Raw genomic sequence first — 45,089 nt, forward strand, 5'->3', positions numbered from 1 at the left:
CTATCAGCCTGATGAAACGCCTCAAAAATGCTGTTGAGCTGATCTTCGGCAATACCGATACCACTGTCGGCAACCGAAAACACAATCTTGTCGGAGCCTTGCGGCCGGACCGATAGCTCCACTTTACCCTTTTCGGTGAATTTGATTGCATTGGAGATCAGATTTTTGAGGATTTGCTCGAGTCGTCGCGGATCGGTCTCGAACGTTTTGGGCAGATGCTCGTCGAGCGAGATGATGAATTCAAGCTGTTTTTCGCTTGCGACAGGCTCGAACATTTGCCGCAGTCCGTTTGTCAGACGGACGACCGATGCCTCCTCAGGCTGTATCTCAACATGTCCGGCTTCAATTTTTGAAAGATCGAGAATATCGTTGATTAGATTGAGCAGGTCATTCCCTGACGACTGGATTGTCCGTGCGTACTTGACCTGTTCGTCCGTCAGGTTTTCATGCGGATTATCGGCCAGCAACTTCGCCAGAATGAGCGAAGAGTTAAGCGGCGTACGTAGTTCGTGCGACATATTTGCGAGGAAGTCAGACTTATACTGGCTTGAACGCTCAAGCTCAGCGGCTTTCAGCTGAACCGATGCATTTGCCCTCTCAAGATCGGATCGCTGAATTTCGAGCTGATTTGCCTGCTCTTCAAGCTGAGTGTTTGTCTGCTCGAGCTCTGCCGCCTGTAGCTCGAGCCGCAACTGCGATTCCTTGAGAACACGACTTTGCTCTTCAAGTTCCTCATTGTTGACGCGCAATTCCTCGCCCTGCGCTTGCAGCTCTTCCGACTGTTGCTGGGTTTCCTCCAGAAGGTTCTGCAATTCGCCCCGATAGGATGCAGCTTGCACACTCAGTCCTATTGCTTCGGAAGCTTGCTTTAAAAGCGAGAGAACCTTCTCATCCACGGGCTTGAGAAAACCCATTTCCAGCACGGCATTGGTTGAGCCTTCAACCACAGCGGGCAAGATGACGAGATATTTCGGCTTGTCCTGACCTAAAGCGGAACCGAAAGAGAGATAGCCATCAGGCACGTCATCGAGAACGATCAGGCTTCCCTGCGTCGACGCTTGCCCGAGCAGGCCTTCGCGACCGACAAACTCTAGGGGAACGGATTTGATGTCCGGGATTCCATAGACAGCCGTACGTCGGTAGTGACCGCGCACTCCACTAAAGAAGGCTCCCGCCACGGCACCGGTGTATGCGACGAGGTAGTCCAGAATATTTTCGCCGAGCTCATCAATCCGCTGGTCTCCCATCATGGCGGATCCCAGGCCGATTTTTCCTGTTTGCAACCATTCTTCGCGCGAACGGCTGATTGCAGCCTTGCCCAGAAGATAACCGATCACCACCGTTAGCAGAATTCCAAGAGCGGCAGTTAGCACAGTACTAATCAATGCCTGCTGCTGTGCGCTGTCCATCTCTGCAAGGCGACTGGTTCGAACCTCGTTTTCAGTCTGGGACATAGCGTCAACCAGGCCCCGGATAGCATCCATCTCGACTTTACCACGATCAGAACGGACGAGGTCGAGCGCTGCGCTCAATCCCTGTGTTTTTCGCAGATCGATCGTTTGGGCCATTTCATCGAGCTTTGCCGCGATGCGCTGCTTCAGAAAGCCTAGCCGGTCCCTCTGGCCGACATTGTCACGCGTCCTTTCAGCAACTTTTTCAAATTCAATCGCAATCGCGCCGCGCGCATTCAGGTAAGGACCGAGATAACCGTCTTCGCCCGTCAGAAGGTAACCTCGCTGGCCCGTTTCTGCGTCCTGAAGTTGTAAAAGCAGGTTTTTAAGGGAGACAATCGCGCGATGTGTTTCAACAATTTTCTGATTGGCAACACGTATACTTTGCGTGTTCAGATAGGCGACCAAACCACTTCCGACGAAAAAAAGAACGGCAGCAATCAAACCAATCAGTATGCCTGGCGCAAAACCAAACATGCCCATGAAAGGCCTGCGTTGGGTGGAATTCATAACTGGCTCACTGCAAGAGAAAAAGAAGGAGTGGAAGGCGCACGGCCCCTATCGAGCCAATTAACTATACATCGCACGAAATCACTTCTTTATCATCAGCAAACATGATTCTTGTCCCTAGGCACTACGCCAAAAAATAGCTTATATCGGGTACCGCGTCCGTGCACTAGTGGACTTAATGGGCCTTGGGTTCGACTTGCTTGCGGCGTTTTGACCGCTGTTCGCAGCTTGAACCCGTGTTCAGATAAATGTCCCGACTATTCCCCCGGCCAATGCCCGTATGCAAACGAGCTCATCTGGAATGCAGCCAAGTATCTAAGGTTGCCCGAGCAACAGGTGAAATGCCGCAGCGAGCAGATCAGTCACCGTCCATTTCATTCCAAATGGTAAATCCGATAAGGCCAGTCATTGTGAAAACCATCGTGCCGTAGAACCAATAAAACCAAACCATTGTGCACCTCCAGCGATATAACGCTTTGCGTGAAAAAAGGTTCTTCAGCAATGTTCGAAGTTCGACTTCGCGGAGAAGTTAAGCTAAACATGGCGTCAAGCATGAAAAGCCATCTGGCATGAGCGGTTGCACTGATCAAGAGTGGAGTTCTCCCCATTTCACCGGACAAGTCGGCTAGTTTGATTTAACCCTGATGAACTGCCGAGGGGAAGCTATCTCGAGCGCAAAATGAGAATGTATTTGGTTGTAATCTTCGATCCATCCGTGGATGAGCGCGGAGCGCAGTTTCGGCGTCCGGTAGAGCTGATATGTGGATATAATCCCGCTTCGGGGTTTTAACGAAGGCTTCTGACATGCCGTTCGAGTGCGGGCTAGCCACTGGCGTAAGCAGGGCGTCAAATTGATCGCCTGAGCGAACAGCCTCGTGTTCCTTGCTGTGTAGGCCGAACCATTGTCGGAGAGACAACGTGGTCGAAAATCGCCTTAAATCGATTTAGATGCAGGACGGTCTATTGACCGAGGAAATGGCTCGGACGTAACGTCCCGATTGCTGCCGCCTTTTGAACCAAGGCCTCGTGGCATAAGACACGTGTTTAACGACGTCGTTAGCGACGTGTCTTATGCGAGGATTGGATGCGAGTTGAGGTTCTTGGCGCGGAACGGCGTCGTCGCTGGGGCGATCAGAAGAAACTGGATATCGTCATGTCGATTGGGATCGGCGGTGCGACGGTCACGGATGTGGCTCAGCGGTACGATGTGACCCGTCAGCAGATTTACACATGGCGACGGGAACTGAAGAAGAAGGGTCTTCTGCTCTCTTCGCGGGAAGCCGTATTTCTTCCTGTTGATATGGGTAGTGAGCAGATCCCTTCTGGGGTTAGCGATGACGCTGATGCTTCGTCCTCAATGATTGAATTGCACTTGCGCTGCGGTCGCAGCCTTCGTTTCACGAGCACGCTGGAGGATACGGTGCTGGCACGGCTCATCCGGACGGTGGAACAGGCATGATTGGACCGGGCACTGGCGTTCGGGTTTACCTTGCCTGCGGCGTGACAGATATGAGGAAAGGTATTGAGGGCCTTTCGATGTTGGCGCAGGATGTCTTGCGCCAGAAGCCGACAGGTGGAGCTGTCTTCGCCTTTCGCGGGCGGCGTGGTGATCGGGTGAAGCTGTTGTATTTTGATGGCCAGGGATTTTGCCTTTACTATAAAATCCTGCAGAAAGGGCGTTTCCCCTGGCCTTCAGCGGCCGATGGGACGGCTCGACTGACAGCAGCGCAGCTGGCGATGCTATGGGAAGGAATAGATTGGAGACGTCCGGACTGGGGTGCTCCGCCCGCCCGCGTCGGTTGATTTTATCTTACTGAAACTACTTGTTTTTATGGCGTTCTGTCCTGACTTATGCTAGTCAGGATCATGTCGAATGCGAGCTCAATTTTTCCTGATGATCCAGCCTTTCTGAAGGCAATAATCACCGCCTTGCAGGCGGAGAATGCGAAGATGTCGGCGGCGTTGAAAGCACACGATCACCTGATCCAGGGTCTGAGGCTACGCATTGCGCGATTGAAGAAACAGGTCTTCGGCAAGTCTTCTGAAAAAATCGAGCGGGAAATTGCGCAACTGGAACTGGCGCTGGAGGATCTGTTGATTGCCAGCGCCGAGCATGAGGCCGGGCCCGTCGAAGAGCTTGAAAACGATACGGCTTGCGGTCCGGAGGAGACTTTAAAGCCCAAGTCATCACGTCGGCGTCCACGTGTGTCGGAAAATGCTGTTCGCGAACGTCGTGAACTGGATCCCGGTCATTGCTGTCCTGCGTGCGGAGGCGAGTTGCGTTTTGTTGGAGAGGATGTCAGCGAAATCCTCGACATGATCGCAGCGACGATGAAGGTCATCGAGATCGCCAGGCCAAAGAAGTCATGCCGTTGCTGTGAGAAGATGGTGCAGGTTCCTGCTCCCAGCCGCCCGATACCGGGCAGTATGGCTGGTGCCGGGCTTCTGGCCTATATTCTGGTCTCCAAATTCGATGATCATCTGCCGCTCTATCGCCTCAACGAGATATTCGCGCGGATGGGGGCCGATATACCTGACAGCACACTGGTGGATTGGTGCGGTCGTGCCATGCAGGTGCTCCGTCCGCTGATCGAGCGCATTGAGATTGAGATCATGAAAAGCGATCTCCTCCATGCTGACGATACGCCGATCCGGGTGCTGGATCGCTCATTGCGCGACAAGGGATTGGGCAAAGGTGTGAAGAAGGGCAGGATCTGGACATATGTCCGCGATCAGCGTCCATGGGCAGGTAGTGCGCCACCAGGTGCGGTTTATTACTTCGCGCCCGACTGGAAGGAAGAGCACGTTCATCGCCATCTCGAAAAGGCGAGTGGCATTCTTCAGGCCGATGGCTACAAAGGCTATACGAAGCTATATGAGCCGGGATCGGACGGAAAGCGTCGGTTCTGGGAAGCTTCATGCTGGGCGCATTGGCGGCGTGACTTTCATGACATCTGGACCGCGAACAAATCCGGGATTGCGCGCGAGGCTCTCGATCGGATCGGTGCGCTGTATGATATCGAACGGGATATTGTAGGCCGGCCCGCCGATGTACGGCTCGCCACGCGTCAAAAGCACAGCAAGCCAAAGATCGATGAACTGCACGCATGGGCAGAAAAGCAGTTGCTTCGCATTCCGGGAAAAAGCGAACTTGCGAAAGCTTTGCGCTATGGGCTGAGCAGATGGCCGTCACTCTGCCTGTTCCTGGAGGACGGACGCGTGGCCATGGACAACAACGCTGCGGAACGAGCCCTCAGACCGATAGGAGTAGGACGCCGGAATTGGTTGTTCGCAGGCGCTGACACCGGCGCGGAAACCTTGGCACGCGCCATGACGATCATTGAAACAGCGAAGATGAACGGCATCAACCCGCAAGCTTATCTGGCCGATGTGCTCGACCGCATTCACGACCACAAGATCAATCGGCTCGATGAGTTGCTCCCGTGGAATTGGAAGCCCCTCGCAGCTGAACATGCAAAGGCAGCCTGATGACCACGGTCAGATTTGTTTACACGCTCGACTATGTCGCCGAAATGCTCGAAGAGGATGTCGATCTTCTTCAGGCGATCATCTACAATGATGACAACTTGACCTATGGCAATATCATCAGTGTCGTGACCGGAGACGACCAGTCTACAAGCGCCCTGACGGACGACGGCATTGATGAGCTAAGACAGATGCTGGCTGACGCCCGTAAATCAGTCCAAAATGGCAAGAATTCCTCGAATGCTTTGTCGATGACGAAGAGATCGTCGCCCGCCTCAAGACATATTCACCACGGTAACAATCGGGCGGTTACGCTCGGACCATCTAGGATCGATCTTTCTCGACCAAATTCAAGAAAAATAGAATGATGTTGTAAGGGATCGAGCGACTTCCAGCCGCCCGATCCGATTTTAAGATTCAAAGTTGTCCGGCTCAGATCGGACCGTTTTGTATTTAGTTTCGAAACATCTCTTCACATCAGCGGCGACCGTAAAATCAAAGTTTGACCACATCTTCCCTCGCCCATAGCCGGAGCTTGCGGCAAGATGCAACAAACTCCTTGGCTGCCTGTGCATTGTCGAGCGGAATAAGTCCTTCGTCCATTTCGGGTTCGATACCGGCCTTGGCAAGCAACGGCATTGCGCCTGCGGTAAAGCCAATGAACTTGCAGTGCGCGAACGCATCGGCAACAAAGTCCCGCGCTGTGGACTCGCCGATGAGCTGGTTGGCCGATTCTTCACACAACACAAGGGCTACAGCATCGAACAATACGGATGGACCGCCGTCAATCATATGGTCGGCCTCCATCCATTCGCCGCCGGAAGCTTCGAACCCTCCGACCGTTGGTGCGACCAACTCCACCATGGCACCTTCCTCATCGGCGGCGTGCCGGATACCCTTGAGTACCTGCGCATCCGTGCCATTGGCAACGAGCACTCCGATCTTTCTGCCCTTGAAGCTGCCGGGTCCGTTCTCAATAATGCTAAGTGCAGGAGACGGAGCAAGATCGTCACGCACGGGCACCATCGCATCCGCGGCCTTAGGCATCTTGCGGATGCCGAGCTTACCGGCGACCGTTTCCGCGAGGTTGGCATCGATGTTCAGCAAATGTGACACAATACGCTCGCGGATCACAGGTGTTTCCACCTTCGATAGCTCGAAGGTCAGTGCCATCGCAATATGCTTCTGTTCCGTCGCGGTCTGGCTCGAATAAAACTGACGCGCCTGGCTGTAATGGTCGGCGAAGCTCTCCGGTCGGAGGCGAACTTTCTGTCCGTCTTCCTGCGCGGCAAACGACCGGAACCCACGATTTGGGTCAGGCCTCGAGCCTTCGCCCCATGAATTAGGCTGGTAGTTTGCGCGTCCGACAGGATTGCGCATCGCCATATGGCCGTCCTGCTGGAAATGATGGAACGGACATTTAGGCGCGTTTATCGGAATATGGGTAAAGTTAGGACTACCAAGTCTCTTCAACTGCGTGTCGAGGTAAGAAAAATTCCGTCCCTGCAGCAATGGGTCGTTGGAGAAATCGATGCCGGGAGGGACGTTCTGCGTCATGAACGCAACCTGTTCCGTTTCGGCAAAAAAGTTGTCTGGCATACGATCAAGTACCAGCCGCCCGACTGGGATAGGCTTAATAATTTCTTCGGGAATGAGCTTTGTCGGATCGAGCACATCGAAATCGAAGCTGTCGGCGAAGTCCTGATCGAAGAGCTGGACGCACAGTTCCCATTCAGGGAAGTCGCCAGCTTGTATCGCAGTCCACAGATCGCGCCTGTGAAAGTCCGGATCCGCACCGTTGATTTTCACCGCCTCGTTCCAGACAACGGATTGGAGACCAAGTTTTGGCTTCCAGATGAATTTGACGAAAGTCGACTTGTCCTTGGCATTCACGAAGCGAAAGGTATGAACCCCAAACCCCTCCATGAAGCGGAAGGAGCGCGGAATTGCACGATCCGACATGACCCACATGATCATGTGCATGGATTCCGGTGTCAGACCGATGAAATCCCAGAAATTATCGTGTGCAGATTGCGCCTGAGGAAAAGCCCGGTCCGGTTCCTCCTTGACGGCATGAACCATATCGGGAAATCGAATGGCATCCTGGATGAAGAAGACAGGAATATTATTGCCTACGAGATCCCAGTTGCCTTCCTTGGTGTAAATCTTAACGGCGAAGCCGCGCACATCGCGAGCAAGATCGAACGACCCTTTCGATCCTGCGACGGTGGAAAACCGGACGAAAACTGGCATTTTTTCGCCAACCCGTTGAAAAATGTCGGCCCGCGTATATTCCTCAAGCGACTTCGTCGTCTCGAAATAGCCATGCGCGCCATAGCCTCGGGCATGGACAACGCGTTCAGGAATACGCTCGTGGTCGAAGTGAAAGATCTTTTCCCGAAAATGAAAATCCTCAATCAGCGTAGGACCTCGATCGCCGACCTTGAGCGTATTGAGGTCATCCGATACTGGCCCCCCTTGGGCGGTCGTCATGATTTGGGTCTTGTCGTCGGCGAGTTGATGAAGGTCTCCGCCTTGACCTGCGTCGAGCTTCTGATCATGAAGCTTGAGCGACTTCCGTCCATTTGTGGCCTTGTTGCTGGCTGACATGGCTGGCTCCAATTCTTTCGCGATCTATGTTCAAATGAAAAGGGTGCCACTCGGCACCCTTAGCTGATGATCACGCTGCTTTGGCGCGTTGGTTAGCTGACGCATCCGCAAGTTTCGTCAGATCACTGTCCGTCTTGGATTCCTCCTGCAGCGTCTGATCGAGTAGTTTTGCAGCATCGGTCATGCCAAGCTCCGTCGCCCACCGCTTCAATGTCCCATAACGTGTGATTTCGTAATGTTCGACCGCCTGTGCAGACGAAATCAGGCCGGCGTCAAGCGCCGCGGTATCCTTGAATTCCTCCATGATCTCTTCGCCTTCGGCGATAATTCCCTCGATCGCATCGCAAGTCTTGCCTCTTGCCGTTTTGCCCATGATTTCAAACACTTGGACGAGCCGTTCAACGTGGCCTTCAGTCTGTTCACGGTGCTTTTCGAAAGCCGCTTTCAAATCTTCTGACTGTGCCGCACGCTTCATTTTTGGCAGGGCTTTGAGAATTTTACGTTCAGCGTAGTAGATGTCCTTGAGAGTATCGTGGAACAAGTCTTCGAGATTTTTTTCCTTGGCCATAGTTCATCTCCTCTTATGAATTTTTTACGTCAAATCGCCGGTAAAATTCCGGTAGTAAGATGGTTTTGGCTGATAAGACAGGCAGGAAACTGGGTCTCTGCCTCTTCGAATAACGCAGTTTCGGAATTTAGGTTCCTCGGCCGGATAGCCACGGTTTCTAATCCGACAGAATCGTTTGATGAGATATCTGCGATTGACATTTGGGAGTCCCAACGCGCCTATTTATCCCGACCTTTACGTCGACGCCCGAGACCTCCGCGGCGGTAGCAAGAGCTATTACCAGTTGCTAGATGGTGCGAAAGAACTCAACGACCTGATCGAGCATAAAGGCATCTCCTTCGCGCTCGGAATATTTAAGGCTTGTTATCGGTTCGGCGAAAAGTCACGGCCAGTCGAATCTATGATTTGAACAAGATCATATACGTCGCACAGATACTTAGGGCTTTGGAGAAAAGGCGGGCGGCCTAAAAAAGAACCCCGCAGCGAAAACCGCGCGGGGTTAAGGCTACTGAGCCCTCTCTCCCAAGGGCAGTGAAAATTTATCCAAATGGGCAAAAAAGTAAATACTAGTCATTCGACCGATCCGGATAGGGTTCTTTTGGAAGTCTGATATTAGGATGGCCGGGCGAGTTTGTCTGCTCATGGGTAGGCTTTTCTTGATGATCGCTGGGTTCGACAGGAGAGGGATCAACGGCTTCTTTCTCCCGCACCAGCTCTGGATCTGACCAAGGATTTACAATTCGGGGTGTTTTCTTTGCTCTGTCTCTCATCGATATCTCCTGCTCGCACAGAGACGAACCCCGAATGGCCGTTGCGAACCATCCGGGGCGCGTGAGTTCGGTGTGCCCAAACTCAGCGGTCGCTCTCTTTGGGGAAGCGATGGTAAAACTATTTCTGATCAATTTTGTTCCTTAGAAAGGTAAGTCCCTGATTCTTGTGGGAGCTGCGCCCCAAGGCACCGCGCGCATATCGAAAAAAAGCCCCGCTTAATAGGCGGGGCAATTGGTGTCATTGCGATGGTATTAACCCGCGACTGGGTTATTTGTTCCTTCAGCTATGTCGGAATTGGTCCGCATTTCGCGTAGGTCGAGCCGAATAGTATATCTCTGATGCGCCAATCTGGCAGCAAGTTCACTTAGTCGAGACATGTCACGAAGTCCGTGTTCGTAGAGCATTAGGATACAGGATGCGAGTTCACTACCCGAATAGTTGCGGTCACTTTGTTCCAATAAGACAGCAGCGTTGGTGAAGCAGCTGCGTAGGAAGTCCACTTCAGCAGGCATATATATTCGGCTCGCTTCGTTGAAAAACGGCATGTCAGCCTCCTTATATTTAGAAGGCAAGCGTACTCTATTCAGAAATATTAGATATCTAATTATTATCACTAAATATTAATTTTAAATCGGACTCAAAAATAATGAGCCCCGCCAGCCGTTTAGCTGACGGGGTATGCGCCTGCCGAAGCGAGCCACGCCGTTAACAGGCGCATGGGCATTGCTGGAATGAGCGACAGAACCAGCGAAGCAGGGGAATGTTCCAATATGGGGCTCCGGGGCTATTCCTCCGGGTCTGTTCCTGTCACGCCGCGGTGCATGTTTTCAGCAACTACCCTTATTGCGGTTGCCGCTTCCTCTTCGGACCATCCGGCTTCTACAGCGTCCTGGATGAGTTCGGGCACGCCGATCACCTGAGTGCGGGCTATGGCCGCAGTGACCTCCGCGTCTCTGGCGCCGGATACCACAGCTCGCTTGACCAGCTCCGCAATTCCTTGCGATACCGCTTCTTGGCAGTCGATTTCGCGTCTTGGATAGTCGCCGGGTTGTTTTGGTCCAAACATTCCTTCCTCCTCAGAATAAACTCGCCTATACTTCCTTGTTGTCATTGCTTGTCGTTAGGTCGACCAGATCGGCATCGGGCAGGGCTTTTGCATTTCCCTGGCTTCATTCCACGGAGCACGTAGCCATGTATCAATTTCTTCCGTGGTGCGGGGAATGACGGGCATTACCTTTGGATGAACCGGCCAGACAACACCATTTGCCTCGGTCGTAAGCAACGCAAAGATATCGATCTCTACAGGGCCTTCCTTCCGTTTTCGGATTGTCTTCCATCGTGTCCAAATTCCAGCAAACGCGGACAAGGGTTTTTCCTCGTTCAGAGCAGACCAGTGAGCGGGAAGCTTTCCTGTTCTCGTATCTCGGATTTTACCGTACTCAGAGAATGAGGTGGCTGGTACTACGCAACGATGCTCGACGCCGAACCATGACGGCCAATGCCCTGACTTGAGATTTCGTATATTGGTCACGCTAATGTCGACGTCAAATTTCAACTTCTCTGGAGGTGTGGGCATTCCCCAGCGAAGCAATGCCAGTTCAGGCTCGTCGCCTTTGATGTTTCGCAAAACTGGGGTCAGAACAAGAGCAGTCCGAAATCGTACGCTAAGGTCGAACGAAACCGGAACGATACCGTAGATCGGATGTGCAACATCCGATCTCTGTGGATTGCCACCGACATGCGCCAATTTTGATTTCTCTGTCCGGCCCGACTCGACAACGCTTCACACAGGTTGGTCGTTAATGGAGTCGGGCCATGGCAAAGCGCAAACTTCTCAAAGATCAAGATCGCCGGAAGCTTTTCGATATCCCAGTCGACGAGGACAGCTTCATCCGCCACTATTTGTTGTCATCGGCGGATCGCCTGGAGATTGAACTGCGGAGACGTAATCACAATCGTCTAGGCTTTGCCATCCAGCTATGTCTGATGCGATACCCGGGTCGAGTGCTTGGAGCAGAAGAAACTCCGCCTCGCGCCATGCTGAAGTATGTTGCTGATCAGATCGGCGCCGCTCCAGGCGAATTTGCCCTCTATGCACGTCGTGAAGAAACCCGTCGGGATCACATGGCGCGGCTAATGGTGTATCTGGATACGAGAAGCGCGACGCTGCAAGATCGTCGCGCCGCGCTATTGGCGGCAATTCAAGCGGCGACCATGTCCGACGACGGTGCTGCGATAGCCAGTTCGACTGTCGCCGCGTTTCGCGAACGCGGCGCTCTTCTGCCGGCGATCGACACGATCGAACGCATCGGCCTTGCCGGCCGTGCCATAGCCCGGCGGCGAGCAGAAAGAACCCTGATTGAAGACATCCCACTCGATAGGCTTCAATCACTGGATAAACTGTTAGAGGTTGACCCGCCGATCGGCCAGACCCGCTTTCATTGGCTGCGTTCGGCACCAGAAGCGCCGGCCGCGTCGAACCTCGTCGGGCTGACCGAGCGGATAGCCTTTCTGCGGCGGCTGGAGATCGATCCGGAACTGCAGGCGCGCGTGTCATCCGGACGGTGGGACCAGATGATCCGGGAGGGCAACGCAACGCCGGCCTGGCTTGCCAACGACTTCAACGCCAGCCGTCGCCGCGCTCTGATCGTGGCCCAAGTCATCAAGCTTTGCCAGAAGCTCACGGACGATGCGGTGACGATGTTCATCAAGCTGATGGGTAAATTGTTCTCGCAAGCCAACAATCGAAAGAAGCAGCGACAGATGGACTGCAGAGCGAATACCGCCAAAGCGCTGCGCATGTTTCTAGATACGATCACCGCACTGCAGTCCGCCAACGACTATGGTCGGAACGCTTTGGATGTTCTCGACCAGAAAGTCGGTTGGGACCGGTTGCTTCGGATGAAGCCTGAGCTTGAGTCGATGGTCGACGACAACGAGGCTCCGCCGTTGACCGTGGCAGCCGAACAATACGCGACCGTCCACAAATACATTGGTGCATTTCTTCAGGCCTTCACGTTTCGCTCGGCGCATCGCCACGACCCGCTTCTGGCGGCAATTGCGCTGCTGAAACGGCTTCATGCCGAGAAGCGGCGGACACTCCCTGATCGCGTGCCGCTCACCCATCTCAGCCAAACTGATCGACGGCTTATCTTCGAACAAGGGAAACCTGATCGCCGTCTCTACGAGATCGCCACGCTAGCGGCTTTGCGAGACCGGCTTAGATCTGCGGACATTTGGGTCGACGGCAGCCGATCTTTCCGGCCGATTGACGAGCATCTGATGCCGCGGTCGACATTCATCGCGATGAAGGAAGAAGATCGTCTCGGTTTGGGGGTCCAAGGCGACGGCGCGCAGTGGCTTGCTGAAGCGTGCCAGATGCTCGAGTTCAACCTGCAGCGTCTTGCGCACAGAGCACGATCCGGAAAACTCGAAGGAGTTCGTCTTGAGGCCGGAACGTTGATCGTCACACCAACCGTCGGCGAAGTCCCCGTGGCAGCAGAGGAACTGAATGCCGAGATCAGCGATATGTATCCGTTGGTCGAGGTTCCCGACTTGTTAAGGGAAGTGCATGAATGGACCGGCTTTGCGGATCACTTCACGCATGTTCGCACCGGCGACATCCCGAAAAATGTCTCTGCCATGCTCGCTGGTGTACTGGCCGATGCGACGAACCTCGGCCCAAAGCGAATGGCGGGCGCATCCAAGGGGATCAGCGCTCACCAGATTGGGTGGATGCGCACATTCCATGCCCGATCGGAGACCTACCGCGCGGCGCAAGCGTGCATCACCGATGTCCACACCCAGCATCCGCATTCCCGCCTATGGGGCAATGGCACAACGTCATCGTCAGATGGCCAATTCTTTCGTGCGAGCGACCGAGCCGCAAAGCGCGGCGACATCAATTTGCACTACGGCAGCGAACCCGGGACGAAATTCTATAGCCATCTATCAGATCAGTACGGCTACTTCGGCATTTTGCCCATCAGTCCGACCGAAAGCGAGGCGGCCTATGTGCTCGATGGGCTCTTCGACCAGGACACGGTGCTCGACATTCAGGAACACTTTACCGACACGGGCGGTGCCAGTGATCATATCTTCGGGCTGTTCGCCTTGATCGGAAAGCGGTTCTCACCGCGACTGCGCAATCTCAAAGACCGGAAGTTCCACACGTTCGAGAAGAGCGATGCATATCCAACCCTGTCGAACCATATCGGGGCGCCGATCAACACCGCCCTAATCCTCGACCATTGGGACCATCTGCTCCATCTCGCGGCGTCGATCACGACGCGGTCCGTGGTACCGTCTACGATCCTGAAGAAGCTGTCCGCATCTCCGAAGCAAAGCCATCTCGCAAGGGCGCTCCGCGAACTCGGCCGTATCGAAAGGTCGCTCTTCATGATCGAATGGTACTCAAGCCCGGCATTGCGGCGGAGATGCCAAGCCGGTCTCAACAAGGGAGAGGCCGCCCATAAGCTGAAACGCGCTGTGTTCTTCCACGAGCGAGGCGAGATCCGTGACCGGTCGTTCGAAAGCCAAGCTTTCCGCGCCTCGGGGCTCAATCTCGTCGTCAGTGCGATCGTGCACTGGAATACGGTTTACCTTGATCGCGCGGTCACACAGCTGAAACGAGCGGGGCGAGACATTTCTGATACTCTATTGAAACACATCTCGCCGCTCAGTTGGGAACATATCAACCTTACCGGCATCTACACATGGGATGCCGAACATCAGATGCCGAACGGATTTCGATCGCTCCGCCTTCCGGCTAGGCTAAGGAACGCCGCGTAAGTTCTCATTCCGTTCGTCCTTAGCGTACGATTTCGGACTGCTCTTGTTCTGACCCCAGATTGGGACAGGCACTCTTCGTGCTCCTGATCATGTCCATGCTCGTCTTCACGGGCGTCTACGTCATCGGCAATCCGGTCGACGTGCTGATCTCGCCCGACGTGACGCAGGAGATGCGTCAGCAGGTCATCCAGCAATACGGACTCGATCTTCCCCTGTGGGAGCAGTATTTCCAGTTCCTCCAACGTTTGCTGACCGGCGACCTCGGGCGCTCCTTCGTCTTCAACATGCCGGTCGTCACGCTGATCGCCCAGCGCCTGCCGGCAACGTTGGAACTAACGCTGATCGCGGTATTGTTCGCTTCCCTCGTCGGCATTCCGCTCGGCATCTATGCCGGTTACAGGCCCGACAGCTACATCGCCAAGGCCATCATGGCCGTGTCGATCCTCGGCTTCTCGGTGCCGACCTTCTGGATCGGCCTGATGCTGATCATGGTCTTCGCCGTGCAACTCGGCGTGCTGCCGGCGGGCGGGCGCGGGCAGACGACGGAGCTTTTCGGCATCCCGTTTTCCTTCCTGACGTTGAATGGCTGGTCGCATCTCATTCTGCCGGCCATCAACCTCTCGCTGTTCAAGCTGTCGATGATGTGCCGGCTGGCCGCGTCCGGCACCCGCGAAGTGATGCTCACCGACACGATCAAGTTTGCGCGTGCGGCCGGCATCTCGGAAAGCACGATCCTGCGCCGCCATGTGCTCAAACTGATCTCGATTCCGCTGGTGACAGTGTTCGGCCTGGAACTGGGCTCGACGCTCGCCTTTGCGCTGGTCACCGAAACGATCTTCTCCTGGCCGGGGCTCGGCAAGCTGATCGTCGATTCCATCACCTCGCTCGACCGGCCCGTCATGGTCGCCTACCTGATGCTCGTCTCGGCGCTGTTCGTGGTCATCAATCTTTGCGTGGATCTCGCCTATGCGGCGCTCGATCCGCGCCTGCGGCAGGGGAGGCGCTGACATGTCGATGGAAGCCCACGCGGTGAAATCCGTCTCGCCGCTGTCCGAATTCTGGCACACCTTCCGGCGCAACAAGGTCGCGGTCGTGGCTCTCGGCGTCGTGATCGCCATCATCCTCATGGCCGTTTTCGCGCCGTTTCTCGTGCCGCAGGATCCCTATGACCTGAAGTCGCTGGTGCTGCGCGATGCGCGCCGCCCCCCGGGTTATGTCGGCTCGACAGGCATCTTGCACCTGCTCGGTACCGACAGCCAGGGGCGCGACCTGCTTTCGGGTATCGTCTATGGCCTGCGAATTTCCCTGCAGATGGGATTGGTCGCTGGCGCCATCGCCTTTTCGATCGGCGCGGTGGTGGGCTGCTTTGCCGCCTATGTCGGTGGGCGCACGGAGACGATGATCATGCGCATCGTCGATATCCAGCTCTCCTTCCCAGCGATCCTGCTGGCCTTCGTCGTGGCCGCGATCCTCGGGCAGGGCAAATCGCAGCTCATCCTCGCGCTGGTCTTCGCGCAATACGCCTATTTCGTGCGGACCGCCCATGGCGCCGCTGCCGCCGAGCGGCAGAAGGACTATGTGCAGGCCGCCCTTTCGGTGCCGATGAGCGGCTGGTTCGTCATCAGCCGGCATATCCTGCCCAATTCGCTGCCGCCGCTGATCGTGGTCGCCACGGTGCAGATCGCCTCGGCGATCTCGCTGGAAGCGACCCTGTCTTTCCTGGGCGTCGGCCTGCCGCCGACGGAACCGTCGCTCGGCATGCTGATCGCCAACGGCTTCCAATATCTGATGTCGGGGCGCTACTGGATCGCGATCTATCCCGGCATCGCCCTCATCATCCTCATCATGGCGATCAATCTGGTCGGCGACCAGATCAGGGATCAGCTCAATCCGAGGCTGCGCAAATGAGCGAACTTCTCGATGTCCGTAGCCTGCGGACCTATTTCGAGACCGACAAGGGCACCGTCAAATCGGTGGACGACATCTCCTTCACGCTGAAGCGCGGCGAGGTTATGGGGTTGGTCGGAGAGAGCGGCTCGGGCAAGTCCATCACCGGCTTCTCGCTCATCGGTCTCCTGGACGAGACCGGCCGCATCCAGGAGGGCAGCTCCATCCGCTTCAACGGGCGCGAGCTGGTCGGGCTTGATGGCAAGGAACTGCGCAAGCTCCGGGGCAAGGACATCTCCATGGTGTTCCAGGATCCGATGATGACGCTGAACCCTGTCGTGCGCATCATCGACCAGATTGGGATGGCGATCCGGGCGCATGAGCAGGTTTCGGATGCCGAAGTCCGCCGTCGTGCGGTCGAGGCTCTGGCCAAGGTCAAGATCGTCGATCCCGAAAGCAAGGTGGACCAGTATCCGCACGAGTTTTCCGGCGGCATGCGCCAGCGCGTGGCCATCGCCATTGCCCTGCTGCACCGGCCGCAGCTCGTCATCGCCGATGAGCCGACCACCGCGCTCGACGTCTCGGTGCAGGCCGAGATTCTGATCATGGTGAAGGCGCTGGTGGCGGAGATGGGGACTTCGTTGATCTGGGTGAGCCACGACCTCGCCACCGTCTCCTCGATCGCCGACACCATCGCAGTGATGCGGCGGGGCAAGATCGTCGAGAGCGGCCCTGCGAGGCAGGTGCTGCACAATCCGCAGCATCCCTATACGCAGGGGCTGCTGGATGCGCTACCCTCTCGTTCGATGCCCGGCAAGCCGCTGGCATCTGCCGCGACCGAGGCGGCCGGTCCCATGGACCTGAGCGGGCTTGGTGGCACCGCGCTCGGCGCTGCGCCCGATGAAGCCTTCGTAAAGGCGGAGGCGATCGAGAAGATTTTTGCCCGACGCATCGGTTTTCTGCGCGGTCTCGGCATACGCTGGGGCCTGTTGCGAGAGCCCGGCCCTGTTCATGCGGTAATATCGGCGAACCTGACCATCGCTCGCGGGGAGATTCTCGGCCTCGTCGGCGAATCCGGTTCCGGTAAATCGACGCTTGGACGCATCTTGTGCGGTATCTATCCGCCGACCTCCGGTACGGTCAGCGTCGGTGGCAAGCCGGTGCGCTCGGCAACGGGCAAGCTTGGCACCCATGTGCAAATGATTTTCCAGGATCCCTTCGCCTCGCTCGATCCGCGCCGCACCATCTTCCAGTCGGTGGCCGAAGGGCCGATTGCTCATGGTTTCTGCACGCGCGCCAATGCTCGCGACTATGTCAATCGTTGGCTGCGTGCCGTTGCCTTCGATCCGGCGCTGGCCGATCGCTATCCACACCAGTTCTCGGGCGGCCAGCGCCAGCGCATCGCTATCGCGCGAGCGCTGGCTATGCAGCCGGAAGTCATCATCTGTGACGAGCCGGTCGCCTCGCTCGATGTCTCGATCCAGGCGCAGGTCATCAACCTTTTGATGGAGCTGCGGCGCAATCTCAACATCACGCTACTGTTCATCAGCCACGACCTTTCGGTCGTGCATCACCTGTGCGACCGCGTCGTGGTGATGCGTCATGGCGAGATCGTCGAGCAAGGAACTGCAACGCAAGTCTTCACCACGCCCCGGCACGCCTATACGAAGATGCTGCTCGAGGCGGTTCCGAAGCTGGAGACAAGACCGTCGTGATAATTTGACAATGCATGCCGATATTATTCGACAAGACTTAGTTTTGTCGTAGGGCTGCCCCCGGCCAAATCTGATCAACGCCTGTTGGTTTCCGCGCGGAACTGAGCCGGTGGGGGTGCGGATAAAAAGTTGGACTGTTTTAAATGCTCAGGCCGAGGCTCTTACGATATTCGACCGGGCTGAGTGATCCCAGTGAAATTTTGATGCGCGTTTCATTGTACCATCGGATGTAGGCGTCCACCTCTGCCACGAACTGCTCGATCGTGATGACCTTCCAGTCTCGTGGATAGAAGAGCTCGGTTTTCAACCGACCGAAGAACCCTTCGCACGCGGCGTTGTCTTGCGAGCAACCCTTTCGAGACATCGAGCGAACCAGTCTTGCTTCGCTGATACGGGTTAACCAGCCGGGCCATCGATAATGGGCTCCGCGATCAGAATGGATGATTGGCCGTTCCTCGCCGTTGGCGACGGTTTCGATGGCTGCATCCAGCATGGTGTTGACGAGACCTGCATCCGGTTGGGTTCCGATGGACCAGCTGATGACCATGCCGTCAAAGCAGTCGATGATGGGCGAAAGGTACACCTTGCCTGCTGGGATCTGGAACTCGGTGATGTCTGTCAGCCACTTCACGTTCGGCGCTTCTGCATGGAAGTCGCGATTGATCAGGTTCTCGGGCGCTGGACTGATCTCTCCCAGATAGGATCCAAACCGCCGTCGACGCGGCTTGGCAACGACCAATTGCTCCTGCTTCATCAATCGCTGGACAACCTTTTCCGAGATTACCACGCTTTGTCTGGCCAGCGACGCCTGCAGTCGTCGATAACCGTAGCAACGACGGTTCGTTTCAAAGATCTCAGCTAGGCTGTGGCGGACGGCGGCATACTTGTCTGCCAGGCACATGCGGGCGCGATGGTAGAAGTAGGAGCTGCGGGCAATCCGAAGCTGGGCAAGCAGCTCTGGCAAGCGATAAACTTCCTTAAGGGCGTCAATCAGTTGGGTCTTCTCCCGATTACTCAGGATCTGCAGATCGACGCCCAGGTCTTTTTTTAGGAGTTCGTTGGCCTTCTTCAGGAGATCATGCTCGAGTTGTAACTGGCGGACATCACGCTGGAGGGCTTCAAGCTGTCGCTCGAGCTCTTCACGTTCAGGCAGCTTGGGGTTGGATTTGCGGCGTTTCATGGATGAGGGAGCCTCGTGACCGAGTAGCTGATCTTTCCAGCTGTACAATGTCGGCCTTGAGACGCCCAGTCGGTCAGCTACCTGTTGAGCGCTTTCATCTCCACTGCATAATCCGATGACCCCCGCTTGCCGGACCTCTTCGGAATAGCCAGGGTGCCACGATCGACCGACCATCGATGTCCGCGCCTCCGGAAACGCCTCACGAACCCATGCGGTTAGAGTTCCTCGACCGGGATAGCCGAGCGCCCTCATCGTCGCAGAGATGCAACGATCATGGGTGCGAAAGTGCTCAAGTGCCGCCTGCCTCTGAGCCTCTGAATATTTTGGCGCTCGCGCTACCGGCTGAGTACGCAGGTCGAGATGCTGTAGGTACTCGCGGTACCAGCCTCTCAGCGCATTCTTGGTGGGATATCCCAGCTGGCGAATGGTCGCGTTAAGCCGCTTGCCAAGCCGGATATAGAGCTCAACCGCTCGAAGTCTGTCTGCGTAGGAATACATGAACTACCTCCTTGGTGGTCCAAGTTTTCGTCCGCACCCCCTTATGCGCCTAACCGGCTCAGTTTCGCGCGGAAACCAACATGCCGACGGCATGTCGCCGCGCGACATCGCACTCCTGTTGAACGAAGAGAAAGTCACTGGTCCGCGGGGCCGCAAATGGCGCGATACAGCAATTCGTGGCCATGTCGGCCGTGGCACCGGCATTCTCAACAACGAGAGCTATATCGGCCGCATGGTGTGGAACCGCCGCCAGTACCGCAAAAACCCTCAGACGGAGAAGCGTACGGCCCGCGCCAATGATGCGAGCGAATGGGTTCTGGCGGAGGTGCCGCAGATGCGTATCATCTCCGACGAACTGTGGAGCCGCGTCAAGGACCGGCAGAAGGAGATCGGGGAACTGTTCGATTTCGGGCAGAGCAACCGGCTCAATGCCACGCACCGGCCGGAGTATCTTCTGAGCCAACTCCTCGAATGCGAGGAGTGCGGCGGCCCCTACGCGATTTCCGGCAAGGATCGCTATAGCTGCACCAACCGCAAGAAACGCCTGCCGATCGACGAGCTTGGCGGCGCATGCTGCAGCAACAGCAAGACCATCATTCGTCAGGAACTGGAGTGCCGCGTGTTGGACTGCCTGCCCGCAGCCTTCTTTGCCGGAGGCATCTTCGACACGCTATCCGAACAGATCATCGCCCACGAGACGGCAAAACTCAAACGTCCGCTGGCCGACCGCGATCAGATGAAGCGCAAGCTCTTGGAGCTCGAGGGCAAGCAGCAGAACATCATCCAGCAGATCAGTGACCGTGCGGCCGAGGGCCGTCCTCGCCTGCCGGCACTCGACGACACGCTCGACCGGCTCGAAGTCGAGCGACAGACGCTGGAGAAGGAGATCGCCAGTTTCACGGAAACCGGCCCGGACATGACTGCCAAGATCGAGCAATTGGGTCGGCGCCATAATCCGCAGGAAACAGAGATGGCGATGCGGCAGTTCATGCGGATGGCGCGCAAGGGCACGGATGAAGATGCAAAGCGCGCGCTGATGCCGATCGTCCGCCAGCTCGTTCAGAAGGTTGTCATCGGTAAGACACCAGGCCATCAGCCGGCGAGCCTGCAGGTTCATGGCTTGATCGCCGCAATCCTCACCCAGATGGATGTGTTCGACTACATGAGTAGCCGCTTTATGTCGGAGGTCCACGAGGATTTCATGGAACGCGTGGAAGCCGGCGATATCGACAGTGAAGAGAAGAAGGAGATGATGCTCGACATTTACCGCGAGGAATTTCTCGAGCGGCTTCCCGAATGGGAGAATTTACAAATGTCGGTGGTTGCGGGGGCAGCTGCCATATTATCCCGAAAGTCTCTTGTTTTTCAATCCACTAGAAATCCACCGTCGTCCATAATACCCACAAGAATACCCGCATCACATTGTCGTTATTTTGGTGAAAGCCACCGCGTTCTGCCAAACTCCAGACTATTCCGCCGGCGGGGTCCCATTCTCCTTCACCACCCACTTTCCTTTTCCAACACTCCGAATGTGCATCGCTCCCGAAGCTGCCGACCTGGCTGGGGTGCCGACCTTTCTCGTAGATTTCGAATTAACCGCACTCTGCTACACATCGGCCGTCCGCGTTTTTCCTCCCGAGCCCGAGCCGCTTCGCCGCTTGCCGGCGTTGTTCGGAATATCCTGGGCTACCATCGGACAATCGCCCGGCCGCTTGAACCGGAAGCGGTACTCCTCTGATGTAAGCCCGTATCGCCAGATGCCGTTTCAGGCTCTTGCAGGGCCTGCCTTGGAGAAGGCCAATGTGATCACGCGACTCCAGACTTGTCTTAACGGAGACGGTTGGCACGTACTCGGGTTCCGGCGGCGCCTCAGGCTTTGCATCCTCCGACGGAGCCGCCTTCGTCGTCCGAATCATATTGGCAAGCTCGCTGCCTGGCACGGCATTGTTTCTAACATAGGCGCTCAAAGCTGAACCGTTAGGACCGCAAGATCGGGCTTCACAGCCTCGCTCATGTCGATGCCCTTGTTTACGCCCTGCGACAACTGAACTTCATCAGGCACTTCCCAGTCTGAAATAGAAAGACGAGGTGCGGAATCTGGGAAAATTTCCAACGAATGTCAAAGGCATTTCACCAGCGAGACCTTCGGGCTTTTTTAGACAGTGCCGGAACTTGGCTTCCGCATTGATATCGACTACAGCAACTCTGGCAGGATCGCCGCAGTAAAGGCATATTCCCAAATTGCGGCCTATGCCTCCCTCGCGGGCCCGGCACACTCAGGCGGGTGCTGTATCCTCGCTCTCGCCACTGTCCGATTTAAGAGCTCCCGCTCTCCGACGGTGAACTCACTTTCCAGCTTTGGCGGAAAAATTTCGAATATCACATGAAACCTGAAATCGATCCGTGCGTTTACGCCACGAAGACGCAAAGCGCGCGAGAAAGCCTTCGGACATGTCCGGCTTTCTCCTGCATGTTGCAAGAACGCGGGACACAAGATTTGTTCATACCCTATACGGAAACGACCGAGACGCTCCAGCCGGATGAAGAACGCATCGTCCGTGACATCGTCTCCCATATGGCGGCGGCGCAGGCTCGCAACGCCGAGCGTCATCGGCACGCCCATCGCGACGCGCACGCCAAGAGCCATGCGGTCCTCAAGGGGCGGATGGCGGTGCATGACGGGCTGGTACCTGAACTGGCACAGGGGATTTTCGCCGCCCCGCGCGAATACGAGGTGGTGGCACGGCTGTCCTCGGCGCCCGGCGATATCCATAGTGACTCCATTCCCGAACCGCGCGGCTTCGCGATCAAGATCATCGGTGTTGAGGGCGAACGTCTCGTGCCCGAGCTTGGCGGCGCCAATCAGGATTTTCTGATGGTGAACTTTCCCATCCTCGCCTTCGGAACCGTGCAGAAATACAAAAAGATGCTCACGCTTCTCGAACGCAGGGCGCAAGCGCCCGAGGCGGTGCAGAAAGCCACGGCCGCCACCGCACGCGGAGTGCGGGGTCTCGTCAAGGCCGTGGGCGCGACGCCCGGCGCAACGCTCCAGGGCCTCGCCCGCGACCGGGCGCATGTGCTGGGCGAGACCTTCCACACCCAGGCCGCGATCCGCTACGGCGACTACATCGCCAAGCTGTCGCTAGCGCCGCAGGGCGAGGTCGCGGTGCTGACCGGGCAAGAGGTCGGCGACGGCTTCTCGGCGATGGCCGATGCGGTGGCGGCGCATTTCGCACGCGCCGGCGCGAGCTACGAACTGCGCGCCCAGCTTTGCACCGATGCCGAAAACATGCCGGTCGAGGACGCCGCCATCCTGTGGGATCCCGACGCCTCGCCGCATGTACCGATCGCGACCCTGCAGTTCGAGCCGCAGGACGTGCTGTCGCCGGCCCGGCGAGTCCACGGCGACGACCATCTGGCCTTCAATCCCTGGAACGGCGTGGCTGCGCATCGTCCGCTGGGCTCGATCATGCGCGTGCGCAAGGCGGCCTATGAATCCTCTTCCGCGCAGCGACACCGGCTGAATGCCGTGCCGCGCGCCGAGCCATCGGCACTGGCCGATATTCCCGACTGACCGACACATTCGACCAAGCAGGAGACCCCACTCATGTCGAACGATACCAAAGACCCGCGTCTGGGCGACGAGTCCCGGCTCGCCGAGTTCCGCCGCATCGCCAGGGAGATCGCGGCGGACGCGCCGACGCTGGCCCAGATCAAGATCAACAGTCTGATCCGCGACCACAATCCGCTGTTCGAAGGTAGCTCGAAATCCGCAGGGCGCGCCGGGCGGCAGTCGGGCAATGTTTCGGAACTGACGGCGATCGCCGATCTCAAGCCCGGCGGAGCCGATCGCCTGCGCCGTCTCTTCAACCTGACGAACGGAAATTTCGATGGTGCACAAAGGGTCTCGACCCTGCACAACATGCGCTTCGTCTTTTTCGACAACGATACGCGTATCATCTTTGCCACCGCCTATGACGGCGACTGGGACACCTATATCAACGATTTCGCGACCAAGATCCCGGAACTGATGGACCTGCTCTTCGCCAATGTCGAAGGCTGGCCCGGCATCACCTCACCCAAGGTGAAGGATTTCATCGCCGGACACCAGATCGACGCGGCGGGCTGGTTCGTTGCCAATCCGCAGGTGAGCGTCGTGGATGTGCGCCGCTACCAGCGGATGGACAAGGCAGTAGAGGAATTCCTCGACGCCATGTCGGCCAATGCCGAAATGGACGCGACGACGCACAAGGCGCTCGCGAAGCTGTCCGAAGCCATCGCCGTTCCGCAGGGGGTCGATTACTGATGAGCTTCTTCAAACACCTGAAAGACCGTTTCCGTCGCGACCGGGTCACGCTCCAGCTCGACGATATCCAGGCCCTGATCCTGCGCTCGCGACCCGAGCCCTATGTGGGCATCCATGCGATGCTGCATGTGGACGAGGCGGAGGGCGGGCGCGACCTGATCGCCCGGCTGGCTGAATATATTCCCTCGGCCAGCGACTGGGCCGACGATCTCAGCGCCTGGACCGGCGTCGCGATCAGCCATGCCGGGCTTAAGGCGCTCGGCCTGCCCGAGGACTCTTTGGCCTCCTTCCCGCTAGCCTTCCGGCAGGGCATGGCGGGGCGCGCGACCCAGCTTCATGATTTCGGCGAAAACGCGCCCGAGACCTGGGAGGACGCCTACAGGAACGACACCTGCCACATCGCGCTGACGATCTATGCCGCAGACAAGCCCGCGCTGGATGTTGCCGTGGAAAAGGCGATGGCCGAGTTCGACGCCTCGACCGGCGTCACGCTCGTGGGCACGCATGAGTTCGGCGCCGACGAGGATGCCGAAAACCCGTTCGGCTTTCGCGATTCCATCTCGCAGCCGACGGTGGCGGGCGCCGGTGTCGATCCGCAGCCGGGGCAGGAGCGCGCCATCGCCGCCGGGGAATTCGTTCTGGGCGAAAACAGCGAGACCGGCGAGCCCATCTCGATGCCTTCGCCCGATCCTCTGGGGCGAAACGGCTCCTTCGTCGTGCTGCGCAAATATGACAGCCGCGTCGGCGCCTTCAACGAGTTTCTGCGTGCACAGACGGGGGACGCAGAGGCGCAGCATGCCTTGGCCGCCAAGATGTTCGGCCGCTGGCGTTCGGGCGCGCCGCTGCCACTATCACCGGCCAGGGACGATCCGGACCTTGGCGCGGACCGGCAGCGCAACAACGATTTCGATTTCAAGGGTGACGTAAGGGGGTTCGTTTGTCCGCATTCCAGTCATATGCGCCGCATGAACCCGCGCGGCGGCGACTTGACCATCCTGACAGACGAGAACATCCACCGCATCATCCGGCGATCCTCGACCTTCGGTCCGAAATGGACACCGGACGTGACGGCGGCGGAAGACAGGCCGGACGAACGCGGCCTGTTCTTCATCTTCATCAGCGCGCGGGCCTATGACACGGTGGAGTTCCTGCAACAGGAGTGGATCAACCGCGGCAACTTCATCGACCTCGGCACCGAGCCAGATCCGATTGTCGGTCTGCATGAGGAGCCGGGCAGGTTCACCATTCCGGCCGATCCGGTGCGCCGCCGCATCGACGGGGTGACAACCTTCAACCGTCTGCGAGGAGGCGAATACATGTTCATGCCCTCCCTGACGGCCCTGCGCTGGATCGGAAGCGAGGGCTGGGCCGGTTGAATACGGATGCAGGAGCGGGGGGGCCTTGCTCCGGCATCCCGTTCCGGCAGGTTATTTCCCGTAGACGTAGAACCCCTCTCCAGAGGCGACGCCCATCTTTCCCTTGTCGATATAGTTTTCCTTCAGATAGCGGGCGAAGGCCTGCGCTTTCGGATCGCCGTTCGAGGAGATATACCAGGCGGTACCGAGACCGACGATGTCGTAGATCTCGAACGGCCCTTTCGGCGCGCCGGTGGCGATCTTCCATGTCCTGTCGATGGCCTGCGGATCGGCGATGCCGTCGACCAGAAGCCCGGAAGCGGCGGACAGAAACGGCACCAGCAGCGAGTTCAGCACATAGCCCGCTTTCTCCTTGCGGATCTCGATCGGAACCATGCCGATGGCGCGGGCGAAGGCGACCACCTGTTCGTAGACGGCGGGATCGGTCCCGGCATGGCCCATGACCTCGGCCACGTTGTGCTTCCATATCTCGTTGGCGAAATGCAGCGCGAGGAAGCGCTCGGGGCGGCCGGTCGATCCCGCCATGGCGCTGGGCAGGAGCGTCGAGGAATTGGTGACGAAGATCGTGCGCGGCGGAGCGGCGGCTCCGAGACGGGCGTAGACCTGCCGCTTCAGCTCCAGCTTCTCGGGAATCGCTTCGATCACCAGATCGGCGGCCCCGGCGGCGGCCTCAAGATCGTCCGTCCAGGCGATGCGCGCCTTCGCGGCCTCGGCCGAGGCCCCGTCCGCGCCAGGAATATCTTCCAGCAAGCGCAGGGCGAAGGCGTCAACCAGCCCCCTCCCCTTTGCCAGCGCGGCCTCATCGATGTCGTAGGCGATGACGGAAAATCCGTGCCAGGCGGCCTGAAGCGCGATCTGCGCCCCGAGGATACCGGTTCCGAGCACGGTGACAGTGGCTATGGTCATGGACGTTTCTCCTGCGGATGATGCGGCCGGCAGACGGCGCGCGGATATCGGCGGCAGCCGCCCGTCAGGCCGGGCAGCCGGTGATGGCGCGGAAGAAGGCGAGCAGGATGCGGTCGCGCGGCAGGGAATCCGGCACGCTGCCCTGCACGATCAGCCCCGCCCACAATGCGTAGAGCCCGATGGCGATCTGCCGCGGCTCCATCGCCGGTTTCAACCGATGAAGGCGGATCAGATCCTCCAAAAGCAGGGTGAATTCGCCGTGGCAGGCGGCCTTGTATTCGTTGTAGCGGCTGGCGAAGGCGGCATCGCGCTGCGCATGAAGCTGCAACTCGATCGAAAGAAGCGACCATTGCGGCTCGGCCGCCAGTTCGGCCAGCCTCGCCGCCAGCCGCGTCATCGCGGCATCGAGATCGCCCCGGTCGGTCCCGGCAAGAATGTCGCGCAGAAAGGCCACCTCGCTCTGGACATGCATCTGCATGATTTCCAGAAGCAGATCCTCCTTCGTGCTGAAGTTGGAATAGAATGCGCCCTGGGTATGGCCCGCGGCCTCGCAGATATGCCGGATCGAGGCGGCGGCCAGCCCTTCCGAGGCGATCGAGGCGTTCGCGGCGGCGATCAGGCGCCGGCGTGTCTGTTCCTGAGCTTCCTTGCGTGTCAAGCGCATGATGGCACCCTTGCCTTTTTCTGATTGCGGCACGCCGCCCCTGCGGGGACGGCGTGCCGTTGCCGTTCAGTCGCGTTTTCCGCGCACCGTCTCGCGGAACCGCTCAAGCCAGCCGAACACCGTCGCCACGGCCTGCCCGCCCTTGCCGAGAAGATTGGACAACTCGCTTTCGGCATGCTCCAGCGTCGTCTCCTCCTTCTCCGGCAACGGCGGCAGGATATGGGCGTAATAGGTCTTGTCGAGCAGCCGGTGCAAGAGCCGCTCGCCGGGGAAGGGTTCGTTGCTGTTGAGCGCCCGCGCTCCTTTCAGGATATTGCGGATGTCGTATTGCGTCGGGCTGATGTCGGCCACCTGCTTGGGCAGACCTAGCAGGGTATAGACGCCTATGCGCGCGGTGCGGACCGAACTTTCCATCGTGAAGATGATGTCGTTCGAGGTTTCGACGAACTGGCCGAGCAAAGCCAGGTTGGTGCAGCCTTCCGGCACGACATGCGGCCTGTCTCCCGCCGCGCGCGGCATGAACTGCGCTGTGATATAGGGCATCAGCGCCAGCCGCACCTTGGTGTTGGCCGCGATCTCGTCGATCTGCCCGACGATGCCGAGGTGATAGCAGAGCTCCGTCAGAACCTCGCGCCCGTTGCAGGCAGGCATCGGTTTCTTGACGTAATTGCCGTCCTTGTCCATCAAAAGCGCATAGACCCACAGCACCAGCACGTCACCCGGCTGGTCCGGAAAATGCGGCTGGCGGTTGCAGGTGACGCTCAGCACCCAGTTGGAATCGGTGAAGGTGATGATGCCGCCGGTGACCGTTTTGCCCGAATAGGGATCGTTGACCGAAAGCTCCTTGAGCTTGTCGACGAGCGGCGACGGTTTGCAGGTGAGCGTCGCCGATTCCCACATCGAGCCGTCGACATTGCCGTAGAATTTTTCAGGCTTGCCGAAGACCGGCGATTTCCTCGCCAGGTTCTTCCACAGCGTCCAGTCGCTGTCCTCGCCCGGCTCCGCCTTGCCGCGTTCAAGCACGGGCGCGGTGTCCATGTCGCCATAAGCGGTGCCCTCGGTCATCGAGCCGGTCAGCGCGAAGACCACGTCATCGGGGCCGAGATCGATCACCTCGTCCCGGCCATCGACCTTGCAGCGGATGGCGGTCACCGTCCGCTTGCCCTCCGCTTCGGTCATGTCGAGATCGTAGGCGCGGGTGTCGAACTGCACCTTCACGCCCTTTTCCTTCAAAAGGCGGATGAGCGGCACGACGAAACTGTCATACTGGTTGTATTTCGGGAAGACCAGCGCCGACATGTCCGTCAGGCCGTCGATGGCGTCGAGGAAACGGTGCATGTAGAGCTTCACCTCGAGCAGGCTCTGCCAGTTCTCGAAGGCGAACATCGACCGCCACAGATACCAGAAATTGGTCTGCAGGAAGCTTTCGCTGAAATAGTCCTCGATGGTGATGTCGTCGAGGTCCTCCTTGCGCTTCAGGAGCAGCTTGACGATCTCCCACTGATGCGCCCTGCTGAGCCCGAGGGTCGAGAAGTCGCGGATCTCGCCCTGTTTGTGCATCAGGCGCGCTTTCGACCAGTTCGGGTCGTTGTCGTTCACCAGCCGGTATTCGTCGAGCACGCTGTAGGGCTCGGGCAGTTCCAATGCCGGCACGTCCTGGAAGACGTCCCAGAAATTGTCGTAGTTCCAGTTCATCTCGCGGCCGCCGCGAATGATATAGCCGTCCTCGGCGTTGCCCGCGCCGTCCAGCGAGCCGCCCTCGATATTCATCGTGTCGAGGATGGTGATGTCCTCGCCCTTCATGCGGCCGTCGCGCAGCATGTAGAAGGCCGCCGCGAGCCCGGCGACGCCGCTGCCGACGATCCAGGCCTTGCGCCCTTCGACCGGCGTGACCGGCAGCGGGCGGTTGCGCATGTAGGGACCCATCGTGTCGGGCGGCGGCAGCGTGTCCTGCGGGCCTTTCCGCCAGAAGGCTTCGCCCACATTGGCTTCGATCTTTATCCCCGGCTTCTGCCCGTTCGGCAGGGAGGTGGTCTTGTCGTTCATGATCGTCCTTTCCGTTTCCGCGCGCCGCAGCGCCGTTTCAGGGTACGACGTTATAAATATCACTCGAAATTCAAATATCAAATGATACTTGAATTATCTGCGCGCCCATCGGATTGTTACGGCCAGCAGCGCATATCCGATGGCCAGAACGATCTGGACCGCGACATCGTTCGCGACCGAGCGGAAATTCGCACCCATCTGGTTGACGCGGACGATAGCGGTGATCGCCGTGGTCGACGGGATCAGCAGGGAAAGCTCGCGCAAGACGGAGGGAATCTGTTCTACAGGCCAGGAAACGCCGGACAGGAAGAACAGTGGCATGCCCAGCACGACGAGGAAGAAGACGACGCCCTCCTTCCACGGGATCGACCAGGCGATGGCGAAGCCCATGGCGGTGACGGCGAAAAGGAAGGGGACGGCCACGAGGTAGAGCGTAACGATACCGCCGATGCGCGGAATACCAAGGACATAGGGCAGGAAGACGAGCGTCACCGCGATCCAGAAACAATAGAGAAGGATATAGGCCAGCGCCGCCGCAACCGCGGCCGGAGCGCGCGACGGCTGCCGGCCCGAATGTAGAATGCCGATGCCCATCAGCAGGGTCTGTTGCAGGATCAGAACGAAGGCGGCGGGCACGACGAAACTCGCATATCCGCCCTGCGGATTGAACAGCGGTGTGCTGGCAATGGTCATCGGGGCGACAAGCGCGGCCGCTTCTTCACCCGGAAGCCCGGCTGCGTTCAGGCGCTGGAACTGGATATCGGCCCCCAGACTGCGCGCGGCATCGCCCATGGCGCCCATCGCGGCATTGTAGAGCAGAAAGTAGCTTGCATCGCCGTAGCCTGCGATGGCAGAGCGCCGATCAGATAGCAGGTCTTCCTCGAAACGCGGCGGCACCACGACGATCCCGTAAGCCTGACGGGCATAAAACAGTTGCTTGGCGGCCGGCAGGTCGGCCACGATCGATACAATTTCGGCGGAATCGCTGCTGGCAACACGGCGCAGCAATTCCCGGCTGGCGGTCGACCCGTCCTGATCGACGGCGACGACGGGCACCTCGCGCACCACTTCTCCGAGATAGGGCTGAGGATAGAGGACGCAATAGATGACGATGGCGGCGATCATCGTGGACTTGGCGCCTGGATCGGCGGCGACTTGGCGCAATGCGGCGAGAATACCTGCGAACAAGGATCTCATGGCGTCTCTCCCACCGGCGGTTCCGCTTTCACCCGCACGGCGGGCCGGGCCGTTCTGCGGAACTGGAGAAGCGTCAAAAGGCCATAGACCGCCAGCAGCGCCAGCAGCCAGCCGAGGGTGGGCAGCGATATCTCCACCGGCGTCCCCCTGAGAGCCTGGTCGGTCCGCAGTTGCAGATAGGGCGTGAGCGGCAGGATCGCCCCCCATGCCACGGAAAATCCGTTCATGACGATGCGGGGAAAACTGACGCCGGCGAAGCCGAAAGCCGGACCGGTCAAAAGACCGCATAGGCCGAGCGCCGCGACCGTGTCGGCCAGCGACAGGGCCAGAAGGACGCCGAGCAGCTGGCTGGCAAGGATGAAGGCGAAGCCCGAGACGACATGCAGCAGCATGCTGCCATGAAAAGGCGCGCCGAAGAAGCCGAAGATGATGGCGTCGGCGGCAATCAGCGTCAGGCCGTAGGTGAAGGTGTAGGGCAAAAGCTTGCCCGCCGTCGCCCGCAGCGGCGTTTTTCCCAGTCGCAGGACCCGGGCAATTCCGGCCTTCGTATGCCGGTCGCGGGAAAAGGAGAGGACGGCGCCGGCGCATATGAAGATTTGCAGCACCGTCGGCATGATCGCCGCGAGCAGGAATTGCACGTAGTCGAGGGTGGGATTGAAAAGCGGGCTCTGCCGGAGCGGCACCGGAGCGGCGGCCTCGATGGCGGCTTCCCGCGTGGCGCCCCTGGCGATGCGCATTTCCACGGCCAGACCGGCGGAGAAGGTATTCAGCGCCCCGTTTATGGCGCGTGCGGCGATGCCTCCGGGCGTCATCAACTGGTTGTTGTAGAAAACCACGACTTCCGGGCGGCGGCCCAGGAGCAGATCCCGCTCCAGACCGGAGGGGATCAGGACGGCTGCATAGATCCTGCCGTCAAGAACGGCCTCTCTGCCTTCGGTCAGGTTGACCAGGCGTCCCGCAACCTCGACTTCGGGGGTCGCGTCGATCATCCGCACGATCTGCCTCGACATGGCGGTGCCGTCCTCGTCGATCACCGCCACCGGCAGGGCCGTCGGCAGCCCGGCATGGAATATAGCCGCGAGGATGAGAAACAGCAGAAGCGGAAACGGCCCGAGCATGAAGAACAGCGCCGGCCGTTTGGCGATCTGGCGCAGCTCGCGGCGGAATATGCGCCGGAAGCCGGGCGGGAGATGAGCGGCGGACACGGTCACCGCTCCAGCCGGTGGGATGCGCTCCATTCGACCAGCGCGCTCATGCCCGGACGCAGGTTCCGTTCCGCCGCCACCGGTTCGGCGCGCAGTTCGAAGGTCCGCAGGTCGAAATCGCCGGTCGCTTTCGTCGCCCGCCAGTTGGCGAAGCTTCCAAGCGCGTTGATCGCGGTGATCTTCGCCTCCACCAGCCGGTTCCCGAGGGCGGGAACGCGGACCTGAAGGGTCCGCCCGATCTCAAGCCCGTCGAGCAGGTCTTCGCGCACATTGAAGGTGAACCAGGCCCGGTCGACGTCGACAATGGATATCACCGGCGCACCGGCGCTGAAGAGCTTGCCCGGCTCGGCCATACGCGCCGTCACCTGTCCGTCGATGGGGGAACGGATCGTCAGTTCGGCGATATCGGCCGTGGTCTGGGCGACGGACGCCTCCGCCTGCCTGACCTGCGCCACCGCGACCGCCTTCTGCTCCACGCTGTTGCCGTTTTCCGCCAGTTGCAGGTTCGCTTCCGCCGCCTCGCGTGCGCGCAACGCCGCGTCCAGGCTATTGGAGGCCTGGTCGACCGCCTGCTGCGACGTGACCGACCGGTCGAGCAGGCCGGACAGGCGGTCGTAGGTGCGTTGGGCCAGAACGACATCCGCCTCGGCCTTGGAAAGCTCCGCCCTGCGCGCGGCGATGGTTTCGGGACGCGTCGAGAAGGTCAGCTCGCGGTTGGAGCGGGCGACGGCGAGGCTGGCTTCGGCCGTGTCGAGACCGGCCTTCAACTGCGGGCTGTCGAGTTCGACAAGCAGTTGCCCGGCCGTCACGCGATCGCCGAAACTGACCGGCGCGGAGGAAACCCGCCCCGCGACCTTGGTCGCCAGGTCGATCCGCGTCGCCTCCACCTCCCCCTGCACGAGCAGCGTGCGCGGCCGCTCCACCGACCAGGCGACATAAGCTCCCACCCCTGCCGCCAGAATGGCGGCGACTGCTACGGCCTTGCGTGCGGACATGCTCCGGTTCCCGATCTTGACTCGAATCCTGCTTGCGATAATTTGGAAAATAGAAAATTTCCGAATAGAGCAGATGACGCAAAAACTGACGGGAGTCAAGATCGTGGACGACAACAAGGCGAAACGCCGTGGGCGGGGTCGGCCGCCGGCTCGCAGCGCCGAGGAGACGGCCGGCGTGATCGTCGAAGCGGCGATCACCGAATTCCTGACGTCCGGATACGCCCAGACGAGCGTGGAGGCGGTGGCGCGCAGGGCGGGCATTTCCACGCGCACGCTTTACAGGCTGGTCGAAAACAAGGCGGCGCTGTTTCGCATGGCGGCCGAAAGCCGGATCGAGGCGAGCCTCGCTTCGCCGGATACGGCCGGGACGGCGCAATCGGGCGTGGAGGAGCAGCTCGCGCAGATCGTTCTGGGTTATGCGCGGCTGTTTCTTAGCGAGGAAGCGGCCAGGACAGCCCGGCTGGTCATGGCCGAAATGGATCAATTCCCGGAAGTCGGGGCCAGCTATCGGGAAATGGCCCTTAAGGTGTCCGATACGCTCGAAGCGCACATAAGGCGGCTTGCCGCCGCCGGAAAGATCGCCTGCCCCGAGCCGGCGCTGGCCGCCGATCTGCTCAGGGGCATGATCATCGGTCCGCAAAGGCAGATGCTGCTGGGGTTGAGGCCGCCCATGGGAGCCGTGGAACTGGAGGCATGGGCCGCCTCCTGCGTCCGCATGTTCCTTTACGGGCGAACGAGACTTTGAGGAGGCTGCCGCTACCCGCCCGAAATGGTCGGCGTCGATGCGCTGCCAAAACGGCAGGCCCGGCCGGGTGCAACGGTCGCCTTGTGAGATCGCCCCTGAATTCACGCAACGAACATTGAGATAATCAGCGCGTTGGCGATATCGATGAAAAAGCCGCAGACCAGCGGCACGATGATGAAAGCCCTGTGAGCAGGACCGTGGCGTTGGGCCACGGCGGCCATGTTTGCCATCGCCGTGGCAGTCGAACCCAACGCGATGCCGCCAAAGCCGGCGGACATGACGACCGCCTCGTAATCGCGCCCCATAGCCCTGAAAACGACGAAGAGCGCGTAGACGACAGCCAGGGCGATCTGGACGGCGAGCGTGCAGGCGATGAAGCCGAGCATACCCTTGAGGTCCCACAGTTGCAGCCCCATGAGCGCCATGGTGAGGAACAGCCCGAGCGAAAGATCGGAAAGCAGGGAAAAACCGTCGTCGAGGCTCGGCCAGATGCGGCGGATGCCCGCGCCGATGGCGCCGGGCAGCAGGTTTCGCATTGCGATCCCCGCCAGAATGCAGCTCACGAAGGCTGGCAGGGTAAGACTGCCTCTGTTCAGCACCTCGTTGATGCCCATGCCCAGCATGACCGTGACATTGAGGATGAGAATGGCCCAGAGCACCGCGAAATAGTCCAGTTTGGACGCTGGTTGACGGTCATAGGCGACGCCGACGTCGAGATGCCCTTCCCCGGCCGGCGCAATGCGGTGCTTGCGCATGAGAAACGCCGCCATCGGCCCGCCGATCACACATGCGGAGACGAGGCCGACGGTGTTCGCGGCGACGCCAAGCTCCAGGGCGTTTGCGATGCCGAGCCTCTCCACGAATGTCGGCGCCCAGGCGAGCGTCGTCCCCACGCCGCCGGTCAGCGAGATGGACCCGGCCATCAGCCCCGCTTTCGCCTCCATGCCGAAAAGAACGGCCATGCCGATCGCGGCGAAATTCTGGATGAAGATGAAAACGATCGCAAGGGCGAGAAGAACGAACAGCGGGCGCCCGCCTTTGAGCAGTGTGACGATGTCGGCCTTCAGCCCGATCCCGGCGAAAAAAAGCAGAAGCAGGAAGTCCTTCACCTCCAGGTCGAATGAAATCCTGACGCCGGAAAGCGGATAGATCAGAGCGACGATCGCCGCACAAAGAATGCCGCCGACGACAGGCTCGGGAATGGCATATTTCCGGAGCGTGGCGGAATGCAGCGTCATGAATTTCCCGGTGATCAGAATGACGATCGCCAGCGTGAACGAGAAAAACGCTTCGAAATGCATGATGGATTTCTCAATTTCTGGATTCCGCTCTTCAACCAACCTGATTGCCTGGCGAGAATGACTTCCGGAGACGCTACGCGCCCATGATCGGGCGCATGAAGGCCGGAGCGCCGTCCGTTACCGCAGGAATTGCCGGAAGCGCCTCAGGGAAAACAGGAACAGGAGCGTTCCTATCGTCAGCAGCGCCAGAAGTTGTGGCCAGACGACCGAAAATCCTGCGCCGCGAAACAACACCGATTGGGCGAGTATAACGAAATGCGTGTTCGGCGCAAGTCCCACCGCAAGCTGGACACCTCGATTTACCGCATTTTCTATCGCCGACGGGACGATTTGAGGCCCACCGCTGAGTTTGGCGGCCCTTTCAACGTGGGGATTTCGGCATTCCTGCTCCTTTCGGAGCCACTGCGCATCATGCGGCGGCGCGTTTTCCTTCATGGTACACGTATCGGAGCATGTTGTAGGCGATGTTGGCCATGCCGATCTTCGCCTTGGCCCTGTTGATACCGATCGTCCTGATGAATAGCTTCATCTTGTCCTTCTGCCTGGCAAAGACATGCTCGACGGCGGACCTGATCTTGGATCGTCGCCCATTGGCTTTCGACATCGCTTCCGGCATTGGCTTGCCCTTCGGCTTTCGCTGATGGATGTCCGACTTGAGGCCGTTCTTTTCCAGCCACTCCTCGTTGGTCTTCGACCGGTAGGCGCTGTCTGCCCAGACGGTCGAGGCCGTGTTGTCCTTGGCAACGACGTTGCGGAGTTGCGCGCCGTCATGGGCGGCCGCACTCGTCACCGTCCATCCCCGGATAAAGCCATGCGCCCGGTCGATGCCCGCATGGTTCTTATAGCCAAACATTGGAATGGCAATGTCATGCTGCTTGGTCGCGGCAGATGTCGGTGTTTCCGTCGGTTGCTTGGCCTTGGAATACTTCACCGTCCAGCGCGCATCGCGATCCTTCTGCGCAAGCTTGGCGGGCTTGTCCTTCCAGGCTTCAGGGGTCTCGCCTGCCTTGATTGCTTCCTTTTCATCCTGGCTGTTGTGCTGCTTTGGTGCCTGGATGATCGTGGCATCGACGATCTGGCCGCCCTTGGCCAGATAGCCCGACTTCGAGAGATGCTTGTTGAAGCGGGCAAACAGGTTGTCGATGGCACCGGCACGCACGAGGCTTTCGCGGAACAGCCAGATCGTTTTGGCATCCGGCACCTTCTGCGACAGGGAGAGACCCAGAAACCGCATGAACGACAGCCGATCCTGGATCACGAATTCGGCCTGGTCATCGGAAAGATTATACAGCGCCTGCAGCAGCAGAACCTTGAACATCATGACGGCTGGAAACGGCGGGCGGCCACCCTTCGACCCATCCGATCGCTTCAGTGCCTTGGCCAGCGGCTTCTCGAACACAAGCCAGGGAATGATCGCGTTCAGCTTCTCCAGAGGGTCGCCGACGGCACTCAGCCGCTCGTAACGTTCGTCCAAATCCCAGAACCCAGGCTGCCCGCGCATCATCCGCTCCTGCCAAATCACACAAGCCGGATTGAATCACGAAAACTGGTAAAGGGGGAGGTATTTCGAGGTGTCCATTCTTTTTGCCTGGGTCATTTCTGGCCTCCTTTCAACATCTGTCTTATCTCGTGGACCAGCGGGTTTTTCGATTTCCTGATGCGATATTTGATACGGGCCTTTGCGGCCTCGACCTGTGCGACGGTCAATTTCGTCGCTCGGGCGATCGCAATGTTGTTCTTCTCGGCAATGCCGGGCGGTTTAATGATGGCCACCATAACGTCCCTTGCTTCGGGGTCGTCGGCAAACACCTTCACGATGACTGCCGCCATAGCGGCCTGTAACTCTTTGTCGCGCTCATGACGCAACACAAGCTGTTCGGGGCTGGGGGCGCATGGCACTTCGTAGCCACGCGGCACACCGTTGATCTTGACGCGAGCGTTCGGCGGAATGGTGGTCGTCGCACCATTTGAAGCGAGAAGGTCTTCGTTGCCATGGTACTGCTCGACCTTCATTTCCCGCCTCTGTTCGTTACGCTTTTCGTTGCGTTCGGATCGTGCAAGGTCTCTTGACCCTGCTTTTTTCAGTGCCGCGTCGGCGATCTCAAAATTCCGTATCCGCTCTGTCTTCCTTCTGCCCCGTGGGGCAAGCATTTGACTAGGCTCAGGACCCATTGATTTGAATTGACGGCTGTGATTCAGATGGGCGTTTAGGAGCCTGACTGATGAGTAATTTGTTTTGGCTGACGGACGAGCAAATGGCTCGTCTTCAGCCGTATTTCCCCAAGAGCCATGGTCGCCAGCGCGTTGATGATCGACGCGTTCTGAGCGGCATCATTTTCGTTACACTGTTGTGCTTTGATCGCGAACCATGCGATCTGATCTGGGCCATAGGATATTCGCGCGCCGGCTACCCCTGGAGGTGCCTCCATCGTTATCAAGTGATAACCTCCACGGCGTCCCACCTCACGATAGTACGCGCTCCCAATCAGCGGGCTATTGACTTCCAATTATCATAGTTGATAGTTCCATTCGTCCAAGACCCGGAACGACCATGTACAAGCGTCTCATCGAGCATCGGGTGGAAGAAGCCCTTTCAGATACCCCGGTCGTCTTGATCGTGGGACCCCGCCGGGCGGGCAAGACCACCATCGCCAGAAAGATGGGGGAGATAGGGCGGACGTACATCACGCTCGACGATCAGACAGCGCTCGAAGCCGCGCGTTCAGATCCCGCCGGTTTCATTCGCGGCCTGGATCTCGCGATCATCGATGAAATCCAGCGCGCACCTGAACTTTTGCTCGCGATCAAGAAAACAGTGGACGAGGACTATCGTCCCGGCCGCTTTCTCCTGACCGGCTCAGCCAATGTGCTCACTTTGCCGCGAGTCGCCGATAGCCTTGCGGGCCGGATGGAAACCATTCGGATGCTGCCGCTGGCTCGCGCTGAAATAAATGGCCAGATGCCGACGTTTCTGGAACGTCTGTTTGCGGGGAAACATCAGGGAAACGGAGAGGCGATCGTTGGCGACGATCTCATCCAGTTCGTGCTGTCTGGCGGGTTTCCCGAGGCCATCAGCCGTGAGAGCGAACGGCGACGGCAGGATTGGGCGCGGTCCTATCTGACGTCGGTTCTGACCCGCGACCTCAGAGACATCGCAGAGATCGAGAAACTGACCGAGTTGCCGAAATTCGTTCGCCTGCTGGCGGAGCATTCAGGGCAGTTGGTCAATTACTCACAGTTCGGCTCGAGCATCAATGTCAGCCACAAGACGGGGCAGCGCTACGTGGCGCTGCTGGAGCAGGTCTTCCTCGTCTCGACATTGCAGCCTTGGTACACGAACGCACTGAAGCGGATCGCCAAGACGCCCAAGCTGCATTTTTTGGATTCCGGCCTTCTCGCTACGGCGCGCGGCTTGACCTTCGATCGGGTAAAGGCGGATCGCGGAACGTTTGGCGCGCTTCTGGAAAGCTTTGTGTTCGCCGAAGTCTTAAAGCTCATGGATGCTTCAGACCTGCGTGTGACACCCTATCATTTTCGGGATCAGCAGATGCACGAGGTGGATATCGTCCTGGAGCGCGATGACGGCATGATCGTAGGGATCGAGGTCAAGGCATCCGCTACGGTAAGGTCGAGCGACTTTGCGGGACTGCGGACCCTGGCTGACGCATGCAAGGACCGCTTCGCCTATGGCGTCGTGCTCTACGATAGCAAGGATGTTGTGCCCTTTGGCGATAGATTATCTGCTGCGCCGTTGTCCGCCTTGTGGAGCTAATAACCTGGACCGACAGGGTCCAAATGGAGCATGATCGAGATCTCTGACCCAGCAGGGGCTTCTTTTATTCCTCATCAGCCTCCTCCTCGGGGGTAAGCTGCTCGTTCTGAGCGGCCTGTCGGCTCAACAAACCTGCATCCTCGAGCGCCTCGATGTTCGGCAGGTCGCGCAACGTTTCCATGCCAAAGGCCGAGAGGAAGTGCGGCGTTGTCACATAGGTATACGGCGCACCCGGCGTCGGACTGCGTGGCCCGGAGCCGATGAAGCCAGCGCCGCGCAAATTGCCGATTGTGTCGCGGCTGACCTCCTTGCCAAAGATTTTCGACAGTTCGCCACGGGTGACCGGCTGAAAATATCCCACCGCCATCAACACCATCGCCTCGAACTCGGAGAGCGCCGCCGTCCCTCCCCTTGTCGGCGCCGAGGAAGCGCAGATCGTCTCGGCGAACCGCGGCCGGGTCCGATGTTGCCAGCCGCCGGCAACCGACACCAGTTCGTAGGGCCGGGAACTGAGTTCCTGCCGAAGGTCTTCGATCAGCAGGTCGATGCTGCAGTCTTTTCCCACCACCCGCGCCAGCGTCTCGCGGCTGACCGGCTCGGCCGAGGCAAAAATCACCGCCTCGACCCGCAGCATCCATTCCTGCCAACGCAGTTCTTGCGGCAGATCTTCCAGCTCCCGATCAAACAAGCGTGCGCTTGCGACGCTCGTCCTGTCCTTGCGGGATTGTTTGGCTGCAGAGGATCCGGCCATCGTCACAACCCAAAAATCCGGAAGGAGGAACGGCCGGAAAGTTCTCGTACCGCCTCGAAACTTTCGAGCCGTTCGAACAGCCGGTTGGCCGCCCAGCGTGATAGTTTTGAGCCGGGCGCGGAGGCCGGAACGGCGTCTTCGGTCAGCAATCGGCGGATCACCGGCGCGGCACCTTTTGTCCGCACCTTCGGCGCCACCGCCAATAGCCGTTCGGCCCGTCGATCGATTTCGACGGCGGAGCGCAGCGCTGCCTCAACACCGTCGACCAGCGCCAGGCAGATTGCTTTTGGGTAAGCCGGTTCGCCCGGCCGGACGCGACCACGGCCGCCGATGGTGCGGAAGGCGGGTCCATACCGCTCGGGCAGCAGCAATGGCACTGGCTTCGGCCAGTTCAGCTTTTGCGCCAACACCGTCTCGGCCAACCCAAGCGCCATTACCTCAGCGTCCGGGCGAGTGGCCGTCATCGCCGATATCAACTCGGCGACCACGAGGGGTACCAAGCGCCCAGACTGAATCGTGGTATCGACCATGTCGGGGATTGAGGCAAGGCCATCGTCCCATTTCATTCCCAGCAGTGTGGCCAGTTCCCTGACGAAGGGGGTGGTGATTGTTCCGGTTCGGCGCACGAGCATTCGGGTGGCCAAAAACAGCTTGCCGGCGGGCCCGGGATCGTCGCCGGAGCCGGTCAGCAGGACGGCGTCCCGGATGGCAGTTTCTTCCCCGCTCCGACCGAACATCCGAGCAGCCACGGTGGCCGATTTCAGGGCGAAACGATCACGCCAGCAGCCGAGCCATGGCGGGTCGGCGCGGATCAGATCATCAAGTGATTTCAGAGCGATACCGGCGGCAAAGGCGGCGTCGACATCGCTCGGGGCGCGGCCGCGTGACAGCGCCCAGCCCGGCAGGCGGGATGACCAGGCCGGTGAGGGCGAGTGCTGGGTCGCGATCGAATCCATGCCCAGAAGCATAGTTCATGTGCGCAGTTTATGCCAGCTATATCCCGATAAACCGCACAGCGTGTATGTCATTTAAAACGTCCGATAATCTTGCATTATCGGACATTGTTGACGCGCGTCTTAAGTTTTGGTAGATAATGACGAAAAGGTAGATTTTTGGAGGTTGTGGTGTCGCTGAACATCAAAAATCCAGCCACTGTAGCGCTCGTCGACGAGCTCGCTCGGCGCCAGGGTATCAGCAAAACGGCGGCAATCCACCAGGCCCTGACCGAGCGCCTTCACCGACTCGGGCATGCCGACGTCCCGAAGGACCGCATGCTTGATGAACTTCGCGCTATCAGAAAGAGGAGCACAGCTTCCAGAGTTGGAAAAGCGCAGCGACGAGGACATCGTCGGGTTCGATGAGCACGGAATCCCGAACTGATGGTCATCGATACATCGGCGATCGTCACGATCCTGCGCAACGAGCCACAGGCGGAACGACTTGAGAGAGCCATCGTCGCCGACCCGATCCGATTGGTACCGGCGACATGCGTGTTCGAAGCTCGCATGGTGATGGTCAGCCGTCGTGGCGAGCATGCATTGGCCGAAATCGACTTGTGGCTTTCCAAGATCGCGGCGGAAATCATTCCGGTCGATGCCGAGTTGGTCGATCTCGCCACCCAAGCGTGGCTCACCTATGGCATGGGCAGACATCGCGCCGGACTGAATTTTGCGGACTGCTTTTCCTACGCGCTGGCAAAGCGGGCCGACGACGCCCTTCTCTTCATCGGGGAAGATTTTAAGCAGACGGATATCGAAGCGGCATGAATAGTGAGGGAAAGATCATTGCTGATGAGGATCTGGCGGAGGTAGCCCCGTCCCCTGCCCCGCAGCCGGGGTTCGGCTTGCCGGGCCACCTTCAGGATCTCACCGATCGGGCGCGCGGCTACGTCGAGGCGGCCAGTTCCGTCAACACCCGCAAAGCTTACGCATCAGACTGGAAACATTTCTCTGCCTGGTGCCGACGCTCCAATCTTTCCCCCCTCCCCCCGCATCCTCAAACCGTTGGTCTCTACATCACCGCCTGCGCCTCGGGATCCGTGGAGCGTGGAGCCAAGCCAAATTCCGTTTCTACGATTGAACGACGCCTCTCATCGATATCCTGGAATTACGCGCAACGCGGCCTGAGCCTCGATCGTAAGGACCGGCATATTGCAACTGTCATGGCCGGCATTCGCAACAGCCATGCCCGCCCGCCGGTCCAGAAGGAAGCGGTCATGGCAACCGACATCATCGCCATGCTGGAAACGATCGATCGCGGCACGTTGCGTGGCATGCGCGACCGGGCGATGCTGCTGATCGGCTATGCCGGCGGACTTCGACGGTCCGAGATCGTTTGCCTCGATCTCAAGGCAGATCAGACCGAAGACGGTCGCGGTTGGATCGAGATCCTCGACAAAGGCATGCTGGTGACGCTTCGGGGCAAGACGGGTTGGCGTGAAGTGGAGATCGGTAGAGGCTCGTCCGACAACACCTGCCCCGTCCTCGCGCTCCAAACTTGGATCAAATACGCCAAGCTCGCCCATGGCCCCCTCTTCCGGCGGGTTACCGGACAAGGAAAGGCCGTTGGATCGGATCGCTTGAACGACAAAGAAATCGCCCGCCTAGTCAAGCGCACAGCGATGGCCGCGGGTATTCGAGGCGACCTGGCCGAGATCGAGCGTTGGTTGAAGTTCTCAGGGCACTCATTGCGGGCCGGCCTCGCCTCTTCTGCCGAAGTCGATGAGCGTTATGTCCAAAAGCAACTGGGGCACGCCTCGGCCGAGATGACCAGGCGGTATCAGCGACGTCGAGACAGGTTCAGGGTCAATCTAACTAAGGCCGCCGGACTATGACGTACGCAACGCATAGGGTTCGGCCTACCCGACCTTGTGAACACTTCGGATCGTAGGAATGCTGATCAGCCAGGGCGCCGCCCGTAACGAGCGCATCAACCTCAACCTCGCCTGCTCATTGGCGATGATAGCCGGCGCGTTGAATGCCGCAGCCTTCTATGCCGTTGGGTTCTTTTCCGCCAACATGACCGGCAACGTTTCATCTCTGTCCGACCATCTTGCGACCGCGCATTGGGGACAGGCAGTTTTTTTCTTCACCGTGATCATAATCTTCATCCTCGGTGCCGCGATTTCGTCCCTCCTTATCAACTCAGGACGGCGCCGCGGCATCGCGGCCATCTATGCCTATAGCATCCTCTTGGAAGCCATCCTGCTCGCTGTGCTCGGGATAGCGGACATCTGGTTCCTTGCAATGTGGCGCCCTCCCCTTTTAACACTTGGGCTGGCCTTTTTAATGGGATTGCAGAACGCCACCGTCACCCGAATTTCCGATGCTCGCGTGCGGACCACCCATGTCTCCGGGATGGCGACCGACGTAGGCATTGAACTTGGTATTGCGCTGGACATTCTTCGGGGACGAGAGCCAGACACGTACGCTGTTGAAAACCGTACACGGCTCACGTTACACATTTGGACGATAGGAGCTTTCCTTGTTGGAGGCATATTAGGCGTATTCGCTTATCAGCATGTAGGCGGGTACTTGTTGCTGATCTGTGCGGTATCTTTGTTCGTAATTTCACTCAAAGGGATCAGACTGAAGCGCAAGCCGTATGCCACCAGCGGCACAAGGCGAATTCGCTTGCCCCGCCGAAACTCCCGCTGATAGCTGCGTGAGTTGGATAGTGACACCATCAGTATCTTTGTAAGAGACGACTTGCGTCGGACTGCGGAATCTCCGCCTGCTTGCAGTTGAAGAACCGGCACAACAACCGGTATCGGCCGCTATTTGCGCCGACTCACTTCAGCCAAATGGGCAGTGATTCATTAATACGTGCAGCAACTCGGACGAAAATGATGATCGAACCGTGTTTATCGACTCTTTTTTTGGGAACCGTTATTATTGAATGAAAAAGGCCAACATCTGCCGGTTTCTGGGAGTTTGAGGCGAAATTCCGGCTTCATTCGCGACATGAATGGCCCAGCGTTAATATCTCATTAACTATAAAGCGCTTGCGGAAACCGGAAATCGCGTCTTATCTGTTTGCGGAGTTTAGCCGTGCGCTGGCAAAACTCCGTATCTTGGGTAAGAAAGTGCGGCAATGGTGAATTTGGATTTGGCACCTATCGAGGAGTTTTCGGGTTTTCGGGATCTTGTCCGAACCCATTCGGCTGCGCTGTCGGCGCAACTTCAAGCTTACCAAACTAAGATGTTTCCGCCCCACGCACGCAAGACGATTCGAAACTTCTCGCCGGCAGAGGCTGAGAAGCTTTTCGATTGCGCGGAAGGGTATCTTCGCACCATTGTTAGCGAGATGGAGAAACATGATAGCCTGAACTTCAAAGTGGCTTCTGGTCCAGGCAACCGTCGCGTATATTCTGTCGAGGACATTGCGAAAATACGCCAGTACATGGATGCGGGCAGTCGGCCGGCCGGGAGATACTTGCCCCATCGCCGTGAGGGTGAGGAACTTCAGATCATTGCTGTCATGAACTTTAAGGGCGGCTCGGGAAAGACAACGACATCAGCCCATCTTGCCCAATATCTGGCGCTTCGAGGATATCGCGTCCTTGCTGTCGATCTTGATCCTCAAGCGAGCTTATCGGCGTTGTTTGGAAGCCAGCCAGAAACGGATGTCGGTCCGAACGACACGATCTACGGCGCTATCCGATATGATGATGAGCGACGGCCGATCCAGGATATTGTCAGAGCAACCTATATTCCAGACCTTCATTTGATCCCCGGTAATCTTGAACTTATGGAATTCGAACATGCAACCCCTATGGCTCTGGCAAACCGAGTGCCCGGCGACAAGCTTTTCTTTGCCCGCGTGTCGGACGCGCTAGATGAGATCGCCGATGCTTATGACGTCGTAGTCATCGACTGCCCTCCCCAGCTTGGTTATTTGACGCTTTCTGCACTGACCGCAGCGACGTCAGTTCTGATTACAGTCCACCCACAAATGCTAGACGTCATGTCCATGAACCAGTTTTTGGCGATGACCAGTGACTTGATGGACACAATTGGAGAAGCGGGAGCCGACGATAAACAAAACTGGATGCGTTATCTCGTCACGCGTTTTGAACCCACCGACGGGCCTCAGCACCAGATGGTGGCGTTCCTGCGATCCTTGTTCGGAGCAAACGTAATGGTTAATTCCATGGTGAAGAGTACCGCGGTCTCAGACGCGGGCCTGACCAACCAGACCCTTTTTGAGGTCGACAGAAGTCAGTTTAACCGCGTCACCTATGATCGCGCGCTCGAAGCGATGAACAGTGTCAATCATGAGATTGAAGGACTCATCAAAAAGACGTGGGGTAGAACATGAGCCGAAAGAATCTGTTCTCCGACCTGCCAACACCTGTCGTAACGCCGGCACCGCCTCCACATGCCAGGCCTCTTCAGGGGTCTACGAAACCGATGTCAGCTATCAAGCGGTCGGTCGGAGATCTGAACGACCGCAGCCGCCGAGCCGATGAGATAGAAAAGAGCCTGATGGAAGGCCAGGCGGTAATCGAGATTGACGCCGGCATTGTAGAACCGTCGTTTGTTCAGGACCGCATGGACGGCGACATAGAAGGTTTGAAGGCATCGATCGCTGAACAAGGACAGCAGGTCCCTATTCTCGTTCGTCTGCATCCCGAATTTCCAGACAAGTATCAAGTTGCGTTCGGACATCGACGCCTCCGTGCGCTCAAAGAGCTTGGGATCAAGGCGAAAGCCATTGTCCGTGAACTGACCGACGAACAACTGGTGATCGCGCAGGGTCAAGAAAACAATGAGCGTGCGGATCTCACCTATATTGAGAAAGCGCGGTTCGCGGCCAATCTAAAGGACCGATTCACACGGGAGATTATCGTCGCGTCGATGTCAATCGATAGAGCAGACATCTCCCGTATGATGGCCCTTGTGGATGCTCTCCCGCCCGAACTGGTCGACGCAATTGGCCCGGCGCCCGGAATCGGACGGGGCAATTGGCAGCAATTGGCGGAGCTTCTTGAAAAGTTTCCCGAACCTGCAAAAGTTCACGATCTGGCTCGATCACTGAACACTCTCCCATCGGAGGAGCGGTTTAAAAAGATTATCGCTTATCTCAAACCCGCCCGTCTTGAGCGGGGAGTTCCGGTAGTGCTGTCGACATCAACTGGGGGGCGCTTGGCCCAACTCAAGAACGGCAGGACCAAACTTGAAATAACTATCGACAAGAAGGCCACGCCAGACTTCGCGACCTTCGTACTCGAACGACTGGCCGCGCTCTATGAGGAGCATCAGGCCAGCAAGGACAAAGAGAAGGAAGCTTAACCCGCAAAAGAAAAGAGCCCCCAAAACGTCGCCGTCTCGGAAGCCCTATTCTGTTCGTTAGCAAG

Annotated in this window: 38 protein-coding genes and 4 pseudogenes (1 of these 42 only partly in view); 21 read left to right on the forward strand and 21 right to left on the reverse strand. The window is 58.5% G+C overall.

Annotation, left to right across the window (positions count from 1 at the left end; translation table 11 throughout):
- Together OANT_RS24150 and OANT_RS26610 are read right to left on the reverse strand one after the other, a co-directional pair.
- Window positions 1–1,961, reverse strand: the 5' portion of a protein-coding gene (locus OANT_RS24150; protein ID WP_011982988.1) for a response regulator. The gene continues 1,465 nt to the left of window position 1, outside the view; the window shows 1,961 of its 3,426 coding nt (coding positions 1–1,961); its start codon is at window positions 1,959–1,961; its stop codon lies off the left edge, out of view.
- A 625-nt stretch (window positions 1,962–2,586) separates the two neighbouring features.
- A pseudogene (locus tag OANT_RS26610) lies at window positions 2,587–2,874 on the reverse strand (integrase core domain-containing protein); the annotation flags it as partial.
- Window positions 2,875–3,045: 171 nt separating this feature from the next.
- Here OANT_RS26610 and tnpA point away from each other — a divergent pair.
- The 4 genes and pseudogenes from tnpA to OANT_RS24170 all read left to right on the forward strand — a co-directional run bounded on the left by tnpA (window position 3,046) and on the right by OANT_RS24170 (window position 5,745).
- The gene (gene tnpA / locus OANT_RS24155) at window positions 3,046–3,420 is read left to right on the forward strand and encodes an IS66-like element accessory protein TnpA (protein WP_011982989.1); all 375 of its coding nucleotides are present in this window, start codon (window positions 3,046–3,048) and stop codon (window positions 3,418–3,420) included.
- Window positions 3,417–3,764, forward strand: a complete 348-nt coding sequence (gene tnpB, locus OANT_RS24160) for an IS66 family insertion sequence element accessory protein TnpB (RefSeq protein WP_011982990.1) — start codon at window positions 3,417–3,419, stop codon at window positions 3,762–3,764. Before tnpA ends, tnpB begins: the two co-directional genes overlap by 4 nt.
- Window positions 3,765–3,827: 63 nt before the next feature.
- On the forward strand, window positions 3,828–5,450 hold the full coding sequence (tnpC, locus tag OANT_RS24165; RefSeq protein ID WP_041545003.1) for an IS66 family transposase: 1,623 nt from the start codon (window positions 3,828–3,830) through the stop codon (window positions 5,448–5,450).
- Window positions 5,450–5,745, forward strand: a pseudogene (locus tag OANT_RS24170) (hypothetical protein). Before tnpC ends, OANT_RS24170 begins: the two are co-directional and overlap by 1 nt.
- Before the next feature lie 197 nt (window positions 5,746–5,942).
- On the opposite strand, the gene katE reads toward OANT_RS24170, so the two are convergent.
- The 5 genes from katE to OANT_RS24200 form a co-directional block, all read right to left on the reverse strand.
- A complete protein-coding gene (gene katE / locus OANT_RS24175; protein WP_011982993.1) occupies window positions 5,943–8,057 on the reverse strand; it encodes a catalase in 2,115 nt (704 codons plus the stop codon).
- Window positions 8,058–8,127: 70 nt separating this feature from the next.
- Window positions 8,128–8,625: a YciE/YciF ferroxidase family protein gene (locus OANT_RS24180; protein ID WP_011982994.1), complete on the reverse strand. Its 498-nt coding sequence runs from the start codon at window positions 8,623–8,625 to the stop codon at window positions 8,128–8,130.
- A gap of 566 nt (window positions 8,626–9,191) precedes the next feature.
- On the reverse strand, window positions 9,192–9,395 hold the full coding sequence (locus OANT_RS26615) for a hypothetical protein (RefSeq protein WP_147284763.1): 204 nt from the start codon (window positions 9,393–9,395) through the stop codon (window positions 9,192–9,194).
- A 785-nt stretch (window positions 9,396–10,180) separates the two neighbouring features.
- Window positions 10,181–10,462 (reverse strand): hypothetical protein, encoded by a 282-nt coding sequence (locus OANT_RS24195; protein WP_041545837.1) that lies wholly within the window; start codon window positions 10,460–10,462, stop codon window positions 10,181–10,183.
- 54 nt (window positions 10,463–10,516) lie between these two features.
- The gene (locus tag OANT_RS24200) at window positions 10,517–11,143 is read right to left on the reverse strand and encodes an SOS response-associated peptidase family protein (RefSeq protein ID WP_011982996.1); all 627 of its coding nucleotides are present in this window, start codon (window positions 11,141–11,143) and stop codon (window positions 10,517–10,519) included.
- Window positions 11,144–11,211: 68 nt separating this feature from the next.
- Here OANT_RS24200 and OANT_RS24205 point away from each other — a divergent pair, with 68 nt between their 5' ends.
- From OANT_RS24205 to OANT_RS24220, 4 genes are read left to right on the forward strand one after another with little or no spacing between them, the layout of a single operon-like run.
- Window positions 11,212–14,187, forward strand: a complete 2,976-nt coding sequence (locus OANT_RS24205) for a Tn3 family transposase (protein WP_011982997.1) — start codon at window positions 11,212–11,214, stop codon at window positions 14,185–14,187.
- Between the two features lie 59 nt (window positions 14,188–14,246).
- Window positions 14,247–15,194, forward strand: coding sequence for an ABC transporter permease (locus OANT_RS24210; RefSeq protein WP_011982998.1), 948 nt, complete (start codon window positions 14,247–14,249; stop codon window positions 15,192–15,194).
- Window position 15,195: 1 nt separating this feature from the next.
- Entirely contained in the window at window positions 15,196–16,095 is a 900-nt protein-coding gene (locus OANT_RS24215; protein ID WP_011982999.1) for an ABC transporter permease, read from the forward strand.
- A complete protein-coding gene (locus tag OANT_RS24220) occupies window positions 16,092–17,789 on the forward strand; it encodes a dipeptide ABC transporter ATP-binding protein (RefSeq protein WP_011983000.1) in 1,698 nt (565 codons plus the stop codon). Before OANT_RS24215 ends, OANT_RS24220 begins: the two co-directional genes overlap by 4 nt.
- Before the next feature lie 139 nt (window positions 17,790–17,928).
- Here the strand turns inward: OANT_RS24220 and OANT_RS24225 are convergent, their stop codons facing one another.
- A complete protein-coding gene (locus tag OANT_RS24225; protein WP_011983001.1) occupies window positions 17,929–19,467 on the reverse strand; it encodes an IS3 family transposase in 1,539 nt (512 codons plus the stop codon).
- Between OANT_RS24225 and OANT_RS24230 the strand changes: the two genes are divergently transcribed.
- Window positions 19,466–21,205 (forward strand): recombinase family protein, encoded by a 1,740-nt coding sequence (locus OANT_RS24230; protein WP_024899799.1) that lies wholly within the window; start codon window positions 19,466–19,468, stop codon window positions 21,203–21,205. The genes OANT_RS24225 and OANT_RS24230 overlap by 2 nt on opposite strands.
- Here OANT_RS24230 and OANT_RS27475 read toward each other — a convergent pair.
- Window positions 21,162–21,383: pseudogene (locus OANT_RS27475) on the reverse strand (MucR family transcriptional regulator); the annotation flags it as partial. The gene OANT_RS24230 and the pseudogene OANT_RS27475 sit on opposite strands and share 44 nt — an antisense overlap.
- 554 nt (window positions 21,384–21,937) lie before the next feature.
- On the opposite strand from OANT_RS27475, the gene OANT_RS24235 reads away from it, so the two are divergent.
- The 3 genes from OANT_RS24235 to OANT_RS24245 are packed head-to-tail and all read left to right on the forward strand — an operon-like array spanning window position 21,938 to window position 25,149.
- On the forward strand, window positions 21,938–23,041 hold the full coding sequence (locus tag OANT_RS24235) for a catalase family protein (protein WP_049768477.1): 1,104 nt from the start codon (window positions 21,938–21,940) through the stop codon (window positions 23,039–23,041).
- 33 nt (window positions 23,042–23,074) lie between these two features.
- Window positions 23,075–23,773 (forward strand): hypothetical protein, encoded by a 699-nt coding sequence (locus OANT_RS24240; RefSeq protein ID WP_011983004.1) that lies wholly within the window; start codon window positions 23,075–23,077, stop codon window positions 23,771–23,773.
- Window positions 23,773–25,149, forward strand: a complete 1,377-nt coding sequence (locus OANT_RS24245; protein ID WP_011983005.1) for a Dyp-type peroxidase — start codon at window positions 23,773–23,775, stop codon at window positions 25,147–25,149. The genes OANT_RS24240 and OANT_RS24245 overlap by 1 nt, the downstream gene beginning before the upstream one ends.
- A gap of 51 nt (window positions 25,150–25,200) precedes the next feature.
- Here the strand turns inward: OANT_RS24245 and OANT_RS24250 are convergent, their stop codons facing one another.
- From OANT_RS24250 to OANT_RS24275, 6 genes are all read right to left on the reverse strand, one after another.
- Entirely contained in the window at window positions 25,201–26,055 is an 855-nt protein-coding gene (locus OANT_RS24250; RefSeq protein WP_011983006.1) for a 3-hydroxyacyl-CoA dehydrogenase, read from the reverse strand.
- A 64-nt stretch (window positions 26,056–26,119) separates the two neighbouring features.
- Window positions 26,120–26,719, reverse strand: a complete 600-nt coding sequence (locus tag OANT_RS24255) for a TetR/AcrR family transcriptional regulator (protein ID WP_035228312.1) — start codon at window positions 26,717–26,719, stop codon at window positions 26,120–26,122.
- Window positions 26,720–26,785: 66 nt separating this feature from the next.
- Window positions 26,786–28,765, reverse strand: coding sequence for an oleate hydratase (locus tag OANT_RS24260; RefSeq protein ID WP_011983008.1), 1,980 nt, complete (start codon window positions 28,763–28,765; stop codon window positions 26,786–26,788).
- Window positions 28,766–28,858: 93 nt separating this feature from the next.
- Window positions 28,859–29,962: an ABC transporter permease gene (locus tag OANT_RS24265; protein WP_011983009.1), complete on the reverse strand. Its 1,104-nt coding sequence runs from the start codon at window positions 29,960–29,962 to the stop codon at window positions 28,859–28,861.
- Window positions 29,959–31,167 carry an ABC transporter permease gene (locus OANT_RS24270; protein ID WP_011983010.1) on the reverse strand — a complete coding sequence of 403 codons (1,209 nt, stop codon included), beginning with the start codon at window positions 31,165–31,167 and terminating at the stop codon, window positions 29,959–29,961. Before OANT_RS24270 ends, OANT_RS24265 begins: the two co-directional genes overlap by 4 nt.
- Window positions 31,168–31,169: 2 nt before the next feature.
- The gene (locus OANT_RS24275; RefSeq protein WP_011983011.1) at window positions 31,170–32,162 is read right to left on the reverse strand and encodes an HlyD family secretion protein; all 993 of its coding nucleotides are present in this window, start codon (window positions 32,160–32,162) and stop codon (window positions 31,170–31,172) included.
- A 73-nt stretch (window positions 32,163–32,235) separates the two neighbouring features.
- Between OANT_RS24275 and OANT_RS24280 the strand changes: the two genes are divergently transcribed.
- Complete coding sequence (locus OANT_RS24280; RefSeq protein WP_041545839.1) at window positions 32,236–32,907, forward strand: TetR/AcrR family transcriptional regulator; 672 nt, start codon at window positions 32,236–32,238, stop codon at window positions 32,905–32,907.
- Window positions 32,908–33,008: 101 nt separating this feature from the next.
- On the opposite strand, the gene gltS is transcribed toward OANT_RS24280, so the two are convergent.
- The 4 genes from gltS to OANT_RS24300 all read right to left on the reverse strand — a co-directional run bounded on the left by gltS (window position 33,009) and on the right by OANT_RS24300 (window position 36,221).
- Window positions 33,009–34,208 (reverse strand): sodium/glutamate symporter, encoded by a 1,200-nt coding sequence (gene gltS / locus OANT_RS24285; RefSeq protein ID WP_011983013.1) that lies wholly within the window; start codon window positions 34,206–34,208, stop codon window positions 33,009–33,011.
- Window positions 34,209–34,325: 117 nt separating this feature from the next.
- On the reverse strand, window positions 34,326–34,643 hold the full coding sequence (locus tag OANT_RS26620; protein WP_024899803.1) for an ABC transporter permease: 318 nt from the start codon (window positions 34,641–34,643) through the stop codon (window positions 34,326–34,328).
- Window positions 34,618–35,709, reverse strand: a complete 1,092-nt coding sequence (locus OANT_RS24295) for an IS5 family transposase (protein ID WP_011983014.1) — start codon at window positions 35,707–35,709, stop codon at window positions 34,618–34,620. Before OANT_RS24295 ends, OANT_RS26620 begins: the two co-directional genes overlap by 26 nt.
- A 92-nt stretch (window positions 35,710–35,801) precedes the next feature.
- The gene (locus OANT_RS24300) at window positions 35,802–36,221 is read right to left on the reverse strand and encodes a hypothetical protein (protein WP_011983015.1); all 420 of its coding nucleotides are present in this window, start codon (window positions 36,219–36,221) and stop codon (window positions 35,802–35,804) included.
- Between the two features lie 209 nt (window positions 36,222–36,430).
- On the opposite strand from OANT_RS24300, the pseudogene OANT_RS26080 reads away from it, so the two are divergent.
- Window positions 36,431–36,550 (forward strand): annotated as a pseudogene (locus OANT_RS26080) (IS5/IS1182 family transposase); the annotation flags it as partial.
- A 209-nt stretch (window positions 36,551–36,759) separates the two neighbouring features.
- Window positions 36,760–37,980, forward strand: coding sequence for an ATP-binding protein (locus OANT_RS24310; RefSeq protein ID WP_011983017.1), 1,221 nt, complete (start codon window positions 36,760–36,762; stop codon window positions 37,978–37,980).
- A gap of 64 nt (window positions 37,981–38,044) precedes the next feature.
- On the opposite strand, the gene scpB is transcribed toward OANT_RS24310, so the two are convergent.
- Both scpB and OANT_RS24320 read right to left on the reverse strand, forming a co-directional pair.
- Window positions 38,045–38,731 (reverse strand): SMC-Scp complex subunit ScpB, encoded by a 687-nt coding sequence (gene scpB / locus OANT_RS24315; RefSeq protein ID WP_011983018.1) that lies wholly within the window; start codon window positions 38,729–38,731, stop codon window positions 38,045–38,047.
- Window positions 38,732–38,733: 2 nt separating this feature from the next.
- Window positions 38,734–39,687 (reverse strand): DUF1403 family protein, encoded by a 954-nt coding sequence (locus OANT_RS24320; protein ID WP_041545854.1) that lies wholly within the window; start codon window positions 39,685–39,687, stop codon window positions 38,734–38,736.
- Window positions 39,688–39,855: 168 nt separating this feature from the next.
- On the opposite strand from OANT_RS24320, the gene OANT_RS26085 reads away from it, so the two are divergent.
- The 6 genes from OANT_RS26085 (at window position 39,856) to repB (ending at window position 45,024) form a co-directional block, all read left to right on the forward strand.
- On the forward strand, window positions 39,856–40,092 hold the full coding sequence (locus OANT_RS26085) for a type II toxin-antitoxin system VapB family antitoxin (protein ID WP_234797304.1): 237 nt from the start codon (window positions 39,856–39,858) through the stop codon (window positions 40,090–40,092).
- A gap of 18 nt (window positions 40,093–40,110) precedes the next feature.
- Window positions 40,111–40,497, forward strand: coding sequence for a type II toxin-antitoxin system VapC family toxin (locus tag OANT_RS24325; RefSeq protein ID WP_011983020.1), 387 nt, complete (start codon window positions 40,111–40,113; stop codon window positions 40,495–40,497).
- The gene (locus tag OANT_RS24330; protein WP_011983021.1) at window positions 40,494–41,564 is read left to right on the forward strand and encodes a site-specific integrase; all 1,071 of its coding nucleotides are present in this window, start codon (window positions 40,494–40,496) and stop codon (window positions 41,562–41,564) included. The genes OANT_RS24325 and OANT_RS24330 overlap by 4 nt, the downstream gene beginning before the upstream one ends.
- A 58-nt stretch (window positions 41,565–41,622) precedes the next feature.
- Entirely contained in the window at window positions 41,623–42,387 is a 765-nt protein-coding gene (locus tag OANT_RS24335; RefSeq protein WP_011983022.1) for a YoaK family protein, read from the forward strand.
- 436 nt (window positions 42,388–42,823) lie between these two features.
- Window positions 42,824–44,050, forward strand: coding sequence for a plasmid partitioning protein RepA (gene repA / locus OANT_RS24340; protein ID WP_011983023.1), 1,227 nt, complete (start codon window positions 42,824–42,826; stop codon window positions 44,048–44,050).
- A complete protein-coding gene (repB, locus tag OANT_RS24345; protein ID WP_011983024.1) occupies window positions 44,047–45,024 on the forward strand; it encodes a plasmid partitioning protein RepB in 978 nt (325 codons plus the stop codon). The genes repA and repB overlap by 4 nt, the downstream gene beginning before the upstream one ends.
- Window positions 45,025–45,089 lie beyond the last annotated feature (65 nt).

Origin of the sequence: Brucella anthropi ATCC 49188, from assembly GCF_000017405.1 — a bacterium.
GTDB classification, from domain to species: domain Bacteria; phylum Pseudomonadota; class Alphaproteobacteria; order Rhizobiales; family Rhizobiaceae; genus Brucella; species Brucella anthropi.

Coding starts and splice junctions, on each gene's coding strand:
- OANT_RS24205 (WP_011982997.1), top strand. CDS start 11,212: ATGGCAAAGCGCAAACTTCTCAAAGATCAAGATCGCCGGAAGCTTTTC.
- OANT_RS26620 (WP_024899803.1), bottom strand. CDS start 34,643: ATGAAGGAAAACGCGCCGCCGCATGATGCGCAGTGGCTCCGAAAGGAG.
- scpB (WP_011983018.1), bottom strand. CDS start 38,731: ATGGCCGGATCCTCTGCAGCCAAACAATCCCGCAAGGACAGGACGAGC.
- OANT_RS24220 (WP_011983000.1), top strand. CDS start 16,092: ATGAGCGAACTTCTCGATGTCCGTAGCCTGCGGACCTATTTCGAGACC.
- OANT_RS24335 (WP_011983022.1), top strand. CDS start 41,623: ATGCTGATCAGCCAGGGCGCCGCCCGTAACGAGCGCATCAACCTCAAC.
- OANT_RS24260 (WP_011983008.1), bottom strand. CDS start 28,765: ATGAACGACAAGACCACCTCCCTGCCGAACGGGCAGAAGCCGGGGATA.
- OANT_RS24215 (WP_011982999.1), top strand. CDS start 15,196: ATGTCGATGGAAGCCCACGCGGTGAAATCCGTCTCGCCGCTGTCCGAA.
- OANT_RS24250 (WP_011983006.1), bottom strand. CDS start 26,055: ATGACCATAGCCACTGTCACCGTGCTCGGAACCGGTATCCTCGGGGCG.
- OANT_RS24300 (WP_011983015.1), bottom strand. CDS start 36,221: ATGAAGGTCGAGCAGTACCATGGCAACGAAGACCTTCTCGCTTCAAAT.
- repB (WP_011983024.1), top strand. CDS start 44,047: ATGAGCCGAAAGAATCTGTTCTCCGACCTGCCAACACCTGTCGTAACG.
- OANT_RS24195 (WP_041545837.1), bottom strand. CDS start 10,462: ATGTTTGGACCAAAACAACCCGGCGACTATCCAAGACGCGAAATCGAC.
- OANT_RS24280 (WP_041545839.1), top strand. CDS start 32,236: ATGACGCAAAAACTGACGGGAGTCAAGATCGTGGACGACAACAAGGCG.
- OANT_RS24320 (WP_041545854.1), bottom strand. CDS start 39,687: ATGGATTCGATCGCGACCCAGCACTCGCCCTCACCGGCCTGGTCATCC.
- OANT_RS24230 (WP_024899799.1), top strand. CDS start 19,466: ATGAACTACCTCCTTGGTGGTCCAAGTTTTCGTCCGCACCCCCTTATG.
- OANT_RS24180 (WP_011982994.1), bottom strand. CDS start 8,625: ATGGCCAAGGAAAAAAATCTCGAAGACTTGTTCCACGATACTCTCAAG.
- OANT_RS24235 (WP_049768477.1), top strand. CDS start 21,938: ATGTTGCAAGAACGCGGGACACAAGATTTGTTCATACCCTATACGGAA.
- OANT_RS24310 (WP_011983017.1), top strand. CDS start 36,760: ATGTACAAGCGTCTCATCGAGCATCGGGTGGAAGAAGCCCTTTCAGAT.
- katE (WP_011982993.1), bottom strand. CDS start 8,057: ATGTCAGCCAGCAACAAGGCCACAAATGGACGGAAGTCGCTCAAGCTT.
- OANT_RS24325 (WP_011983020.1), top strand. CDS start 40,111: ATGGTCATCGATACATCGGCGATCGTCACGATCCTGCGCAACGAGCCA.
- OANT_RS24330 (WP_011983021.1), top strand. CDS start 40,494: ATGAATAGTGAGGGAAAGATCATTGCTGATGAGGATCTGGCGGAGGTA.
- OANT_RS24225 (WP_011983001.1), bottom strand. CDS start 19,467: ATGTATTCCTACGCAGACAGACTTCGAGCGGTTGAGCTCTATATCCGG.
- repA (WP_011983023.1), top strand. CDS start 42,824: ATGGTGAATTTGGATTTGGCACCTATCGAGGAGTTTTCGGGTTTTCGG.
- gltS (WP_011983013.1), bottom strand. CDS start 34,208: ATGCATTTCGAAGCGTTTTTCTCGTTCACGCTGGCGATCGTCATTCTG.
- tnpA (WP_011982989.1), top strand. CDS start 3,046: ATGCGAGTTGAGGTTCTTGGCGCGGAACGGCGTCGTCGCTGGGGCGAT.
- OANT_RS24275 (WP_011983011.1), bottom strand. CDS start 32,162: ATGTCCGCACGCAAGGCCGTAGCAGTCGCCGCCATTCTGGCGGCAGGG.
- OANT_RS24295 (WP_011983014.1), bottom strand. CDS start 35,709: ATGCGCGGGCAGCCTGGGTTCTGGGATTTGGACGAACGTTACGAGCGG.
- OANT_RS24245 (WP_011983005.1), top strand. CDS start 23,773: ATGAGCTTCTTCAAACACCTGAAAGACCGTTTCCGTCGCGACCGGGTC.
- OANT_RS24240 (WP_011983004.1), top strand. CDS start 23,075: ATGTCGAACGATACCAAAGACCCGCGTCTGGGCGACGAGTCCCGGCTC.
- OANT_RS26615 (WP_147284763.1), bottom strand. CDS start 9,395: ATGAGAGACAGAGCAAAGAAAACACCCCGAATTGTAAATCCTTGGTCA.
- tnpC (WP_041545003.1), top strand. CDS start 3,828: ATGTCGAATGCGAGCTCAATTTTTCCTGATGATCCAGCCTTTCTGAAG.
- OANT_RS24255 (WP_035228312.1), bottom strand. CDS start 26,719: ATGCGCTTGACACGCAAGGAAGCTCAGGAACAGACACGCCGGCGCCTG.
- OANT_RS24265 (WP_011983009.1), bottom strand. CDS start 29,962: ATGAGATCCTTGTTCGCAGGTATTCTCGCCGCATTGCGCCAAGTCGCC.
- tnpB (WP_011982990.1), top strand. CDS start 3,417: ATGATTGGACCGGGCACTGGCGTTCGGGTTTACCTTGCCTGCGGCGTG.